This window comes from Paenibacillus apis, from assembly GCF_018333295.1.
GTDB classification, from domain to species: domain Bacteria; phylum Bacillota; class Bacilli; order Paenibacillales; family Paenibacillaceae; genus Fontibacillus; species Fontibacillus antibioticophila.
The window spans coordinates 115,344-169,187 of sequence record NZ_BORS01000013.1; the positions used below are offsets into that span (position 1 = coordinate 115,344).

The following is a 53,844-nucleotide window of genomic DNA, read 5'->3' on the forward strand; positions in this document are numbered from 1 at the left end:
GCAGAGCCGGAAATGGATGCAGCAGGAAGGTTCCCAGTGAAATAATCAGAACTCCGAAAAAAGTTAGCAGGCTCACGGAGTTGCCGGAATACTTCCGCTGGAGAACAATGAAAGGCAGGTTTAGCAGGAACAGGAACAATCCTAGCCGAAGCTCTGTGCTTAATGCAAAAATAGCGGATAGGCCAGTAATGCCGCCGACAACGATGCCGTGCGGCATCAGGAATAATTCAAGGCCTATCGCCGCAAGAACGGAACCGAAGATGATGCCGGTAAGCTTCATCCATAAAGGCTCCGTCTTTCTGTCTTTGTGGCTTCCGTCCAATGGAGCGCTGGTGGTGAGGTGATGCTTCACACTCACTCCCCCTTTCCCATAGCTAACGTCAGCCCAACTTGGCGTGGCTTATTCATCTCGTCCTGATTCAGGGGCGAATCTAGGATACAAAGACACTGGAGAAGAGAATCCGGTCATGAGACGCTGACCGACGCTTCTGCTTAGCTTCCGGTCAACAGGATGTGTCTGATCTGTTGTTGATGCAGACGCTCGCCGATAACGACGACCAAGGCGCCGGCAGTCAAGAGCAGGTCCGGACCGGGGTTGATGTGCTTCTTCTGATTTTTTTCGATAACAGCTATGATTGTGGCTCCGGAACGCTGGCGGACGCGCAGCTCGCCAATGGTCTTGCCGATAGCTTTGTAGTTAGTCTCCAAGCGATACCATTCAATACTGATGTCGCCCAATGCAACCTCGATATTTTCCAGAGCTGTCGGTTGATAGGTCACTCCCCCGATAATGGCGGATACGTAGCGTGCCTCTTCATCATCCAGGCTAATCTTGGAAATGCTGTCTTCCTGGTTATCATTATCGTAATGATATACTTCACGACGTCCATCATCGTGAATAATAATTGCTAATTTCTCTCCGCTGCGTGTGGGGATCACAAATTTTTTGCCTACGCCAGGCAAATCGGTCTCTTGGTAATTCATTGTTCAAGCCTCCAGTGTTCTATAATGACAATCCTCTACAATTTGAATCCGATCGACGAGCCGGGCAGCCACTTGCAATTGGGCAAGCAGAACCTTAAGATGTTCGTTGTGATACAAGGAACATACTCGTGAATTTGATCGGTAATAAAAGAATCCGCTTCTTTAAAAGATAGAAGAACGGACGAAAAGACGTCCGCGGAAATAAGGGTATCACAACAGGGATCATTAAAAATAGAAAGAACAGCGCAGCCGTTCGATCTATCAGTAGTTTACCCGGTTGCGGAGAATTCAGACGCAGGGGGATGCTGTGATGCTGCGTCGTTGAAGCCGAGGTTTCAAGGGTATCCTGATCGGCCTCATGAAATTGAAGAACAGGCGAGGTCGCCGGAGCGGACATCAGCAGTAACACTGCCAATAGCAACAGTATTATGGCCGGTGCAAGCAATTTGTTGAAGATTCGCAATCGCATGTTCTTCCGCACCCCTTTACGCCATAGTAGCATACCTCAAGGATAGCACAGAATGGGCATTATCTCAAAGATTTCATCCATATTTAGTCGACTTTACAAACGGGTCTGAATCTATAGAAAACGGCAGCTTTTACACCCGGTTCTGTCTTGCGGAGGAAAGGGACCTCGACTTAGGTCTAGGTTCAAAAACCGTCCCCGGTCCGTTTTGAAGATGCTTGATTCCACCTAGAATAAAGACATAAGGTTGATTCAATGAGAGGCGGTGATTAATAAAATGAGAAACAGAAATTCGAAAGGTCTTGCGATTCTGCTGATTGCTCTTGGAGCACTGATTTTGCTGGGTAAACTGACTCCCTTCCTGGGTAGCCTGTTCGGATTACTGATTGCGGTGGCGATGGTTGGTCTGGGATACTACGGAATCAAGCAAGGAAATGCTTTCTTCGGTTGGGTAATCCTGATTATCGGGCTGATCGTTCTGATCTCCAAGCTGGCTTGGCTGATTATACCGGTGCTTGGAATCGGGCTCATCATTTACGGAATATCAACTCTGAAAGGAAGACGGAGTTACTGATTATATAACGATAGGCAGGAGGGATAGGTAGTTATGAGTGTATTTCGACGCGTACGGGATATTACTGTAGCAAATTTGAACGAACGATTGGAGCAGTCACAGGATCCGGTACGGCTTATCGACCAGTTCCTGATCGAGACCCGGCAGGAGATTATGGAAGCCGAGAAGCTGCATCACCAGTATTCCGGCCATACCAAACAATTGAAGAGTCAAGTTGACCAAGCCAGAGCGATGAGCGGCAAGCGGGAAGAACAAGCGCTGCTTGCAGTGAAGGCCGGTGAGGAGCATCTCGCCAAGCTGGCACTGCAAGAGAAGATGCTGTACGACGAGAAGATCGATCAGTATTCAGGGCTGTATGCACAGAGCCTGGAGTCTCTGCAAGAGCTGGAGAATCAACTGCATGAGCTGAAGACAGAGTATCAGACCGTCTACAGCAAGCGTCAATATTATTATGCCAGAATGGAGACGCTGCGATTACAGCAACGAATGAATCAGCGGATGAATGGATACGGGGCGCAGGATGTGCCGAAAATGTTCCATCGTCTTGAAGATCAGGTGTCGGGCATGGAGTGGGAGGCCCGCAGCTTGCGCGATCTGCGCAAGGCAGGCCAGGATATTGCCAGCCAGGTCGGATCTACGATTCAATCCACACTGGATCAGGAGCTCTCCCGCTTGAAGCAGAAGCTGAACAAAGCCGGAGAGGAGTAGTAATCGATGAACAGACTATATCGTTCTAGACGTGATAAATGGTTGACAGGCCTGATCGGCGGCCTTGCTGAATATTTCGGGATCAGCTCGACGATTCTACGGATTCTGATTATTATCTGCGTTCCGATTACAAGCGGAGCCGCTATACTGATCTATCTGATCGCATCGCTGGTCATCTCCAAGGAGCCCTATCAGCCGTATGATCCTTACTATAATAGTACCGGCGGTTGGAATGGTGGCGGCTACGGCGGAGGCTATGGCGGCAACCCGGGAGGTCCGGGCTTTGGCGGTAATCCAGGCGGCCCCGGCGGCCCTGGCTATGGATATGGCGGACCTCGTCCTCCACAGCCGCCTTATCAAGGAGCGAATCAAGGAAATTCTTTTAACGGAAATACAGGTGCCGGATTTGGCGGACCCCCTTCCTCCAATCTGGACTCCATGATGGAAGATATCGAGAAGAAAGCCATGGAGAAGGAACTTGAAGATTTACGCAAAAAATTGAGCAAATACGAGAAGGGAGAAGTGTAAACAATGGGAGTATTTAAGAGAATTAAGGATATCACTAAAGCGTCGGTTAATGAAATGTTGGATAAGGTTGAGGACCCAATCGTCATGCTGAACCAATATCTTCGCGATATGGAAGCGGAAATTCGCGATGCGGAGGTAACTGTAGCGAAGCAAATGGCGAATGAACGCAGAATGAAGCAGCGTCTGGATGAGGCAATCCGCATCTCGGCTCAACGTGAGGCGCAAGCTGAAGTCGCGCTCCGTAATGGTCAGGAGGAAGTAGCCCGCAAGCTGCTGGAAGAGAAGATTCACTACGATCAAAAGCAAACCGAATTCAGCAATCTGCATGCAGAGTCCGAGACACAGGCTCATGAATTGAAGCAGCAGCTTCATGAAATGAAGGATGAATTCTACAAGCTTCGCAACAAGCGGAACGAACTGGTAAACCGTGCACAAATGGCGAAGGCCAGAAAGCAAATGTCCCAGGTCAGCTCGCTGCACACAATCGAGAGCGGCAACGCTTCTCTCGGCTTCCACCGGATGGAAGAGAAGATCATGCAGATGGAAGCGGAAGCGGAAGTTGCAGGAGTCGTATATCGCGGAACTACATCCTCCTCCTACATCAGCCCGGCTGATGCAGAGAAGCAGCTTAAAGTAGACGCTCAACTGGAAGCCTTGAAGGCTAAGCTGTCCCCAACTGAAAAGAAGGAACAAAGCGAAGAATAACAGCTACACAGTCTGATAGACATTGTGGTATGCTAACATTTGGTGAAGCCATGCGGTATGATCCCATACCGTAATGGCTTCTCCGACTTATATAACATCGGGAGGTGCGGCATGGACAGACGGAAAAGGTTCTTGGCTATAGGGCTGATCGGCTTCGGTGTCGTGATGATTTTTGGCCAATGGCTTAATTTCATGACCCTTGTCGCCCTCTTTTTATTGGGATACGGAGTTTATAAGGTTCGACAAGGCGAGGACGTCAAGACGGGATACATCCTGATGGCTATTGGAGGCATCTTTATTCTTCTGGACCACTTCATCCTGGTCATTGCGATTCTCATGATATCGCTTGGATTGTATTACGCCAAGATTCGTAAAAATCAGCCGCTGGGCAATATGGTTCAGAAGCAGAGCATAACGACAAGCTTGAGATGGGATCTGGATCCTTGGACATTGAGAAATACTTGCATGTGGCATATTCTTGGAGAGATTGATATTGATCTGTCACTAGCCATCATGGAGGGCAAAGACAACCTGCTTATGTTCCAGGGGATTGTCGGGGATATTGATCTATCGGTATTTGATGATTATGGAGTTGAGATTGAAGCATTTGTGTTGTTTGGTCAGGTTGAGTTAGGGCAGGAACGGGATACGGGAATTATGAACCGGGTGTATTGGAAATCGCCGGATTATGATTTGCGTGAACAGAAAGTGAAGATTATGCTCTCTTATTTAGTAGGAGACATTGATATAAAATTATCTTAAGACAGGAGGTTCACTCACGCATGAACAACAGAAAGCCGCGAAACATGGTTTCAAGGAGTATGCGGGAGGGAATTCTCCTGTGCTTTTTCTTGCTGGCGGTTATCGCCTACGTGCTGTATACATATGGATATCTTCGAACGATAAGTGATTGGAGAACCGGGATCAAGACGGGCTTGACCCTGTTAACTTTGCTGGTCAGCATTGGGGCTGCCTACGGATTCTTGCAGGGTTATCGCCAGAAGCGGAGAATTGATCTGTTAAGGAATGCGCTGGTACAGTGGGAGAAGGGCAATCAGACAGGGACGGTGCCCCAGTTGGGTGACGACGAGATCGGCGGCTTATCCGAGCAGTTGGAGCGCATCGGCAAACGGTGGGAGGAGCAGGTTAGCTCGCTGCAGCGTCTGTCCACACATAATGCTCAATTGGCGGAGCAGGCCCGGGTATCCGCTATCGTGGAAGAGAGACAACGGCTGGCGCGCGAATTGCATGATGCGGTCTCCCAGCAGCTGTTTGCCATTTCGATGACAGCGACTGCTGTGGGAAGAACACTGGAGAAGGATTTCGATAAGGCTCAGCGTCAGGTGGAGCTGATTGAGGAAATGGCCTCGGTCGCACAGTCAGAGATGCGCGCGCTGCTCTTGCATTTGCGCCCGGTGTATCTGGAGGGCAAGGAGCTGTCGCAAGGACTTCGCGAGTTGGTTAGAGAGCTGAAGACGAAGGTTCCTATGGAGCTGGCCCTGGAAATGGATGAAGATTTGAATTTGGGTAAAGGGATCGAGAATCATTTGTTCCGGATCATTCAGGAAGCCATGTCCAATACGCTCAGGCATGCCAAGGCGGATAAGATGGACATTCGGATTCACCGTAAGGGCGACACGATCAAGGTCGCTCTGCGCGATAACGGAATCGGCTTTGAGCTGGACGAGAAGAAGCAGACCTCCTACGGGCTATCCACGATGCAGGAACGGGTCCGTGAAATCGGCGGCTCCATTCAGTTTATTACAGCTCCCGGTAAAGGAACACGAATCGAAATTACCGTACCTATATTAAAAGAAGAGATCGGAGGGGAAGAGCTTCATGGAGACGGACACGGAACTGGAGAAGAGCATTAAGGTGCTTCTGGTAGACGATCATGAGATGGTTCGGATCGGTCTGGCCGCTGTGCTGGGTACCGAGGATGGAATCGAAGTGGTCGGAGAGGCCAGCAGCGGAGAAGAAGGAATTCGATTGGCCCAGGAGTATAAGCCGGATGTTGTCTTGATGGACCTTGTGATGGATGGCATGGATGGCATTGAGACGACACGGCAGCTTTTGGCGCTGTATCCTGAATGCAAAGTGATTGTACTTACCAGTTATCTGGATGACGAGAAGATGTATCCGGTTATTGAAGCGGGTGCTTTCAGCTATTTGCTTAAGACGTCCAGAGCTTCTGAAATTGCGGATGCGATCCGGGCCGCTGTTCGCGGACAGTCGGTGCTTGAATCTCAAGTGGCCTCGAAAATGATGAACCGTCTGCGCCAGCCGAAGGCGGAGACGCCTGCCCACGAGGAATTGACCGAGCGGGAGATGGATGTGCTGAGATTACTGGCACAAGGGAAATCCAATCAGGATATTGCGGACGAGTTGATCATCGGAATCAAGACCGTAAAATTCCACGTAACGAATATTTTAGCCAAGCTTGGAGTGGACGATCGCACTCAGGCAGCCATTTATGCGTACAAGAATGGATTGGCAGAATAGAATGCTGCAAACAGCCGTCAACATTTAACCGAGGGGGTTAGATTTTGGCGGTTATTTATTTTGTCCGATGAAAAAAGGGGCTCTTGTATAGGGAAGATGTGGGTGGTTATTCTGTAGATATGATAGATTAGTAGGTAGAACAAGGAGGGATAAAGATGCATAGCCTGAGGGGGAAAGGGAAACCTAAGTTAGCCGTTATTGCGGCGTTCATTCTGCTTCTGGTTGTTCTGTATCAATTATCCGCTTCCCGGCAAGCCTCTCCGACTGTCGTCGAGGATGAGGTCATGAGCGCGGAGTCCCAGTGGAAGGAACTGCTTGATCTGGGGGAACAGATTATCGGTGATGAGATTTCCGGAACTGTAAAATGGCAGGGAAACTGGAGTACTCTGCTGGATCCCGAAGAAGCAGCGAATGTACTGACTACACGTCTTGGTCTGCCGGCGGCGGAACAAGATATACTGCAAAACCATACGGTCTATTCATCCTCAGGCAGCCGTGATGAGTTTGCGCTTCATTTGAATGTCACTCAGCTCTCCTCCTCGGAATATTATGTTGTGCTGCGCCTTGAAGGGGAAGGGCGGCATGCAATGGCTTCATTGTCAGAGCAGCAGGCACTGCTGGGGCAGTCTATGCTGGATGAAGGAATTGCGGCCGAATGGAATGCGGCTGTGCAGGGAATGCGAAAGCAGCCGGATGAGCTTGACAGTGGCTCGTTGAAGGAAGCCTTGGATATCGTGGAGAAGCAATTTCCGAAAAAGCTGGATCTGACCCTGGTCGAGCAATACGAAGATCAAGATACAGTCAGCCGCACTTATTATTCATCCTATCTGCCGATTTCGGTGGACAGCGGAGGCCAAAAAGTAGGACTTCAAGCCGCAGTGCATATTCACTCCGTGACAGGGGAGCAGGAGGTCTCATTGGGCTCGCCATTGCTAACGGTTGAATATTAATTATGAGTTTAAATTAAAAATTAGATAAATATTAGATGAATTTATATAAATTCCAACATATTCTGATATGAATTTGATGGCAAGACTCCTGCAAATATGCTAAAATTACATCACATCCAGTGATGTATCTGTAAACTTATGGCATTGCTTGGGTATGAATAAATATTCACTATATTACATAGAAAGAAATGAGGAGCCATGGCTGATATTCAAAATCTGGAATCATTGCAGACACCAGGAGCTGTATTTTTTATCTTTGGAGCAACCGGGGATTTGGCACGCCGCAAGCTCTTCCCCGCTATATATTCGTTATATCGCGAAGGGAAGCTTGCTGAGGATTTTGCGGTTATCGGCGTGGCACGCCGTCCGCGCACACCTGAGGAATTCAGGGACGATGTACACCGTTCCATTCAAGAGTTCTGTCGTTACAAGGTTGAGGACACCGCTCATTGGACGCGGTTTGCCGAGCATTTCTCTTACAAGTCGCTGGATATTAACAATATCGACGGCTACGTTGAGCTGCGGGAGCTGACAGAATCGGTGGAATCCCGATTTGGTATTCCCGGCAACCGGATGTTCTATCTGGCGCTTGCCCCTGAGCTGTTCGGAAGCGTCTCGTTCAACCTTCAGAAGGGCGGAATGCTGAGCAGCGGCGGATGGCATCGACTCGTGATCGAGAAGCCGTTCGGGTATGATCTTCTGTCAGCCCAGAAGCTGAATGAAGAGCTGAACCAGGTATTTAAAGAAGAAGAGATCTACCGGATCGACCATTATCTAGGTAAAGAGATGGTTCAGAACATTGAAGTGATTCGTTTTGCGAATGCTTTCTTTGAACCGCTATGGAATAATAAGCACATTTCCAATATTCAGATCACGCTCAGTGAGACGGTCGGTGTGGAAGAACGGGGCGGCTATTACGACCACTCCGGTGCGCTTCGCGATATGGGACAGAACCATATGCTTCAAATGCTGACGATGATTGCAATGGAACCGCCAAGTCGTCTGTACCCGGAAGATATCCGGGATGAGAAGGTGAAGGTGCTTCGTTCGCTGCGGCCTTATGCTACTCCGCTTGAGGTGAAGGAGAACGTGGTGCGCGGTCAATATACAGAGGGCGAGAGCATGGGCAAGCATCTACCGGGCTATCGTCAAGAGGATAAAGTAGATCCGAATTCGAATACAGAGACTTATTTTGCGGCGAAAGTATTTGTCGATAATTTCCGTTGGGCGGGAGTTCCGTTCTATATCCGGACAGGCAAACGCCTGCCAGTGAAGACAACAGAGGTCGTCGTTGAATTCAAGCAAATGCCGACAAATGTCTACCTGGGCCAAAAGCATACGCTGGAGCCGAACCTGCTTGTGATTCGGGTCAACCCGATGGAAGGCATCTACATTAAGATTAACGCGAAAAAGCCAGGCTCGGAGTCAGCCATTGAACCTCTTGCCATGGAGTTCTGCCAAAGCTGTCAGGTTGGCATCAATTCGCCTGAAGCTTACGAGCGTCTTATTTACGATGCTGCAAATGGGGATTCCACCTATTTCACCCGTTGGGACGAGGTGGCTACCGCCTGGGCATTCGTCGACCGCATCGCTGCGGCCTGGGCTCAGAACCCTGGCGATATCAGCACATATTCTGCCGGTTCTTGGGGACCTGAGGAAGCGGCTGAGCTGCTTGCCAAGGATGGCTTCCATTGGTGGCCGGTAAATGGGCAGGAAGAGGACAACGTGATCTGGATTAGCAGAGGGTAATATATTTTGAAATAGTAACCGCCTTAAGCCATGTGCTGGGGCGGTTTTTTTGCGGGTATTTTCGATTGTAGCGGAGTTCCTGAACATAAAAGTGCAAATGTGTAGTGAACATGAAATCACAGGACTGTTCAAATTATTTAATTTGTAGATTTACTTGCTGGGCTGATTCCATTGAGTTGGTAGTTGATTCCTGATTGAGTATCGGAGCCTGCTTATGTTATAATCAATAATGATAATCATTATCATTCTAAAAAAATCTAAGTCTTGGTGCATCTTATAGAGTTCTAGATGGAATTAAGGAAAGTGAGTGAGGAATAGATGGAGCATTTATTAGAAGTAAAGGACCTGGCGATCTCATTCAAAACCCGGGAGGGCGAGGTACAAGCAGTTCGAGGCGTCAGCTTCCATGTGAACAAGGGGGAAACCCTGGCGATTGTCGGGGAGTCGGGTTCGGGCAAAAGTGTAAGCTCTCAAGCTGTAATGCAGCTCCTTCCGAAGCCGCAAGCTGTCTATAAACGGGGAGAAATCTGGTTTAACGGTCAGGAATTGACGAGTAAGACGGAGAAGCAGATGCAGAAGATTCGCGGCAAGGAAATCGGCATGATCTTTCAGGACCCGATGACCTCACTGAATCCAACAATCAAGGTGGGCAAGCAGATCACCGAGGTGTTGCACTTGCATGAAGGTATGAATAGGGAGCAGGCTTATAAGCGAGCAATTGAGCTGTTGGGACTGGTTGGAATTCCTGCTCCGGAGCGCCGCTTCCATCAGTATCCTCATGAATTTAGCGGCGGAATGCGTCAGCGTGTTGTCATTGCTATTGCGCTGGCGGCGAATCCAAAGCTGCTGATCGCCGATGAGCCAACAACGGCGCTGGATGTGACCATACAGGCGCAGATTCTCGATCTGATGAAGGAACTCCAGCAGAAGATCGGTACGGCAATTATTTTTATTACTCATGATCTGGGTGTGGTGGCCAAGATGGCGGACCGGGTGGCTGTGATGTATGCGGGACAAATTGTCGAATTAGGAACGGCGGAGGAGATTTTCTATGATCCGCGTCATCCTTATACCTGGGGCTTGCTAGCCTCGATGCCGAGTCTGAGCCAGCAGGGAGGGTCGAAGCTTGCGGCTATCCCGGGGACTCCTCCTGACCTCATTCATCCGCCGCAGGGAGATGCTTTTGCGCTGCGCAGCTCTTATTCGATGAAGATCGATTTTGAGCAAGAACCGCCGTTATACCGGATTTCCGATACACACACCGTCAGATCCTGGCTGCTGCATCCCTATGCGCCGGCTGTGACGCCGCCCGAAGCGGTGTTGAGCAAGCGGCGCAAGCTTGCCGGTGTGTATGAGCAGCCGATGTTGATAGAAGGCTAGAAACGAAGGGGGAGGCAATGCTTTGAGACAAGTGGCGGACTATGAATTAGAAGGCTGGATTCACTCATACAAGTTGACGGGAGTGAGTCAACAGGGCTGCGTTCAAAGAATGACCTGGCAGCAGCATGTCCAGTATGCGATCGGTCATACGATCAATGACTATTTTACCTTGTCGCCTGCTTTCCGCCTCCATACCTCGATCCAGATTCTACTGAACCGGCGTTGGCCTCGTGATCAGAGCATTTTTCCCGATCCCTCTGTGTACTGGCAGGTATATCATCAGATCGTAGAGCATTTAACGATGGTTACGGGGATGATGATCTACGATTATCCTGTTGCGCTGTACGAGAATTGGAAGACTGAGGTCACAGGGCTGGATATGCAGCTATCTCTCATTGTCCAGGCGGTATGGCAGCAGCGAGGCAATCCTTTGCAAATGAAGGTACAGAAGTTTCTCTTTGAGGATGATCCGGAGGTAGTCGATACTTTTGTCCATCTCGTCAATGTGTTTTGGCATAGTGCCTTCGGCCGGCCCCCTGGAGAGATCGAGGTCTATGCTTTGCTGGAGGGGCATAGGTATTCCTTCACTGGAGAATCACTCAGCCTGTCCAAATCGGCGGATTATGTGAGTCTGCTGGTGGATACTTGGGAGAGAGAGACTCAAGGTGGAGATCGTGGGAGTCAGCAAATTGTTGGCTGTCCGAGGGGGTACCTAAGGTAGTATGATCGCTAAGGCCTCTTATGCGGTGCAAGAGATAATGGAATAAAGTGATATGCACAAAAACTCATCGAATTAATGGTGAGTTTTTGTTTTGAGTTGAAAGGGAATTGAGATTTTTGGGTGAGTAGTTGAAACTCATTCTGGAGACAGAAATATAGGATCATTGGCTCGAATTGGGGAGAATTATGATACACTAGTAACAAATCCTCAAGGTTACTTGAAACCAGAAATCATTTTTTCTGGAGTGCGCCAACACTTTTCTCCATAAGGGCTTAAAGAATTGTATCAGACTATTGTTTGACGATACTTTAGATGCTTCTTCCTCAAGTTGTATGGCTGATTAGCAGGATTATATAAAGGCATTAAAATAAAGGAAAAACTTCTGGTGCGAATGTGAAGCAAACATGATTTCCCTGGGAGATTCACACCAAGATAAGTTACTTTCATTTCTATTTGTGTAATTATAAGATAATTATCAATTGATTTTTAACTCTATATTGGGTAATAGAGGGTTGTTTATACCTTCAAATATCCTTATTCTGTTAAAAAACGGAGTCGCACCTTACTCAGGTGCGTGGATTGAAATCTCCCAATCTTACCACAATCGGCTTAACGTATAGTCGCACCTTACTCAGGTGCGTGGATTGAAATTCTTTCAGCATGCCGAGATGCCGAGCTATGCTATCGTCGCACCTTACTCAGGTGCGTGGATTGAAATAAGTATGATCAGCACATTATCCACCGTCTTGAGATGTCGCACCTTACTCAGGTGCGTGGATTGAAATCGTATACATGGCTTGCATTTATGATCCGATCTTACGTCGCACCTTACTCAGGTGCGTGGATTGAAATCACTAGGGTAAATGGTACCAAGTATCAACAGGACGTCGCACCTTACTCAGGTGCGTGGATTGAAATTAAATCCACCGACAAGCGCCAAAATAGGCTATACGTCGCACCTTACTCAGGTGCGTGGATTGAAATTTGGAGTCTGACTCTGATACCTCCATAGCACTCGTCGCACCTTACTCAGGTGCGTGGATTGAAATAATCTCGGGCAGGTGAATCACGAAACCTTCACCAACGTCGCACCTTACTCAGGTGCGTGGATTGAAATAGTGAAATCAAGGGCCAAGTCGGTGCAACATTCCGTCGCACCTTACTCAGGTGCGTGGATTGAAATTGTTCGTAGAATTTCCGTTCGATCGTGCTATCATAGTCGCACCTTACTTAGGTGCGTGGATTGAAATTCAGCCGACCGGCTTTCCCAGGCTCCGTTAACCTGTCGCACCTTACTCAGGTGCGTGGATTGAAATTATCCTCGATGTACCTGTCAGCCATAGCGTATGCTGTCGCACCTTACTCAAGCGGTGGATCAAATCTCAACTGCCACTTTTCAAAATTAATACCAAAGAGTCCTCTAATGAGCAGTCGTACCCATCAAAAACACCTTTTATTGTGAAAAAGCACAAATAAAAGCCTTCCGATCTTCGGAAAGGTCTTTTTGTTGTTCACTTAATTAACTCCATAAATCATAAAAAATGTTGAATCATGGAAGGGATTGGCGATTTTTCGGCGAAATACATGAATATAAGGAGATAGTTCTCAAGAACTAACTGAAAAGGGTTGGAGGTCAGGCGGTTGGACTATATTGCACATGTGCGGGAAAGTGATGGGGAGCCACAGCCACTGGAGCATCATTTGCTAGGAGCACAGCGATTGGCTGAGTTCGCCGGAGAGGCACTTGGCATTCGGCATATTACGGGTTTGGCAGGCCTACTCCATGATCTCGGGAAATACGCGATAGCATTTCAAAACTATCTGCGTGAAGCTGTAGCTCATCCGGAAGCTCCTCCCAAGCGGGGGAGTGTAGATCATTCTACAGCCGGGGGGCGCTTGCTTTATGATCTTTACCATACAGGAACTATTGAACGTGGTAAGGGAACTCTTGCTGAAATAGTCGGCAATGCCATCATTTCACACCATTCCAGCTTGCATGATTACATCAGTCCAGAACTGGAAATGCCCTATTTACGAAGAGTTCGGGATAAGGAGGATGTTCCTGAATACGAAGCTTGCACCAGACTATTCTTTGAGCGCGTGATGAACCGTGAAGCATTTGAACAATACGTGGAGCGAGCGGTGCTGGAGATGGATGCTTACTTCGCCATTCCGTCCTCATTCACCATGGAAATGAAATGCCTATATCTGACCAAATATGTATTTAGTGCTCTAATCGATGCAGACCGCACGGATACGCGGCGATTTGAGGAGCAGATTGCGGAGAGCGAAGAGCAAGCTCCCAATACGGAGGAACTGTTCGAGAATTATTACACTAAATTAATGGATAAGCTGGGGGGATTGGTGGGTCATACTTCTGCTGCCTCCCGAGTTAACCAACAAAGAAGGGAAATGTCGGAACAGTGCGAGCGTTCTGCGTATAAGCCTTCCGGTATTTACACCTTATCCATCCCTACTGGCGGCGGCAAGACGTTAGCCAGTCTTCGTTATGCGCTCAGACATGCGATAGAGCACCATAAGAAGCGCATTATATACGTCCTCCCATACACCACCATAATAGAACAGAACGCTGCCGAGGTACGGGGGATTTTGCAGGATGATATTCACATTTTGGAGCATCACTCCAATGTGATTGACGAACTCAATGATGATGAGATGGACGATGGCTTGATTCATATTCGGCAAAAATTAAAGCTGGCCAAGGACAATTGGGATTGCCCGATTACCTTTACGACGATGGTGCAATTTCTGAACGTGTTTTACGCCAAAAGTAACCGAAATGTGCGCAGGCTGCGTCACCTTGCGGAGTCGGTCATTATATTCGACGAGGTGCAGAAGGTCCCCGTGTCCTGTGTATCTCTATTTAATGAGGCGCTGAATTTTCTGAATAGCTATGGACAATCCAGCATGGTGCTATGTACGGCTACCCAGCCTGCTCTGGATGTGGTAGAGCATGAATTGCATCTATCCCCTGATGCAGAAATTGTCAGCAACCTGGATGATGTGATTAAGGCATTCAAGCGAGTGGAATTAAGCGACGAAGCAACCTCCAGGGTGTTCACCAATGAGAGCTTGGCTGAGTGGGTGCTGGCTAGGCTGGAAGAGAAGCGGGATATGCTGATTATTTTGAACACGAAGGCTGTTGTTAAGAATCTTTATGAGCGTTTGAAGGGAATGGAGCACGGTGCTGTCGTATATCATTTGAGCACGTCCATGTGTGCGGCCCATCGTAAGACGGAATTGGACAAAATCAGAGGATGCCTGGACAGAAAAGAAAAGGTAATCTGCGTCAGTACACCGCTCATTGAAGCTGGGGTCGATGTTAGCTTCCAGTGCGTTGTTCGCTCATTAGCGGGGCTGGACTCTGTGGCGCAGGCGGCAGGCCGTTGTAACCGTCATGGTGAAGAGTCGCTCCAGCAGGTGTACATGATTGATCATGCCGAGGAGAACTTGAAGCATCTTAGCGAGGTTCGCAAAGGGAAGGACATCACCAAGCGAATGCTTACGGACATGCATCGGGACGAGTCAGCTCATGGTGGGTTTTTATTATCGGACAAGGCATTGAGGTTTTACTTCAAGCAATTCTATGCCGACGTTAGGCCGTTATTAAAATTTGAAATCCCAAAGTTAAAGCAGAACATGATGAAGCTGCTGTTCGCCCAGTTCCAGGAAAATGATTACTTTCAAGACTACTGTCAAAGTTACGCCAAGCGACCGCCCCAGTACCTGCTTAACAGCCCTCGAACAGCGGCCGATCACTTTCGCGTGATCGAAGATTTGACCACCCCGGTCATCGCTCCCTATGGGGAAGGTGCCCATATTATCGCTGAATTGAACGGAGCAAGCCGCATTGAGGATTTGGGTCGCCTGCTGCGCCAGGCACAGCAATATACCGTTAATTTGTTCCCTTATGAGAAGATCAGGCTGGATCAGAATCAAGGACTGGAGGCCTGTCTCGACGGACAAATCCTTGTAATGCGTGAAGGGGCATACAGTGAGGAATTCGGACTGGATTTGGAAAATGATAGCTGGGGAGGCGCCTCTATTTTCTAGTCGACGGTCTGATATCTCTAAATTCTATACGATTCCATGGGAAAGGAGGTGAATGCTGATGATAAGAAATGCTGTGGAGTTTGCCGTTTACGGTGATTACGCCTTGTTTACAGACCCGTTAACCAAGCTTGGGGGTGAGAAGCTAAGCTATCAGGTGCCAACCTATCAGGCGCTCAAGGGCATCGTTGAAAGCATCTATTGGAAGCCGACGCTGCTGATGGTTGTGGATGAGGTTCGCATCATGAATGCGATTCGGATGGAATCCAAGGGAGTACGGCCTATTGATTATAGTGGCGGCAATACACTGGCTAATTACACTTACCTGAAGGATGTACATTATCAGGTCAGATGCCATTTTGAGTTTAATCTCAATCGTCCCGATATGGAATTTGATCGCAACGAAAATAAGCACCATAACATTCTCAAGCGAAGCGTTAAGGCAGGAGGACGACGGGACATTTTTCTCGGCACCCGCGAGTGTCAAGGTTACGTGGAGCCTTGTGTATTTGGGGAAGGCGATAGCTTCTATGATCAATATGGAGAACTTCATTTAGGTACGATGGTGCACGGCATCAACTATCCGGATGAGACAGGAAGGGATCAGATGGAGGTGCGGCTGTGGCAGCCGGTGATGAAGAATGGAATTATCACTTTTGATCGGCCTGAGAGCTGCACTCAGATACGTGTAATTTCACAAATGAAGTCTAAGGTATTTGACGACAGCAATGTCCAATCTGCCGAGCAATTACTGGCCAGTTGGGGAGAGGAGGAGGTTCAGTGAGTTGGCTGCTTAACTTATATGAGACCTATGAGTCCAATTTAGATAGGGTAGGCGAGATTGGATTAAGATACAACCGCGAATATACGCTGCTCCCTGTATCGCATACCACTCAGAATGCCCATATTGAAGTGCGTGTGACCGAGGAAGGAGAGTTTCACTCAGCCAAGGTGATCGACAAGAGTGAAGCCAGTACGCTGATTCCATGTACGGAGAAGTCGGCCAGTCGGGCGGGTGCCGTCATCGCCCCTTATCCGCTGCATGACAAGTTAAGCTATGTCGCAGGGGACTATGTCGCTTATGGAGGACAAATTAAAGGAGAAGAGCCCTTCGCAACCTACATACAAGATTTGCAGAATTGGGCCGAGTCCCCTTATACGCATCCCAAGGTAATGAGCATTTACCGCTATTTGAGGAAAAGAACGTTAATTCGCGATCTCGTCGAAGTCAGTCGTATTCTGGCTGTGGATGATCAGCAACAACTTATTGACAAATGGGACAACAAGTACAGCGATCGATACCCGGAGAAGCCTGGAATTTTCAGTGTAATTGCAGGGGATCAGACCAGCGCCTTTGTTCGCTTCACCGTCTATTCGCCGGACGATCGACTTGAAGAGGTCTGGAAGGACGCTGCGGTTCACGCTTCCTTCATCAGCTACTATCAAGAGAAGCTGGGAGATGAAGACTTTTGTTATGTGACGGGACAAAGGCTCCCTAGTACAGACAAGCACGCGAACAAGATACGTAATTCGGGTGACAAAGCCAAGCTGATCTCAGCTAACGACAAGACAGGCTTTACCTACCGTGGTCGCTTCACGGACAGTCGCGATGCCGCGAGTATAAGCTACGAGGTCTCGCAGAAGGCGCATAATGCCTTGAAATGGCTCATTCAGCGTCAGGGGAAGACGATTGATGACCGGGTCTTCCTGGTGTGGGGTAACACTTCTCTGTATATTCCCGACCCTGGCGAGGACACCTTTGCCCTTGATCCAGAGGCGATGCCAGAGGTGGTCCGCAGATCTAACACGTATGAGACGCTGGCCGCTGAAGTGGCCAAGGCGCTTGATGGGTATAGAAGCAAGATGGTGCAGGCAGAGGTAAGCTCGGCCCAGACAGGCGTGAACATTCTGATCCTCGACTCTGCCACAACCGGGCGTATGGCGGTGCTGTATTACCGGAATATGGACAAGGAGCTGTACCTGGATCGGCTGAAGCACTGGCATACAACCTGCGTCTGGCTCCATCGGTATCGGAAGAATGAACAAGGAGAATTCACGGTCTTCTATGGCGCTCCGGCGACACGCGACATTGCCTTCGCGGCCTATGGTCCGCGTGCAGGAGACAAAGTGGTGAAGGGCCTGATGGAGCGGATGCTGCCATGTATCGTTGATGGCTCCAGAGTACCGCTTGATATTATCAGGAGCCTGGTGAACCGGGCCTCTAACCCGATAGCTTTGGAGCGTTGGGAATGGGAGAAGACGCTTAGTATTACCTGTGCTTTATTAGACAAGCACTTATATGATCGACGGGAGGGAATCGGCATGTCACTAGATGAACAGAACGATGATCGCAATTATTTATTTGGAAGAATGCTCGCTGTAGCCGACGTGCTGGAGAGAAGAGCGTTAGGAAAAGAAGACAGAGCAACCAATGCTATTCGCTATATGAATGCATTCTCTCAGCATCCGGAGCGTACCTGGAGAGTAATTCAGACGGCCTTACAGCCTTATCAGGCCCGGTTGGGGCGTAAAGCAACGAATCTGACCAAAATTATAGATGAGATTGCTTATAAATTTGATCCCAAAGATTTTAACAATCAATCCTTGTCCGGCAAGTATTTGCTAGGGTTTTACAGTCAAAGACATGTGTTATATCAAAGTAAACAACAGGATGCTGCCATTGACACAGATGAATCCCAAGAGGATGAGAACGAATCCAACGAATAAGGAGTGAACGAATATGAGTAGTTTGGATCATAAAATTGATTTTGCCGTAGTTCTGTCCGTAACAGGTGCTAACCCCAACGGTGACCCATTGAATGGCAATCGCCCACGCCAGAATTATGATGGTTATGGTGAGATTTCGGACGTAGCCATTAAGCGGAAAATTCGCAATCGTCTACAGGACTTGGGAGAAGCTATTTTTGTACAATCCAATGACCGTAAGAATGACGTGTATGGTAGTTTGAGAGAACGCGCAGAAGGAAATACACGGCTTAGCGAAGTAGCCAAGAACAAGAAGGCAACTAGTGATGATTTTGCTGAAATCGCTTGTCAGGAATGGATCGATGTTCGCAGCTTCGGGCAGGTATTTGCCTTTAAGGGAGCAGCAAGTGGTGGCGGCGTATCTGTCGGGGTGAGAGGTCCTGTCTCGATTCACGCAGCTCGCAGCGTAGCCCCTATTGATATTACGAGCACGCAGATCACCAAGAGTGTCAACTCTGAGCCGGGTAAGGATCGCGGGTCCGACACCATGGGGATGAAGCATCGGGTAGATTTTGGCGTGTACGTCTTCTACGGAAGTATCAACACGCAGCTAGCCGAGAAGACCGGATTTACGAATGAGGACGCGGACAAAATAAAGCAAGCACTTCTGACTTTGTTTGAAAATGATTTGTCCTCTGCTCGTCCCGAAGGCAGCATGGAGGTACGGAAGCTGTATTGGTGGGAGCATAGTTCGAAGCTGGGGCAATATTCTTCGGCTCAAGTACATCGCTCGCTGGCGGTCAGCTCCAAAGTGGACGAACCACAGTCTTTTGACGATTATGCCATTGAACTGTCTGCACTCGACGGACTGAAGGCCGAAGTGCTGGATGGACGTTAATCGGGACGAAGATGAGCTGATGCTGTCAGGCATCCAGCATTTTCAGTTCTGCAAGCGGCAGTGGGCGCTCATTCATATTGAACAGCAATGGGAAGAGAACGTGGGCACGATCGAAGGACAGCATTTGCACCGGAAGGCGGATCAGCCCTTCGTGCGGGAAAAGCGTGGAGACAAGCTGATCGTTCGGGCATTACCGGTTAAATCTGCCGAACTGGGTATTACGGGAATCTGTGATGTTGTTGAGTTTACACGGGATGAGCATGGCGTACAGATTCAGGGGGCAGAAGGCAAATACACGGCTTGTCCTGTTGAATATAAGCGGGGCAAGCCCAAGAAGGATGAAGCCGATATTCTCCAGTTGGCCGCACAAGCGATGTGTCTGGAGGAGATGCTGCTATGTCCGATTCCCGTAGGCTACATGTTCTACAATGAAATCAAGCGTAGAATTGAAGTGCCGCTGACAGCAGAGTTGAAGGATCGGGTTCGCTCTATTTTCGCAGAGATGCGCGAATATTACCACCGAAGACATACGCCGAAGGTGAAGACGGGCGCTTTTTGCAGTAAATGCTCTTTACAATCCGTATGTGTACCTGAAGTGCTAAATAAGCGTTCCGTCAAAAGCTACATCGAAGGGAAAATCAAGGAATGAAAAAGCTGCTGAATACGCTCTTCGTAAATCAGCCGGACGTTTATCTGTCTCTGGATGGAGATAACATTGTGCTGCTGAAGGATCAGGAGACGTTGGGGCGTCTTCCACTTCATAATCTGGAGTCTATCGTTGCCTTCGGTTATACAGGTGCCAGCCCAGCGTTGATGGGATATTGCGCAGACAGAAACATATCCATCACATTTATGACGATGAATGGACGGTTCCTCGCCCGCGTCATTGGAGCAAGCCGAGGTAATGTCGTACTGCGTAAGAAGCAATACGCCATATCCGAGAACGAATTGCAGTCGGCCAGGGTGGCTCGTAACTTTATACTTGGCAAAATATATAATCACAAGTGGATGCTGGAACGGATGACGCGGGATTACCCGCTGCGTGTTGATGTGGAACAGTTCAAAGAGGCCTCATCCCAGTTATCTGCTACAATGGACGCCATTTGGGAGTGCGATGATCTGGAACGCTTGCGCGGGCTGGAGGGACAGGCGGCGTTTAGCTATAATAAGCTGTGGGATCATATGATTTTGCAACAAAAAGAGGATTTTCAATTTCATACTCGCTCTCGCCGTCCTCCGCTCGATAAGGTCAATGCCATGTTATCTTTGGCTTATACCCTACTGGCTCATGATATGACCTCTGCGCTGGAAGGGGTTGGGTTGGACGCTTATGTGGGCTTCCTGCATCGAGACCGTCCTGGACGCGCTTCGCTGGCACTTGATGTCATGGAGGAACTACGGGGCATTTATGCGGATCGGTTTGTCTTGTCACTTATCAATAAAAGGCTTGTTAGTGCCGGGGACTTCGTCCATAAAGAGAACGGGGCGGTGCTGCTTACCGATGAAGGTCGCAAAACCTTTCTGTCCGCTTGGCAGAACCGCAAGCAAGAGAAGATCAAGCATCCTTATCTCGGTGAAAACATTTCTTGGGGGTTGCTCCCGCATGTACAGGCTCTATTGCTCGCCAGGTATTTGCGCGGCGATCTGGACGAATACCCGCCATTTCTTTGGAAGTAGGTGTATGAATCATACTGGTACTTATCACTTATGATGTAAGCACAACGGATTCGGCCGGACAGCGCAGATTGCGACAGGTGGCCAAGGCTTGCCTCAATTGCGGACAACGGGTGCAGAACTCTGTATTTGAATGCATCGTCGATGCTGCCGAATGGACATCCTTGAGACTACGTCTACTAGAACTCATTGACCCGGAGCAGGATAGTATCCGCTTCTACCAATTGGGCAACCAGTACAAGAACAAGATAGAGCATGTGGGTACGAAATCATCTCTTGATTTGGAGGGGCCGCTTATTCTCTAACGGCCAAAATAGCATAAAATATGCTGGTGCGAATGTGAAGCGAACATGAATTCCCTGGGGGTTTCGCACCAAAATAAGTTACTTTCATTTGGTTATGTGTAAAAATATGGAATTATTTAACCGATTATTTATTGTCTAAGGGCTGAAAATGGCTAATTAAGCTGAATAATACCCTTATTATGTTAAAAATCGGAGTCGCACCCCACGCGGGTGCGTGGATTGAAATGGATCAATCCCATGCTTTTTATGCATATCGAAAAGTCGCACCCCACGCGGGTGCGTGGATTGAAATAGAATCAGATCGTTAATAACACAAAACTGCCAACGTCGCACCCCACGCGGGTGCGTGGATTGAAATCATTACCTTCGATACATAATTTTGTGTTTCTTTCGGTCGCACCCCACGCGGGTGCGTGGATTGAAATACAGTCGCCGATGAAAGTCCAATGACACGCCATGTCGCACCCCACGCGGGTGCGTGGATTGAAATACAGACATTAAGACGGTCAAAGCAATCCGGGAAAAGGTCGCACCCCACGCGGGTGCGTGGATTGAAATCATATTCCAGAACTGTTCCATCCCTCATGCGACCGTCGCACCCCACGCGGGTGCGTGGATTGAAATCGTTCTTATCCTTTAGGCCTGTGTATTGACCTACGTCGCACCCCACGCGGGTGCGTGGATTGAAATCCGTTGAATGTCATAGGCATCAAGAGAGATTACGGTCGCACCCCACGCGGGTGCGTGGATTGAAATTTTCGTAAATCCGGCAGCCAATTCTTTTTCCTTAGTCGCACCCCACGCGGGTGCGTGGATTGAAATATCCATCGCCATCACATAAAAGGATTTTTTACCGTCGCACCCCACGCGGGTGCGTGGATTGAAATGCTCATCGATAGCGGCTATTACAAAAGCTTTTTCCGTCGCACCCCACGCGGGTGCGTGGATTGAAATACCCAATCCAAACCGGTAAGGAGCGCGTTAACCACGTCGCACCCCACGCGGGTGCGTGGATTGAAATCGTTCGATCCTCCGTACAATCGCGCCCGGCGGCGTGTCGCACCCCACGCGGGTGCGTGGATTGAAATCGGCGTAATGTCCTCCGTTGGCGCAGCGTGTTTCGTCGCACCCCACGCGGGTGCGTGGATTGAAATGGGGCAAGCGTGGGATCGACAAGTCGGCGCTCCTTGTCGCACCCCACGCGGGTGCGTGGATTGAAATCGGTATTTCGTCCGCACACCGTCTTTTCCGATTGTCGCACCCCACGCGGGTGCGTGGATTGAAATCGTTTGGGACTCGACGCTGACCAGGCGCTGTTCTTGTCGCACCCCACGCGGGTGCGTGGATTGAAATTCCCAACCCTGCTTCAAGATAGTAGCCATGCCGTCGTCGCACCCCACGCGGGTGCGTGGATTGAAATCTCCTTGAAATTTAATGTTTTTGAAGCCTAGCAGGTCGCACCCCACGCGGGTGCGTGGATTGAAATAAAAGAATAACGAGATCGATGAAGAGATCATAAGGTCGCACCCCACGCGGGTGCGTGGATTGAAATACTATCAAGATTGCTGTGAGTCCGTTTATATCGGTCGCACCCCACGCGGGTGCGTGGATTGAAATATAAACGTCTTGAAGGAATGTATCGATCCCCTCTTGTCGCACCCCACGCGGGTGCGTGGATTGAAATCAAAAAGATGTATCCGCGACGTTATACTGGTACGTCGCACCCCACGCGGGTGCGTGGATTGAAATTCATATAAAGCGCTAACATTAATTTTTTTAATCGTCGCACCCCACGCGGGTGCGTGGATTGAAATGTATGATGCGAACAAAACGCAAAAAAGCCCCAAGGTCGCACCCCACGCGGGTGCGTGGATTGAAATGCCAGAAAGCCCATGAATGCACGTTAGCATCCCTTGTCGCACCCCACGCGGGTGCGTGGATTGAAATAGACCATGAGCTGCCGTGTGATCGGCAAAGGCAGTCGCACCCCACGCGGGTGCGTGGATTGAAATAAGTCTGGTTACTCGCTCCGTCAATGCAGCGATGTCGCACCCCACGCGGGTGCGTGGATTGAAATCAAGGACTTGGGGACTGGTTTAGCGGCATCTGGAAGTCGCACCCCACGCGGGTGCGTGGATTGAAATCGGCCGGGGCAAGCGAATTTGTTTACACACGTAATGTCGCACCCCACGCGGGTGCGTGGATTGAAATCGGAGCTATGGTGGGGTATTGGGAAACAAAAAAGGTCGCACCCCACGCGGGTGCGTGGATTGAAATAGGGAGAAAAGCAACGTATCATCGATACAGCTGTGTCGCACTCCACGCGGGTGCGTGGATTGAAAGGGGGCTCTCCCGATATTAGCTTAATCAAACAGCGGCAGTCTGGGACGCTTATCTTTCGTCCAAGGCAGTCGCTGTCTTTTTTTAGGTCAGACCCAAAGTCTAGTGGGCAGAAGCGTTGGATATTCATCGGTGGTACCGTTCATGAAGAAGGAACGATTCGCGCGGAGATTGGACGCACTGCGAAGTTTGCTGTCTTTGCCTATAAACCGATCGTGATGAACGATATGAATAATCATTGGGCAGCAAGCTATGTCCATCGCCTTGAGGGGATGAATGTCGCAGTTGGTTACCCGGACGGAAGCTTCCGTCCGGAACAGACTGTAACAAGGCTTGAATTTGCGAAATTGCTGACTTCGGCTTTGGGCCTTGAAGCTGCCTCCGGCAACACAAACTTCTCAGACAACGGAGATATCCCGTCATGGGCGCGACCGCACGTCGCAGCTGCCGTTGAAGCGGGGCTGATTCTAGGATATGAGGAAGCCGGGACGACAAGCTTCATGGGGATGCGCACAGTGACGCGAGCGGAAGCAGCCGTTATGACGGCAAGAGCATTGCAGTTCTCTGGTGTGGACGCCGACATCGTGACGGGCAATGTTCCTGAACTGAAAGATGCTTCGGACATTCCAAACTGGGCGAAGCCGTCAATTGATCAGGCCTTGTCAGCGGGCATCCTGAGCGGTTACGCGGACGGCGCCTTCCGTGGGGACCAGGCAACGACAAGAGGCGAAGCTGCTGCGATGGTCTACAAATTGTTGACTGCTTTGGGAATATAATTTCAGAGGACCTGTTTTCTATTGAAAAAGGTGTCCCCTATCATCTGTGATGATTTTGGGACACCTCTTCTATTAATAAAGCTATTAGCTCGCGCGAGCATCCTCTCACTATATTGCTCGCAGCGCTCTTGAGTCCTGAATGATCTTCGCGGCTTGGCAGATGATTTCGTCCAGTGCAGCCTCATCGGTAGCATCGTATTCATCGATATTCAAACGCAGTACCGGGCAGGCGCTAAACTCATCGATCCATTTGGCGTACCGTTGATGCATGTGCTCCCAATACGAAATGTCGGTCTGGATTTCCATTTCCCGGCCGCGCAGACGGATACGATTCAAGATGGACGGCAGTTCGCCTTCCAGGTAGATCAATATGTCCGGGTGCGGAAAATAGGGCGTCATCACCATGGCCTCGAACAGGCTGTTGTAGGTCTCATAATCGATAAGGGACATCGTGCCTTGATCGGCGTGCATTTTGGCGAAGATGCCGGTGTCCTCGTAAATGGAACGATCCTGCACGAAGCCGCCGCCTGCCTCCACGATAGCTTTCTGCTCCTTAAAGCGCTCGGCCAGGAAGTAAATTTGCAGATGGAAGCTCCAGCGTTCAAAATCGTGGTAGAACTTCTCGAGATAAGGATTTGTATCGACCTTCTCCATAGAAGTACGGAAGCCGAGGCGGGCCGCCAAGGCATTGGTCAGCGTGGATTTTCCAACCCCGACCGTACCCGCTACCGTGATCAATGCATCTTTGGGAATGTTAAATTCATGGCTCATCATCTATAAGTGCTCCTTTATCTTGGCAACGATCTGCTCGAAATCCTCCGGACGTTCAACAAAGTCCAGTTTATTGCCGTCAATCGTAATAATGACCGTGTCCGGCTCTTGTGCCCGAATATGTGAGATGGCTGTCTCGTAGTCCTCTACCAGCTGGGACAGATATCCCGCATCGAAGTTTTGTTCAAAGTCGCGGCCGCGCTTCTGAATTCTGTGCAGCAGGGTATCGAGATCCGCCTTGATGTATACGATCAGGTTAGGCTTCGGCAGGTCATCCGTCAACAGATGATAAATCTGCCGGTATTTATCCAGTTGAACGCCGGAGAGCGTGCGCTCGGCAAAAATCATGTTCTTGTAGATATGGTAATCCGACACAATAGGTTGGCGAGTGCTAGCCGGAGTAAGCAGAGTATCGCCTAATTGCTTGTAACGGTTGCATAAGAAGAACATTTCCAGCTGGAAGGCCCATTCCTCGATGTTTTGATAGAACTTATCCAGAAAGGGGTTCTCTTCCACGATTTCCTTCATTAACATAAATTCAAACCGTTGGGCAAGCATCGTGCTGAGCGTTGTTTTTCCTGCCCCAATCGCACCCTCCACGGCTATGTATGGATTTTGCTTCATCTCTTGATGGTCCTCCCAATCCTCACTTGCCTGCAAACAGGCTAAAACATTGTAACACAGATTTCGATATCCCGTGATGCATTCATAGACAAGATAGAGGATATTTTTGCGAAATTCATTTTGGCGCTCAGGTTGTTGTTACATCTAAATTAGAGTAAAATGCTGTCCATAGAATAGCTTGCTCAGACCGGCTTCGGACAAATACCGAATTTTGAAGGGAAGAGCAACGCGTAGAGAGGAACGTGAATGAAGTGCAATTAGCGACTTTTGCGGGAGGGTGCTTCTGGTGCATGGTGACGCCGTTTGAGGAATTGCCGGGCATCGGCGGTATTGTATCGGGATATATGGGTGGAACCAAAGACAATCCTATCTATGAAGAAGTAAAAACAGGCGCAACGGGACATTATGAGGTTGTACAGATTACGTATGATCCGGAGATTTTTCCTTATGAGCGATTACTTGAATTGTATTGGCCTCAAGTGGATCCGACAGATCCGCATGGCCAGTTCCAGGACCGGGGCCCGCAATACAGAACGGCGATCTTCTATCATAATGAACAGCAGCGCGAAGCAGCTCTGCAATCGAAGCTGGCGCTGGAACAAAGCGGACGTTTCGATAAGCCGATTGTAACTGAAATTATACCGGCGAAGACCTTCTATCCGGCTGAGGATTACCATCAGGATTACCATAAGAAGAACCCGAAGCATTATAAGGAGGACCGCGAGCAGTCCGGACGGGATGAGTTCATTCAAGCCAACTGGAAATAAGCGATTGTCTCTGCGTAAGCGGAGTAAAAATATGTTACAATAGAAGCTGTGACTTTGTGAAGCGAGAGGAAAGTGAGAATGAGCACTGGATTGGATAATTTGCAGCAGGAAGTAGATAAACGAAGAACCTTCGCGATTATTTCCCACCCGGACGCCGGGAAGACGACGTTGACGGAGAAGCTGCTCTTGTTCGGCGGAGCGATTCGCTTGGCCGGCTCGGTCAAGGCGCGCAAGGCAAGCAAGCACGCGACCAGCGACTGGATGGAGATTGAGAAGCAGCGGGGGATCTCGGTTACCTCTTCCGTCATGCAATTTGATTATAACGGACATCGGATTAATATTTTGGACACGCCCGGGCACCAGGACTTCAGTGAGGATACTTACCGGACGTTGACGGCTGCGGACAGCGCGGTGATGCTGATCGACGTGGCGAAGGGTGTCGAAATGCAGACGATCAAGCTGTTTCAGGTCTGTGCGAAGCGGGGGATTCCAATATTCACCTTCATTAATAAGCTGGACCGTGAAGGACGGAGTCCATTTGAGCTGATGGAGGAAATCGAGCAGGTGCTCGGCATCCGTTCGGTGCCAATGAACTGGCCAATCGGGATGGGCCGGGAGCTTTGCGGTGTCTATGACCGAATGAAGAACCAGGTGGAGCTGTTCCAGGGAGAGGATCATTCCAAGATCGAGGTCCGCAAGGTTGAAGATTATAATGATCCCAAAATCCGTGAGATGGCGGGCGAATATTTGCACGATCAATTGTGTCAGGATCTGGAGCTGCTCGATGTGGCCGGAGACCCGTTTGACTTTGAAAAAGTAAAGCGCGGCGAGCTGACCCCGGTATTCTTCGGCAGTGCAGTTAATAACTTCGGAGTGCAGACGTTCCTGGAGAATTTCCTGCAGCTTGCGCCTAAGCCGGAACCTCGCCGCAGTACCTCGGGACTCGTGGAACCGACGAACGAGAAGTTCTCGGGTTACGTCTTCAAGATTCAGGCCAACATGAATCCGGCTCACCGGGACCGGATTGCGTTTCTGCGTATTGTATCCGGGAAGTTCGAACGCGGCATGAGCGTGAAGCATGTGCGGGCCGGCAAGGAGATCAAGCTGTCCCAGCCGCAGCAATTCCTCGCCCAGGATCGGGATATCGTGTCGGAGGCTTATCCTGGAGATATTATCGGTCTGTTTGATCCGGGAATTTTCCGAATCGGCGATTCCTTGAGCCAGAACAGCGAGGTCGTATTCGATGAATTGCCGACGTTCTCGCCGGAAATATTCGCCAAGGTTACCGTCAAGAACGCGCTCAAGCATAAGCAGTATCAGAAGGGAATCGACCAGTTGACCGAGGAAGGGACCATTCAGGTGTTCACGACGGTCGGCTTCGAGGATACGCTGCTGGGTGTTGTCGGGCAGCTCCAATTCGAAGTGTTCGAGTACCGGATGAAGGGGGAATACGGCGTGGATGTTCAGCTTCAGCGCATGCCGTTCCAATTCGCCCGCTGGATTGTTGCCGACAAGGTCGATCCGTCCAAGTTCCGGATTAATTCAACACTGGTGAAGGACAAGAAGGGCAATTATGTTGTCTTGTTCGAGAATGAGTACGCGATGCGTACAGCCATGGAGAAAAATCCGGACGCCAAGTTCCTGGAGACTGCGCCGTAAGGAGATTTCTTCAAGAGTTAGCTAGACCAAACGTATAACAAACGCCTTCGTCTGCCGATATGACAGCTCGAAGGCGTTTTTATGTATATGCAAGAAGGATCCCGCAAAGAGGACATGTGCTGTACCGCTTTGCGGGGGTCGGGCGGAACCTTTATTTCAATGGCTGAAGATTCGACTGCTCGAGCTGGTTATGCACCAGAGAGACAATCTCATCCTGTTTGGCTGGATCGATGTTTCTCCACATCATCTCAAAGACGACGCCAAGTCCGGGAAGAGCAGCTTCCTGAGCGCCGATCGAGCCCTCGATCATCTCATGAAGTCCGGCCTCGTCCTGTCCGTGCATTTTGTGCATAACGGCTTGTCGCAAATCCATAATGATTGGCATCGGTTACCCTCCTTGAAATCGTAGTTGCCCGCTATATAGCGTGCCCTGCAATTGCCCGGGAAATTCAAGTTTTCACCATGGTGTGATATACTTGACAAACGAGTTCAAAAAGTCAGTTTTTTTGATTAATCTCTTTCAAATTATGAAGTTGTTCAGGTGGTGTAAATAGATGGCACGTGCAACAAAAAAGCAATACGCCGTAATCGGCATGGGACGGTTCGGTTTGAGCGTGGCCACGGCACTAAGCGGGATGGGCTTTGACGTGCTGGCCGTGGATTCCGATGAGCAGCGCACGCAGGAGGTATCCAATGTGGTAACTCATGCGGTGACCGCCGATTCGACAGAAGAGGAAGCCCTTCGCACGTTGGGTATCCGCAATTTTGATGTGGTCGTAGTCGCCATTGGCGAGGATATACAGGCAAGTATTTTGACTACCCTGATTCTAAAGGATATCGGGGGGCCGTTGATCGTCGTGAAGGCTCAGAACGAGCTGCACGGCAAGGTGCTGAACAAGATCGGCGCAGACAAGGTGATCTTTCCGGAGCGCGATATGGGACTGCGGGTAGCTCATCATCTGACCTCGCCAAATATTCTCGATTATATCGAGCTGTCCGAGGAGTACAGCATTGTCGAGCTTAGAGCAACGAGAACCATGCTCGGGCAGAATCTGAAGGAGCTGAACATCCGGGCCAAGTTCGGCTGCAACGTCATGGCGATTAAGCAAGGCTCGAAAATGAATATTTCGCCGTCCGCCAGTGATCGGCTTGTAGATGGAGACATCCTGGTTATCGTCGGCGAAAAAAATGATTTGAAGAAGCTGGAGCTGGCTTACTCGGAAAGCTAACTGTTCGAATAAAGGATGGAATAAAGAGATGCAGATTTTGTCTTCCCAAAATGCCAGGGTCAAGGAATGGTCCTCCCTGCTGGAGAAGAAGCAGCGGGACAAGCTGGGCAAATATATTCTCGAGGGCATTCACCTCGTGAAGGAAGCGCTGGAAGCGGACGCAGAGGTGGAATGCGTCTGCTATGAGCTCGAGGCGGGAATCCCGGCGGAGCTTGCAGCCGCGGCATCGGCACGCCTCGATGTGGACTGGATCGGCGTCTCGGCGGCGATTATCGCGAAGTGCAGCGATACCAAGACGCCGCAGCCGGTGTTTGCGGTCGTGCGCAAACACGCGGGCTCCGCGCAGCCGCTGCTGGAGGCGGCTGCGGGCCTGGTTGTGGTGCTCGACGGTGTCCAGGACCCTGGCAACGTCGGCACCATCATCCGCACCGCTGACGCGGTCGGTGCGGATGGGGTCATCGTCGGCGCAGGCTGCGCCGACATTTACGGGCCCAAGGTGCTGCGCGCCACCATGGGCTCGCTGTTCCATTTGCCGGTAATCCATGGCAAGCTGGAGGAGCTGCTGCCGCAGGCCAAGGGCCGCGGCATTCGCCTGGCCGGCACCAGCCTGCAGGCCGCGGTGAATTGCTTCGCTTATGATTTCACCGGACCGACCTGGCTGCTGTTCGGCAGCGAGGGCGCGGGCCTGAGTCCCACGGTCCGCGCCCTCATGGACGACGGCCTCATCATTCCGATGCGAGGCCAGGCTGAATCGCTCAATGTCGCGATGGCCGCCTCCGTGCTGCTCTACGAGGCGCTGCGGCAGCGGCATTATCCCGGCAAATAATTGAATTGCCTGATCCATACTGCTCGAAGAGGGTGTCCCAAAACTATCATGGATGGTTGGGGGCACCTTTTTTCAAGGTGAGGCTACGGGCGTGCGTTGCTAAATTAAGTGCCGGGAAGTACTAAAATGCTTGGCGGGCGGCTCGTGCGACAAAATAATTGCCGAAAGGCATTAAAATTGCTGGTGTGGGTGTTCATGCGACGAAATAAGTGCCAAAAGGCATTAAAATTGCCGACGTGGGCGCTCGTGAGGCCATTATAATGCAGAATGTCACTAAAGCTTCGAGGCTTGCCAAATAAGTTTGGAGGTCGGGCGGGCTTTCCCTCGGTACTCATTTGATCAAGAAAGCCGCAGTGGACGCAAGAAACCAAGGATTCAAGCAAGAAAAGCCGCTTAGCTCCTTGGTTCCTATATGAATCTCACTCTGTTTTGTTATTAAGGGTGTACAGAATTTTACTTTCGAGACGCCCTCACCTTCGATTCTATGCAAAGAATCTATTGCGGCTCCGGAAAGGTTCGGATACGATGAAGATAGGATGACAAGGGATCTTCCGTGACATACGCTGAATTAGCAGGGCCAATAAAGTGATTATTTTCACAAAATAATTTTCACAAATTAATTTATTCCGGCTTGAACGTGCATCGGAACTGATCCCATTCGAAGGAGGTACGGATTTGAGAATCGGCGAGTTCTCCAAAAGGAACAATATTACCCAGGATGCGATCCGCCATTATATCGATCTGGGATTGCTGGTCGTAGATAAACAAGGCTCCCATTACTATTTTACTGAAGAGAACTGCTGTGATCTGCAAAAGATCATGATGCTGAAGGAGCTTGACTTTACATTAAGCGAAATCCAGACCATTCTGTGCTTCAACCGGCTGGAGGGAGAGCGTTCGAATGATTTCCGCCGGTTTCTGTTGTCATTGCTGGAGCGGAACAGGGCGAGGGTGAATCAGAAGCTGCAGAAGTTCAACGAGATTGAAAAAATCCTGAAGCAGAAGATCCAGGAATTGAGCAGGGAGGAGGAAGGAAGGTCAAAGGTGATGGGTTTCCCGCTGTCCTCACTCTCCGTACTGTGCTGTCCCTCCTGCAAGAACCAGCTGCACATTGCGGGAGGCACGATCGAGAATCACATGCTGCTCACCGCGGATGTCTTCTGCGAATGTGGCTATGGGGCGATCGTCGAAGACGGGATCTTTATTGACCGTCAGGCAGTCAAGAAGAGAAACATGCCGTCGAAACAAGAGTTTCTGGAGTCCACCTCGCCGCATTACATTAATTTTATGTATAACGGAACTACGACTTTGATGGATTATATTCATAAGCATGCCAGACATTCGGAATACATCCTTGAACTGGATCATTGCGTAGGACGTTTTTTAATGCAGTACATCGACCAGATTCCAGAGGGCTGCACCTATATCCTGCTCAGTACGGATCTGGACCGCCTGAGGGAGCTCAAGCACAATCTGCAGCTGCAATACGGGGAGAAGTCCTTCATCTTCCTGTGCAGCGAGCTGAAGCAGATCCCTCTTGCATCGGGCTCCATCGATATTATCGTCAACCATGGCATGAACACCCAATATGCGCTATCCGAGAAGAAGTTCCTTCCTGCCGTAGCTTCACCGCTTCTGAAGCCTATGGGATTGTTTGCGGGGGCGTTCTGGCATCTGGGCATCCGCAGCGGAACCGGAATCCATAACCCGATGGAGGCGAGGGACTATCTGTGCCGGAACGAGATTGTCAAGAGCATGGAGGAATTGAACTTTTCTTCGCTAAATATGGAGGATTTCGGACCGGTTAAAGACAGCAGCCCCTATTTGGCTTTCAAGGATAAGGAGCAGTATTTAACGCTCTATGCCGGAATTAGGAACAGCAGTAATGAAGCTTTACTCAGAAATGCCGCTCGGGAAATATGGCCAACCCAACATAGAATTTCCTAGTCCTTGGGCAAATAGGGTTAAAACATAGGGTTAACCCCATGATTTGGACGTCAAGGCCGTCTTATTAAGTTATTTTTTTCACAAATTGAGATTGACTTGGTGATTACCCCACTTTGTAGACTTAGCTTATAACTTGAGCACAGCAATAGGGGGAGAACAATCATGAGCAGGATTTGGAAAAAAGCATTAATAGTGATGATGGGGGCTCTGCTGGTATTCAGTCTAGCAGCCTGCGGAAATTCGGGGAATAGCGGCAATAAGGCGGCCAACGAAGCATCCGGCAGCGGTGTATACAAAGCTGGAACTTATACGTCATTCGCCAAGGGAAATAACGGAGACGTTACGGTTGAGGTTGTATTTGATGCCAATGCGATTGTATCGGTTACCGTGAAGGATCATAAAGAAACTCAAGGGATCAGTGATCCAGCCATCGAAAAAATACCGCAAGGCATCGTGACAGGTCAGACGCTGGCGGTGGATGTAATCTCGGGCGCAACCAATACCTCTAATGCCATTTTGACGGCGGTAGAGGACTGTGTGAAGCAGGCCGGCGGCGACATCGATGCATTAAAAGCAGCCGCTGCGGTCAGGGAAGGAGACAAGACGGACAGCGAAATGTCTACGGATGTAGTCATTATTGGTGCGGGCGGCACCGGGCTTGCGGCAGCCGGTTCGGCTTTTGAACAGGGCGCCAAGGTAGTTGTTCTGGAGAAGCAGGGCAATGTCGGCGGCTCCACCGCGCTGTCCGGCGGGGGAATTGCAGCGACAGGCACCCGCTTCCAGGAGGAAATCGGTGTGAAGGATACGCCTGAGGACTGGATGAAGCTGTGGAAAGAGCGGCAAAGCACCAGCAATCCGGACAGCCAGTATCCAGACTATGACCGGGTCACGAAATTTATGGATGATGCTGTGGATACAACGCACTGGCTGGTGGATTATATGAATCACAAATATGCCCGCGTTGAGGGCTACGGTCTGGATCCGGTGGCGCGTCTTCACTTCCCGGAGAAGGGCGGAGCGGAACTTATCTCCAATCTGGAGAAGACCGTTCGGGAAAAAGGGATCGACATTTTGCTGGAGACCAAGGCAACCGAGCTTCTGACGGATGAGCAAGGCGCCGTTGTTGGCGTCAAGGCGGAGAATGCGGAAGGCACGCTGACCGTTCATGCCAAGAAAGTCATCATCGCCGCAGGCGGCTTTGCCAAGAATGAGGAAATGATGCAGCGCTTCCTGCCTCAGTTTGTGGAGGACATCGATATCAGTGCAGCCGCCGCAGGAAGTACCGGGGACGGTATTTTGATGGCGGAGAAAATTGGTGCAGCCCTGTATGAAGACCCGTGGGTTATCGGTCTGGGGATGGGCAGCCGCATTCAGGAGTTGGGCGGACTGAGCTGGGATACGACGAAGATTCTGGTCAATGAAAAGGGCAACCGCTTCTTCAACGAGAACAGCCACTACGCTATTGTGACTAATCAGGTCGTGAACCATGAGCAAGTATGGATGGTGATCGACTCCAGTGAAGCAAATACCAAGACCATTGAATCGATCCAAGGGTTGCTGCCTAACGATGAGATTGCCACGGGCGGCACGGTGCAGGAGCTTGCCGATGCCATGGCGGTTCCGGCGGATGCGCTGACGGCAACAATCGATACGTTCAACAGCGGGGTTGCTTCCGGTAAGGATGCCTTCAACAAGGAAAAAGAGACGCTTATAGGAATTAATAAGGGCCCGTACTATGCCTTTAAATTCTATCCTAAAACGATGGGTACCTTCGGCGGAGTCAAAGTGGATGAACATTATCGCGTATTAAAAGAAGATGGAACGGTCATCCCGAATCTGTACGCTGGCGGAGAAGCAGCTAACCGCTCTATCTATAATCAGGTATACATGTCCGGCAGCGCGGTCCAGTATGCGCTGACGAGCGGTCGATTGAGCGGTGCGCATGCTGCGAACGCAATGAAGGAAGGGCAATAAGGCCATAATAGTTATCTAAAGTGAATGAGGGCGCCTGTCGGACGAAGTTTCCGGCAAGGCGCTCTCTTTGCGTAAACGCCGGAAATCTGAGGTTTCCGGAATAGTTTTCTGGAAAATTCATCATACTCAAATAGAAGAAATTGGACGAGAGAGGAGGCAGGAGGAAGATGGGCGATCCGGATTCCGGTACGATAACCGGAACTACCAAGCTGACCGGCGTGCTGGAGGATGACGTGCAGTTGTACCGCAAGCGGCTGGAGCCGGGAGCTGACGTGCAATATAATCCGTTCACGCTTCGAACCGGCAGGCAGGGCTATTTGATTTTGATCCAAGGGATGACGGACGAGCTTCGGTTCCAGTCGGATATTCTCGAGCCTTTGAACCGGATGGATCCGGAGCAGCTGAAAGGATGGGATGAGCAGAACTCCAACGAAAAAGACGGAGGCTCTGAGGATGTGTTCGAGTCTCTGTCTCAATCGAAGCAGCTTCGTCTGATGAATAGTGTGGAGGAGAGCCTGACCGGCTTATGCAAAGGGGAGACGGTTGTGCTGCTGGACGGATGTGCTCAGCCTTTGATGGCGGCTCTGCATAAATGGGAGCAGCGGTCGATTGAGGAGCCTGCCGCCGAACCGACGATTCGAGGGGCAAGAGACGGCTTTACGGAGAGTATGCAGACGAATATGACCCTGATTCGGCGAAGATTGGCAACTCCGGATTTGAAGGTCGAAGCTATCTCAACCGGCAGGGTAACCAAGACGGACATCATGCTCGTCTATCTTGAGTCCATTATCATGCCTGGTTTGCGGGAAGAGGCAAGACAAAGAATTTCGCGGATCGATATCGATGCGATCGTCGAGAGCGGATGTCTTGAAGAATTAATCTGCGATAATGCCTTCAGCGTGTTCCCGCAGCTCATCAATACGGAACGCCCCGATCGGGTTGTAACGGCCCTTCTGGAAGGCAGATTGGCGATTGTGGTGGATAATACCCCTTTCGTTCTTATCGCGCCGAGCACCTTTGCCGACAGTCTTCATGCAGCGGAGGATGATTATCAAAATTATCTTTTTGCCTCCTTTGCCCGCTTACTCCGCTTCTTCTTGTCGTTGTGTGCTTTGCTGCTCCCCTCGTTATACATTTCCCTCATTACGTTCCATCAGGAAATGATGCCGTCCGATCTGCTGCTGGGCATTGCTGCATCACGTGAGGCGGTTCCCTTCCCGACGCTGGTAGAGGCGCTCCTGATGGAGATTACATTTGAGGGGCTGCGTGAGGCCGGAATCAGGCTCCCCAAGCCGGTGGGACAAGCGGTGAGCATTGTGGGTGCCCTCGTGATCGGACAGGCCGCGGTACAGGCAGGGATCGTGTCGGCTACATTGGTGATCATTGTCTCATTTACCGGAATCGCCTCCTTTATTTTTCCGATATATAGCCAGGGATTGGCTTTTCGCCTGCTTCGCTTTCCCATGATGCTTCTGGCCGCAGTGCTAGGGCTATACGGGATTTTTTTGGGTCTGCTGCTGCTCCTGATCCATTTAATGAAGCTTCGCTCCTTCGGAGTTCCGTATTTTGCCCCCATTATGCCCTTCCATCCGGAGGGAACCTTGATTTCGTTGCTTCGGCTGCCCAAGTGGGCGGTGAAGAGCCGGCCGGTAGAGACGGCCAAGAGGAACCGGAAGCGAATTAAGGACCATATGCGCCCGCATCCGCCCGCTACACCGAAGGGATAGCTTTCCGAAAGGAGTGCATCATGCGAAAGTCTGCGGTATCGATTTTAATATTGTGTATGGTATTGAATCTGACAGGCTGTTGGAGCAACCGGGAGGTCAATGATATTGCGATCGTTACGGCCACCGGTCTGGATCTGACGAAAGAGGGGAAATTCCGCCTCAGCTTGCTTATTGCGGTACCGCTGCTGATCGGTACCGCAACGTCGCAAGGAACGGGAACGACGGAACTGGCGGCTTCGGCCGGCTGGCTGGTCGCAGAGGATGGGGATACGGTAATGGATGCTTATCGCAATCTGCAGCAAAAGCTCCCGAGAAAAATATTTTTTTCCCATAACCGTGTCATTATTATCGGAAAGCAGTTGGCCGCTCAAGGTACGGTGCAGGTTCTGGACTTCTTTCAGCGCTACCGGCAATCTCAGATGAAAAATTTCCTAGCCGTCTCGGAGACGACCGCTTTTGAGTTGATGCAGTTTCAACCGAAATTCGAGAAATTGGCGTCCGAGGTGCTGGTCAATGAATTCAATCAGCAGGTTCTTCCTTCGATCCGGTTGGTCGACTTTCTGAATATCTTGCAATCCCAGGGAGTTGAGCCGGTGGTGCCTATGCTGGAGATTGCTCCTTCCGGGAGAGGAGAACCGAAGAAGAAAGGAACGAGTTTGGCGGTTTCCGGCACTGCGGTCTTTAAGAATGATCGGATGATCGGCAAGCTAAACAGCAGATTGTCTAGGAATCTGCTCTGGGTCCTGGATTCAATGAACGAAGGCGTGATTACGGTTAATGTTGAACAGGCCCAGCGGAAGGGGAAGATCAGTGCCGAGCTGGAAAAGGCGGATGTGAAGAGAAAAATTGAAGTGAACGGCGAGCGTGTGAAGGTGAAGCTGAAGGTGAAGGTTACTGCAAATATTTATGAGAATACGTCCAGCATGGATTTGGCGGATGCTAAGAACACCCAGTTGACGATCCAGGATTTGAAGCAAGATATCAGGATGCGGATTGAGCGCACGATCAAGTATGTTCAAAGCAACTTTAACAGCGATATATTCGGCTTTGGCCAGACCATGTATCGAACCCGCCCATCGGTCTGGAAGAGTCAATTCAGGGAACGATGGGAGACCGTTTTTCCGGAGATTGAGCCGGTAGTGGAGGTTGAGGTCCGGGTGCTGCGGAACGGGCTTACCAACAAGTCGATTAAGCTGAGCGAGGTGAACCCCTGAGCATGGACCGGGTGCAAATATCCAAATATGAATTGTTCTCGCTGATTATTTTATTCCAGTGGGGCACAACCATTATCTTCGGTTTTGGCGCAGCTGCAGGCCGTGACGCATGGATCGCTTCGTTGATCAGCACTGGGATCGGAACCGCGCTGATCTTGCTGTATGTGCTGATTTTTCGTTTGGGGGGAGACAGAACACTTGCGGAGTGGTTCACCTATGCATTTGGAAAATGGGTGGGAACACCGTTATCCTGGCTCTATCCGCTGATCTTCATTTATAACGGGGCTCGGATTATCAGCGATATCCGTTTCCTGCTCCCCGTAACGATCATGAACCTTACACCCGACTGGGTGATCGGTATCACCTTTCTTGCCGTAGTCGTCTACGCCATGCTAGGAGGGATTGAGGTGCTGGCTAGAATTGCTGCGTTTTTGCTTCCTTTTTTGCTGCTTGCAATTGTACTCGAGATGATTTTACTCGGAGCGTCGCGCAGTCTTCATTACGTGAATTTGCTGCCGATCGTCGGCGAGGGCTGGGGAAGAATTTGGGAGACGATATGGCCGCTTGGCATTATGCAGACCTATGGGGAGAGTATCGAGTTTGCGTTGATCTGGGGTTATGTCAGCCAGAAAAAAGGATTAGCCGCCACGACAGGCTTTGCTACCCTGTTCGCCGGCTTCTTTATCGCGCTGCTGGGCCTGCTCACCATTGCCGGTATGGGGGAGGCCGTCTTCCAACAGATGATGTATCCGGCCTTTGCTTTGCTTAAATTATCTCGAATAACATTTATAGATAATCTGGATGCCCTGGGAATCATGTATCTTGTGATCAATGCATTCATCAAGCTGTCGATGCATCTCTATGCGGCTTCCCTCTTCATTCAGCAATTGATCGCAGCCAAGAAGATCCGGCCGGTCATTTTTGCCGTAGCTGGGCTGGCCCTGCTCCTCTCGATGACTATGGTCGTCAGCTTTACGGAGCATCTTGAGGTGGCGATGGTGACCGTTCCGTATCATTTATGGTTGCCGTTGTATCTGGTATTGCCTATGATAGTTCTAGCGGTTCTTCCTCTCAGGAATTGGATTGGGGGGAAGAAGTCATGAGCATTTATTTCTTTCCATGGGAATCCCATCATTTACTGGTATCGCCATGGCACTTGCAATTGGTGTTGATTATCGGGGCATTGCTTGGTTCAGTGATTACATGGGTAAGGAAAAAATAGCAGACTGCCCTAGTTCAGCGCAAAAAAAGGAGAGGAGTACAACAGCATGGAGAAGAAGCGGGCATTAATCAATATTGACTATACCTGGGATTTTGTCGCCGATGGCGGAGCGCTTACTTGCGGGGAACCCGGACAGATGATCGAGCAGGCGATTGTCGCGCTGACCTCGCAGTTTATCTCCGAAGGCGATTTTGTTGTCTTTGCAATTGACCGTCATGAGCAGGAGGATGAATTCCATCCCGAGACGAAGCTGTTCCCGCCTCATAACATTGAGGGCACGCCCGGACGAAAGCTTTACGGAGCCTTGGAGCCGTTATATCAAGCACACAAGCAAGAAGGGCATGTGCATTGGATGGATAAGACGAGATACAGCGCATTTGCCGGAACTGATCTGGAATTGCAGCTTCGCTCCCGAGGGATCACAGAGCTTCATTTAGTCGGGGTCTGCACGGATATCTGCGTGCTTCATACGGCAGTGGACGCCTATAACAAGGGCTTTGAACTGGTCATTTACGAAGATGCGGCGGGCAGCTTTGATCCCGAAGGCCATGTCTGGGCGTTGCGTCATTTTAAGGGCTCACTAGGAGCGGATATCCGCAAGGTAGAGCAAGCGACAGGAGGACATTAGGATGAGTTTGCAGCAGGAGATTATTCATACGCTTCAGGTGAAGCCCGTGATCGATGCCGGGACGGAGATTCGTTCGAGAATAGACTTTCTGAAAGCTTATTGCGTTAAGTCGCATGCGAGAGGGTTTGTGCTGGGGATCAGCGGCGGGCAGGACTCCACACTGGCAGGTCGGCTATCGCAGCTCGCGGCTGAGGAGCTGCGCGCCGAGGGACGGGATGCCGTCTTTATCGCGATACGTCTTCCATATGGTGCGCAGCAGGACGAGGAGGACGCCCAAGCAGCGCTGAATTTTATAGCACCGGATCGTTTAGTGACTTTTAATATCCAGGAGCCCGTAAGCGCCTTTTCGGAACAGTTCGGAGCGGCCTTCGGCAGCGCAATGTCCGACTTCAATAAAGGGAACGTGAAGGCCAGAATGCGCATGATCGCGCAGTATGCCGTTGCCGGTGAGACCGGATGCCTGGTCATTGGGACCGATCATGCCGCTGAAGCTGTCACCGGGTTTTATACAAAGTTTGGTGACGGCGGCGCCGATGTGCTTCCGATCTCGGGCCTGACCAAAGGCCAGGGCCGTCAGCTCCTTCAGCATCTGGGGGCGCAGGAAAGGCTGTATCTAAAAGTCCCGACCGCCGACCTCCTGGACCTGAAGCCGCAGCAAGCGGATGAGACGGAATTGGGACTGGCCTATGAGGTGCTGGATCGCTACCTGACCGGTCAAGAGGTGGAACCTCAGGACAAGGAAAGCATCGAGCGGCGTTATATGCTATCGCGCCATAAGCGGGAACTGCCTGTTACTCCATCGGACGACTGGTGGAAGTAAGGACCTGGATCCGGACTCAAGATTTCTTTTCAGGAAGACTCTGCCTGGAGCAATAGGCGGAGTCTTCTTTTTTTCGCCCGTCCTGCATACCTTTTATAGTAGCTTGCCCACAGACCGGACAGGGGGAATAGAGATGCTGTTCAGAAGGGGTTGGAGGCGCCGCAGAAATCTGATATGGTTCAGAAGCATGGCTTTCAAGCCGGCTAGCGGCTGGAGAAGAAGCCGGGGCTGGAAACGGAGCGGCACTGCCGGCTGGCAGAGACGCAAGTCTGTCAGTCAGCGCGAGGGTATGGTCAGTCAGAGTGGAGGAAAAGGCTGGCAGAGCCGCCGCAGGAGACCGCCGATGAAACGTCGCAAGGTTGTTTTGATCGTATTTTTGATTGTGATGGCACTGTTCGTTCAATTTTTTATATATGTTGAGCAGCATATGAGGGGGCCTATCATTCACCTGGCAAAAATCCGCGTCAAGCAAATAGCCACGGAATCGATAAACGAAGCGATCACCGCTCAGGTTGCCAATGAACAGCAGGTCGATAACCTGATTGATTGGAGAACCGACGATTCGGGGAAAGTATCCGGGTTTATGCTGAATTATTCCGCCCACATGCGGATTACTTCGGATACGATCCAGACGGTGCGGAATACCTTGGATGAGGTTTCCCGTCTTTCGGAGCATATTCCGCTCGGTCAGGCGCTCGGCAGCCCCATTCTTGCTTCCTTTGGGCCGGGTATTCCCATCAAGATCGAACCGAAGGGCGATGTGAAGGTAGACTTGAACACCCGAAGGCAGGACGCCGGTATCAACAACATTCTGGTGGAGGTTTATTTGCGCGTCCGAACCGAGCTTGCGGTGGTCGTCCCCTTTGATATGGAGGCCCAAACGGTGGAGACGGAGATTCCGGTGTCTTATCTCCTCGTAGTAGGCGACGTGCCGATGTATTATTATGATGGCAAAGGCAATCCCGTCGGCGACCAGGCCGGAGCTCCGAGCATCGCGCTCCCGCCAATGAGCGGGAGCGGGGAGGCCTCGAATCCGTCGGGCCAATCGGAATCGGACGATAAGCAGGCGGAGACGCCTGTGGAAAAGGAAGGCGCACCGGAGACGAACGAATCCGCGGCACATGACTAACTTTAATTGTGTTTGTGCGGCGAAATTAAGTGACAAACAGCATTAAAATTGCTGGGGCAGGTGATCGTGCGGCTGCATAAGTGCCAGTAGGCAAGTTGACCAGTAGGCAAGAAGGCACTTAATTCACGCAGCTACGCCATACAATACGGAGGCAGTCCAGAAAGTCAGTGAAATCTGACTGCTGGACTGCCTCCGGCTTTTTTCTCTACTGCTTCTAAGGGCGTATATCCCGGGATTCAGGAGGTGCCTCTTTTCTTCTGACGGTCGGTTCGCTCCCATTGCTTCAAGAGCGGATAGGGATTGAAGGCCCACTCGGTTGACCCGGTATCCCGGTAAATGCCGTAGTGAAGATGGGGAGGGAAGCGCCCCTGCGTTCCGGGCGGCCCGTATCCGCTGCTTCCTACCCAGCCTATGGTCTTCCCGGGCTCGATCAGATCACCGACTTCGATTCCTTTTTCGTACCCCTGAAGATGGGCGAAATAATGGTATTGGTTTTGTAAGTCGCGGATCCCGATTCGCCACCCCCCATAGGGGTTCCAGCCCTTTGTTTCAATGATTCCGTAGCAAACGCTGCGAACCGGCACACCGTATGGAGCAAACAAATCCGTACCCTCATGGGTTCTTAGTCCGCCCCAACCGCGCCGGTCTCCCCAGGTATCCTTATACGTATAGGTGCTTCTCACTGGGAGGGGAAAGGCGCCTTTGAGGAAATCGACCGGCCCGTAGGTATTGAATATTTTGGCGAACTGCCGAATTCGGGTTACCGCAGAATCGCTCTGATAGTACCGCCATAAGGCGATGCGGAAGTCTTCTTCCTCATACCCGTTATTGCTCAAATAAGAGGCCAATGTGTATAAGGCATCCCGATCATTGCCGGGATCGGCCAGCCCGTCGGCGGTCGCGTCCTTACCGGCTCCTCCGAACAAACCGATCGTTGCGGGATTTTTATCCTCCGGATCGGGATTCAGCTTACCGGTCCAGAATGAATCCTTGAACCGGATGCCGAGGAGACGCTTGCTGTCTCCTTCTGCTTGCTTTCGCGGTGTTATCGAACGCTCATATTGGTCGACGGCAGCCAGCCAGTGCCATGGGACCTTGGTTAGCATGCCGATCTCCTTGTACAAGGAATGCCTGAGCTCATAGATGCTCGGTTCAGCTACGGTGCTGCCGGCTTCGTTGGCTGCAGCCCGTGCGGTGCCTAACCCCGGAGCAGCGCATAGTATGGCAGGCAGGACCAGACAGATCAGATATCTTGCAAGCATGCCGCAGGTTCTGGGATGCGATCTCAAGGAAGCTCTCCTCCTTTGGGTAAATGCTGTCCTTTTAGCTTGATGTAATTGCTGCGTTTTTATTCCATAAGTAGTGTTATTCTCATAAGCGGAGTGAATTCCGGGAATGATGATATATAGTTATTTCCAGTAGATTCATGATATAATTAATGGCATTGCAAGCTTATACCGCAAGGGTGAGGGTTCTTCAAGATGATGATGGATGCTGCGCTTGAAACCTTAAATAGGATAAACGAAGAGCCATAAAGAAGGAATGCCCGCTTCTGTGCAGGCGGGACTGGAGGTAGAACAATGATTCAAATCGGCGGTAAAACATATGAGTTGATTCAGAATTACAAGGATGCCTGGGATGCCGAGGCGTTCAAACAAAGATACAGCGAGGTGCTGGACCGGTATGATTACATTATCGGAGACTGGGGCTATGAGAAGCTGAGACTGAAGGGGTTCCTGCGCGATAATCATCCGAAGGCGAACCGCGATACGGCCTATTCAGGCATTACGGATTATATTAATGAATACTGTAATTTTGGCTGCAAATACTTTGTTCTGCAGAAGGCCAAGGATTCCGGGACCAAAGAGCAAAGCAAGGAGCACGCCCAAGAATCTAATAAAGAGCATGGCAAGGGACATGTGAGGACGCACGCAAAGGATCAGAATAAAGAGCAGAGCAAAGAACAATCCAAGGAACAAGTGAGATAGTCTTGCTAAAATCAAAGATTTAAATGAATAAAGGAGCTGCTTCTAAATCCAGATGGATTTTTGAGGCGGCTCCTTTTTGGGGTACACCTTTAACATCAACACTATATATAGTAGTATTTCGCCTTCTGCAGTGTTCATAATCACTGTAAGTTGATTTTTAAAAGGGTATACTTTCTGGACAAGCGGGACTATGAGCTTAGACTTCCCTCTAGTTGAACACCTGATTTTAAAATCATTACAAAGGATGGAACTCATGATAGTTATTAAGCGAGACGGTTCAGAGGTAGCTTTCAATCAGCAGAAAATCATCGATGCGATTTGCGCAGCCATGAATAGTACGAGGAAAAAAGGCGATTCCGAATTGGCACAAAAGATAGCCGACAAAGTGACGCGGAAAATTTCCAAGCTGGAGAAGGTGGATATCGAGCATATTCAGGACGAGGTTCAATCCGCTCTGATGAATAGCCGAAGAAAAGACGCTGCCGAGGCCTACATCGGCTATCGCGAGGTCAGAACCTTGAAACGGCGCGAACGCAGCAGCCTGGATAAGAAGGTGCTCGGGCTTCTGGAGCTCACCAATGAAGAGGTATTGAAGGAGAATTCCAATAAGGATGGGGCAACGATACCTACGCAGCGTGATCTGCTTGCAGGTATCATGGCTAAGGACTTCGCCCAGACCTACATGATCCCTAAGCGGGTCGTCGAAGCCCACAACAGCGGCGACCTTCATTTTCACGATCAGGATTACAGCCCCTATTTTCCGATTTATAACTGCATGCTGATCGATCTGAAGGGAATGCTTGAGAACGGGTTCAAGCTGGGCAACGCCCAAATCGAAACCCCCAAGTCGATTACAACCGCCACAGCCATTACCGCCCAGATTATCGCGCAAGTGGCGAGTCACATCTATGGCGGCAATACGATTAATGAGATTGATGTCATTTTGGCTCCATATGTGTTTGAATCTTTTAAAAAGCATTATCGCAAAGGCCTGGAATGGCTGTATATGCTTGAAGAAGAAGAAATCGAAGCCATCGATGTTTCCTGGGAAAATGCTAATCTACATAAGAAATACCCTCGTTGTCTCGAATATGCGAAGAAATTGACCGAAAAAGAAACCTATGATGCATTTCAATCCCTTGAATATGAAATCAATACGCTGGTAAGCGCCAACGGACAAACGCCATTCAGCACGTTTGGCTTCGGACGCGGATTGTCTTGGGCGGAGCGCCAGATCCAGATCGCTATTTTGCAGAACCGGATCCGCGGGCTGGGAAGAGACGGGAAAACCGCCATTTTCCCTAAGCTGATCTTCGGCCTGGAAGAGGGAGTCAATTTAAAGCCCGGGGATCCCAACTACGATATCAAACAGCTGGCTTTAAAATGCAGCACATTACGGATGTATCCCGACATTATTTCCGTTCCGAAAGTAAAAGAAATTACCGGTTCTTTCAAGTTTCCAATGGGCTGCCGCTCATTTCTGGGCAGATATGAAGAAAACGGGGAGGAACTGCATGACGGCCGGTTTAATATGGGGGTAGTAACCGCCAATTTGCCGCGGATCGCAGTCAAAGCGAACGGCTCCGAAGCCGCCTTCTATCGACTCTTGGACGAACTGCTGGAAGTGTGCAAGGAAGGGCTGATGTATCGCATCGAGCGCTTAAAAGGCGTGAAAGCAAAGGTGGCTCCTATTTTGTACATGGAGGGAGCGGCGGGCAGCCGCCTTCAACCGGAGGACACGATCGATCATCTGCTTAAGAACGGCCGAGCCAGCATTTCTTTAGGCTATATCGGGATTCATGAAACGATGATGGCTCTGTACGGCACCTGCCTTTTTGATGATGAGGAATTACGAAAAAAAGGGCTGCAAATCGTACAGCACTTAAGCCAAAAAGCCGAGCAGTGGAAAGAGGAGACCGGTTACGGCTTCAGCTTGTATTCCACACCGGCGGAATCGCTATGCTACCGGTTCTGCAAGCTGGATGAGGAGAAGTTCGGCCATATGGATGGAGTGACGGATAAGGGGTATTATACGAACTCCTTCCATCTCGACGTGAACAAGAAAGTAACTCCTTTTGAAAAGATCGAATTTGAGAAGGATTATCCTCAGTATGCCAATGGCGGATTTATTACGTACTGCGAATTTGATTCGCTCGTCAACAATCCGGAGGCGCTGGAAGCGGTATGGGATTACGCTTATGAACGGGTGCCCTACTTCGGTACGAACACGCCGACCGACAAATGCCTGGAGTGCGGGTTTGAAGGGGAGTTTGAAGCAACCAACACCGGCTTTGAATGTCCAAACTGCGGCAATTCTAATCCGAAAACCTCTTCCGTCATCCGGCGCTGCTGCGGTTATCTGTCGGAGCCGAGCCAACGGCCGTTCAATGCGGGCAAGCAAAAAGAAGTGCTCTCCCGCGTGAAGCATATGTGACGCTTATGTACATCGCGGATTATAAAAGATTTGACGTCATCAATGGGAGAGGACTTCGGCATTCGATATTTACATCAGGCTGTACGCATCACTGCAAAGGCTGCTTTAATGCAGCCACATGGAACTTTAATTACGGAAAGCCCTATACGGAAGAACTGGAAGAGCAGATCATTGGCGATTTGAATATGCCGGATGTTCATATTGCCGGCTTGTCCATATTAGGCGGAGAGCCGTTTCAGAATGTCGACGGACTGCTGCGGCTTGTCTCCAGGGTTCAGAGCGAATGCAGCGGCAAGGATATCTGGGTCTGGTCGGGTTATACGTTCGAAGAGATTGTCGCGGACGAAAGCAGGCGGGAACTGTTAACCTACTGCGACGTTCTGATCGACGGAAAATTTGTTCTGGAACGGCGCAATCTGAAGTTAAAGTGGAGGGGCTCCGACAATCAGCGCGTGATCGATGTGCGTGAAAGCTTGCGATCCAAGCAGGCTGTACTAATGCCCCTATAAACAGAGAAAATACAAAACAGCCCTCGTCTTGAAGTTCAAGGCGGGGGCTGTTAGCTTTGCGCTGCTCGAATTGTTATTTATAAGAAAGTGTAATAGTCCCTTGTTGGTAGCTCCATTTTAAGCCAGAAAACTTGTTTTGAAACTGATGGATTTCTACATAGGTCTCATTATTGATGATCTTTGCGGCATTACTTGAGACGGTGAAGCCGGCCGTTTCTCCGAGCTTGGTCGTTATGGTTACCTTTTGCAGATTGGAGCTCCAGACCACTTCCCCATTGACCAGAGCGTTCAGAACTCTTGATGGTATATACAGCTTGTCTCCGCTTTGGACCACATCAATATAGCCGTTAACCGAGATGCCGTTAATTGCTAGGGAGGAAGAGTTGCCTTTAAGCTCAAGCGATTGCATCCCTGCAAGCCGCAGAGCCAGGACCAATTGGGCAACAGCGTTGTTCTTAACCTCGATATCGGGCGTCAAACCCACATGATTGAAATCCTTGCGGCTTGGCGTCAAGTATTTCTGGACGGTAAGCTTAAGCGAGCTGCCATTGGATAAAGGGAACAGATTCTGGATTCTGGCCTTGCCGTAAGTAGCGGTCCCGACTACGGTAGCAATATTATTATCCTGCAGAGCTCCGGTTAAAATCTCGGATGCGCTTGCCGTCATTTCATTGGTGAGTATGATGACGGGGATGTCAAGGCTCTCGCCGTCAACAATATTGATAGGCTCCAGCTTTCCGCTCTGCCCTGACGTATACATGACCGTTCCATTTGTAATAAAGTTCTTGGCGATATTAATCGCTGCATTCACATAGCCGCCGGTGTTATCGCGCAGATCCAGAACGAGCGATTCCATGCCTGCCTTGCGCAGCATTCCCAGCTCCGCGGCAAATTGCTTGTCCGATTGTTCGGTAAAGGAGGATAACGAGATATATCCGACCTTGGAGTCAGGGAAGTATTTTCCGGTAACGGCGGGAACCGTGAAATGGCCGCGTGTAATGGTGAACGTCATCGGCTTGGATCCCCGCAGGACTTCCAGAACAACGTTGGTTCCTTCGATGCCCTGAATACGATAAATATCCTCCATGCCGGTCACCTTGACACCATCCACTTTGGAGATAATGTCCCCTTGCTGGATTCCGGCTGCCAAAGCGGGAGAGCCTGGCAACGGCTGAGTTACAACCAACTGATCATTCGTGAAACGGAGCGTTACGCCAATCCCGACATACTCCTGGTTCAAGCTGCCTTCAAATTCTTCAAGCTCTTCTACGCTGTAATAATCGCTGTAGGGATCATCCAAGGTATAGACCATGCCGCGAATCGCATTTTCCAGAAAAAGCTCCCGGTCTGCCCCTTCAATATTGTAAGCCTCAAGATAATCCAATACCTCCAGCAAGGTATCAAGCTCTGATGATTCCTGAACACTGCCGTCTTCGCTGAGATCAAGCGTTACCCCGGCGCCATGAGCTGTAATCGGCGTCAGCATCATCGGGACGACGAGCATTGGAGCGAGCAGGGCAGTGATTAACTTTTTCAATTTCATGAGGGTACTCCTTCACATATAGATTAGTCCAAAAAAGCGTTGCGAACCCGGGTCCAGAACGGAAACGGACGGTAACGGACAAAGCTGATCTTCTGCTCTGCCACCTTGCAGCGGACAGATATGAGATCAGAAACCCGCAGGTTGACATGATCCACGGTCAGTAGTAGATTCTGCTCCTTCCGCGAGTAAATATCGCAGTGATGGTGATTCGGCAACACCAGGGACGAGCCCATAGTCCGGAATACGCGATTATTAATCGAGGCAATTTCCGAAATTTGAAACGCTTCGATCGAGGGATGAATCATGGCCCCGCCAAGGCTCTTGTTATAGGCGGTGCTTCCGGAAGGAGTGGACACACAGATCCCGTCTCCGCGGAACATTTCGAACATATGATCATTGATATCGACCTGGAGGACGACCGTTCCATCCACGCTTTTCAGTGTGAATTCATTCAAGCAAACATGCTTCAAGACGCCCGACTGCTTAACGATCTCCAGATCGACTAGCGGATACTGGACAATCCGCGGCTTCAGGTGCGAATCCTCCGGATCGCCTGCCATCATCTGAACAAGCTCGGGAATCTCATCCGCCTTCCAATCGGCATAGAAGCCAAGATGTCCGGTATGCACACCGACAAAAGCAGTGGAAGCGATGCGGTCCATGAAGCTGTGAAACGCATGAAGCATCGTGCCGTCTCCTCCGATAGATACGACGATATCGGGAGAATCGGCATCCCGTATAAGCCCCTGATCGGCAGCAAGTTTATGGAAGGACTCGGCAAGCTCAAGGGATAGCTGATCGCCGCGGTCCAGAACATAATATCTCAAGGTGACAGGCTCCTTTTTTCATTCCTAGTGTAAGGTCATAATGATCATAATCAATTATATATGATAACACAATGTTTCATTTTCGGTTCATTTTCGACGCAAAAGAGATGATAAAGGACAGCACCAGCATACCTGCGACCACCGTGCTGGCAAGTCTGAGCAGCTCAGCCGCCAGCTCCCAGGGAGGAACCGTTCCCGGCAGGCTGCTGTCAAGACGGCTGAAGACAGAATCCGTTGCCATAAGAGGCTTCCAAAAAATCAGAAGTAATGCGGCGGACAGTACCCCGTGAATAGCGCGTGCTGCCAGGAAAGGAAGATACCTTAGGTCGGCACCATTCAGAATGCTTGCTACCTGGGCATGGACCGATAACCCGCCCCAGGAGAGGATGAAGGCAGCCGATGCAGCCTTGAAATGGAGAGGAATCTCTATGGAGATTGCAGAAGCCTTGGAGCCCAGCGTTACCTCGAACAAGCCGCCAACAAGCGGCTCCGCGAGGCCGTCAGGCAGGGACAATAAAGGGAGCAGCATACGAAGCGCATCGTACAGGGTATTCATGACCTGCGAAGCTGTAAGCACTTCAAGCACTACGGAGAAGAAGACGACCAATCCTCCAACGATGGTCATTAGCTGGAGTGACGAGACGACAGCATGACGAAGGAGTTCTCCCAGACTGCGGCCATCCTGAAGACGAGCTTCATGCATGGCCCGAACGGCAAGACGCAAGCTGAAGCCGGAAGAAGAAGTGAGCGCGGCCGGCGTATTTGCCGATGTTTTATGTGCTAATTCCTGTCGGGTTCCATAAAATCGCAGCAGCAATCCGAGCATGATTGCACTTCCATAATGTACCGCTGCCAATGCTCCTGCGAGCTGAGGATTGCCAAAAAAGCCGATCGATACCGCACCGATCAGAAAGATAGGGTCCGAGGTCGTAGTGAAGGCTACCAGCCTCTCTCCCTCGATGCGGCTGATCAAGCCTTGCTCCCGCAGCTTGGTGGCCAGCTTGGCGCTAACCGGATAGCCGGAGGCAAACCCCATTGCCAGAACAAAGCCTCCATTGCCGGGAATCCGAAACAGCGGCTTCATCAGCGGATCAAGCAGCTTGCCCAGAAAATGAACAATGCCAAAGCCCAGCAGCACTTCAGATATAACAAAAAACGGAAACAATGAAGGGAACAGCACATCCCACCAGATCGCGAGTCCCCGAACACTGGCATCCCATGAGGCATTCGGATAAGCAATCATTAAAGAAGCCAAAATAAGTGCTGTACCGCCCAGAAGCGGAGCATGCCAAGGCTTTGTTTTCACGAACTGATCCCTCCAGCAAAACATTATGCAATAGTAATTAACAGATTCAAGACAAGTCTATGTTTTTAGTAGGACAAACAGCACAAATTTTGAAGAGAAAACGCTTACAAAAAGGGGTTTATTTTTCATTTGAATATGATAAAATAGACCTATAAATCGACAAACGGATGGAGAGTGTTGAATATGAGTATTGTCGCAGGTATTCTCGTATGCGCCTTTGTGTATGTTATTCGCGCCTCTCTTGTCCATTCCAGTGAAGAGGATTGGCGCACCTATTAAGTCACCAAATTGTTGAAGAGGGTATATTTTTTCCTGAAAGCTCCTGATGGGGCTTTTATTTTTTTGACCATTGTTTGGTATAATAGGGTTTAGTATCAGATGATAAAAGTGAAAAAGGAATGGAGGGAGTATAGTGAACTCTGGAGCTAGCCTGTATGAACAGCTGGGGGGAGCAGAGACAATCCGGAATCTGGTGGAGGCATTTTATCCAAAGGTGCAGGCTAATCCTCTTCTGGGGCCTCTCTTTCCCGAGGACATTTATCCGGTGATGGAGAAGCAATACATGTTCTTGACACAGTTTTTTGGCGGACCGATGCTGTATTCGGAGGCTCATGGCCATCCGATGATGCGCGCCCGCCATCTTCCGTTTCCGGTGACCCCGCAGCGGGCGGAGGCTTGGCTCGGTTGTATGCGTGAAGCGCTGGAGGATCTTGAGGTGCCGGCTCCTCTTCGCGAGGTCGTGCTGCATCGATTGTCCGGACCTGCCTTTCATTTTGTGAACACAGCGCAAGAGTGACTATGCAGCCATATTTCGGATGAGAAAGGAAGTTAGTTTGTGGAATTAGAACCGCTGTATCAGATCAAGGTTACCTGTCTCCACTGCGAAAACACATTTTCAACTTCACGGGTGCGCCCCAGCTTCAAGCGGGCTACGCGCACCGATACCGATTTTTGCGGTTATTATAATGAGGAGAATCCGGATTACTATGTAGTGAGAATATGTCCTTCCTGCGGATTTGCTTCTACTGAAAATTTTAATGCCAAGCTAAGCGAAGCACAGCGTGCCAAGTTCAAGCAGGATATCGGAGATCGGTTCATCAAGCGAAATTACGGCGGCCACCGGGATTGGGAAACGGCTCTTGAGTCGTACAAGCTGGGATTATTGTGCGCCCAGACGATCGGTGAGAAGGAACGGATTTTAGCCAGTCTGCTGCATCATATTGCCTGGCTCTATCGCTATAAGAACAATCAAGAGCAAGAGCAGCGTTTCATGAAGTATGCGCTGGAGTCTTATATCCGTGTCTTCGAGACTGAGGATATCCATGGCAGTGATGCCCGGCTGATGTATTTGATCGGTGAACTGCATCGGAGAATTGGAGAATATAATGAAGCGGTGAAATGGTTCGCGAGGGTAATAAATGATAAACGGATCATGGATGCCGCGATGATCCGGGCTTGCCGGGAGCAATGGGCTACGCTTCGGGAAGAAATGATGAACCAAGGGCAAGAGCTGCCCGAGGAGATGCGGGGCTGAAGTAACGCCCCGCAGTCGCCGCGGATCGGCAAGATACGCCCGGCAGGCGCTTCTACCTGATGGCCGTGTCTGTCAGTAAGTAATCCTGATCGCTGTCCAGAATCGTGACTTTGTTGTGACAGCAGGGGAAGACAAGCAGCTTCTTCTTTCCTTCACGCACAAGGACAATATCGCGGGGCTTCAGCGGCAGCAAAACGTGCTCTTTTTTACAAAAAGGGCATTCTTGTACATAAACATCCCCCATAAGAATATCGTAGGGGAGAGTCTTCTCAAAAGGAATCATGATGATGAATCCGGTTTCTCTGGAGATGGAGCAGCCGATTCCTTTTTCGCCAGGTCGGCCAATTTTTGCAGCAGTATATGCTGCGGCATATGCATCAAGTGTTCGATAGGCACCTTTAATTCGGCGGCAAGCTTGATCGCTGTTTCCGGCGAAATTTGCAATGGCTTCATTAGGAGCACCTCCTGTTAGTATAGGGATGGTTGTGCAACTATAGTTATACACTTTTCTGCTATTTAACTTCAACCTTTGAGAAGAAAAAGAATGGCGAAAGAAAGGTGAAAAGAAAGGATGAATCGAATGGGACAACTTCAAACACCGGTGTCAACGGTATGGGATCTGGAATCGATTTTTCCGGGGGGATCTTCCTCGGAGCAACTAAAGACCTACATCGCTCAATTGGAGCAAGACATTACGGCTCTGGACAATCAGCTTGCGGATGCGTCGGCTCCGGCCACCGTCGAAGAGACGGCCGCATATGACGAGGTGATCGGGAGCCTGCAGAGCATGGCGGCTCGTCTCTCGGAATCGGGAGCCTTTGTAGAGTGTCTGACGGCTCAAAATCAACATGATAAAAAGGCGATTCAACTGGAGAGCAAGCTTCATGGAATGAATGCGAAGTATGAGAACCTGACGACTCGCTTCCAGAGCATTCTGCGCCTGACCGATGATCAGGTCTGGGAGAAATGGCTGGAAAGAGAGGCGGTCGCAAGCATCGCCTTTGTACTGAATGAGAAGCGCCAGGAAGCCAAGGAACGTCTTGCTCCGGAGCTTGAGAGCCTCGCGGCGGATCTTGCGGTGGACGGATATCATGGTTGGAGCCAGCATTACGATACTATTGTGGCGAAGGTGACCATTCCCTTCACAGAGAAGGATGGGCAGACCAAGGAGCTTTCCGTGGGGCAGGCGGCAAATAAGCTGGATGATCCGGACAGAGCGCTTCGCGAGGAGCTCTTTCCAAAGTGGGAGCGCGCTTGGGGCGAGGTAGCGGATTATGCGGCAGATACGCTGAATCGCTTGGCAGGCTTCCGGCTGAAGCTGTATGAAAAGCGCGGCTGGGAGGATGTGCTGAAGGAGCCTTTGGCAATCAACCGGATGTCCCGTGCTACGCTCGACATGATGTGGGAAGTGATTATCAAACATAAGCCGTTATTTGTGCAGTATCTGGAGCGCAAGGCCAAGCTGCTCGGGGTAGAGAAATTGAACTGGGCTGATGTCGACGCTCCAATTGGTGAAGCCACCGGTAAAGTTACTTATGAGGATGCTGCGAAAGAGATTGTGGAGCAATTCCATAAGTTTAATCCGAAAATGGCCGATTTTGCTGCTTATGCGTTTAATAAGCGCTGGATCGAAGCGGAGGACCGTCCCGGCAAGCGTCCCGGCGGATTCTGCACCTCGCTGCAGGACAGCAAGCAGACCCGGATCTTTATGACCTACGGAGGAACCATCTCTAATCTGTCCACCTTGGCGCATGAGCTGGGTCACGCCTATCATCAGCATGTGATGAATGACGAAGAGATCTTTAATCAGAACTACGGCATGAATGTGGCGGAAACAGCCTCCACCTTTGCAGAGATGATTGTATCGGATGCCCTAATGCAGAATGCTTCCTCTAAGGAAGAGAAGATTGCGCTATTGGCAGATAAAATTCAACGCGGCGTAGCCTTCTTCATGAATATTCACGCCCGCTTCCTGTTTGAGACCCGGTTCTACGAGCAGCGGAAGTCTGGCATGCTGGATGCGGAGCAATTGTGTAATTTAATGAAGGAAGCTCAGGAAGAAGCCTTCTGTGGGGCGCTGGATGTGTACCACCCGCACTTTTGGGCCTCGAAGCTGCATTTTTATATCACAGGGTATCCGTTCTACAACTTCCCTTATACCTTCGGCTACATGTTCAGCACAGGGATTTATGCGCTGGCTGTCAAGGAAGGACAGGGCTTTGCGGATAAATATGATGCGCTGCTTCAGGATACCGGCAAGATGACGGTAGAGGAGCTCGCGTCCAAGCATCTGAATGTTGATCTGACCCAGCCGGATTTCTGGGAAGGAGCTATGGCTCTGGTTGTAGACGATGTGAAGCAATTCCTTGAATTAACGGCAGAGTAATCAAGCCGGGTAAAAGAAATTAAGGCAGAGTGCCAAGACAGAGTAACAAGATAGAGCGATAAGATACAGTGACAAGACAGAGTAATAAGATAGAGCGATAAGATACAGTGACAAGACAGAGTGACAAGACAAAGTGACAAGACACAGTGATAAGACAGAGTAACAAGATATAGTGACAAGATACAATGACAAGACAGAGTGACAAGACAGAGTAACAAGATATAGTGACAAACTTGAGTTCCGGACTTTAAGGGCTGTCCCAAAAGGAAATTCGTTTCCTTAAGGGGGCCCTTTTGCTTTAAAACAATAGTTACTGGTACACCTTTCATGGGTGGAGCTAATAAGTGTAAAAAAGCATTAAAACCGTGCAGTAAACAGCCGAGCTCCGCCATCAGTAATTTTAATGACTTTCTGCACTAAAATGGGCACCTGAGCTCCACCATCAGCAATTTTAATGACTTTCTGCACTAAAATGGTCACCTGAACGCCGCCACCAGGAATTATAATGACTTTCTGCACTAAAATGGTCACCCGAATGCCGCCACCAGGAATTTTAGTGACTTTCTGCACTAAAATGGTCACCTGAACGCCGCCACCAGGAATTATAATGACTTTCCGGCTAGGCCCCCTTATTTCGGAGTCCTACCCTACAATGTTTATGAATTCACAGGATTGCTCCTTATTCTGCCGTATTACACCGCTCTATGAAAGGCAGAGGTGTCTTCCAGTGTCCTCACCCATAT

Annotated in this window: 51 protein-coding genes and 2 CRISPR repeat arrays (1 of these 53 cut by a window edge); of the genes, 38 read left to right on the plus strand and 13 right to left on the minus strand. The window is 50.1% G+C overall.

Annotation, left to right across the window (positions count from 1 at the left end):
* The 3 genes from KI362_RS18495 to KI362_RS18505 all read right to left on the minus strand — a co-directional run.
* On the minus strand, positions 1–352 hold the beginning of the coding sequence (locus KI362_RS18495; RefSeq protein WP_049895155.1) for a YitT family protein. It extends 494 nt beyond the left edge of the window; 352 of the gene's 846 nt are visible here — the first part of the coding sequence; its start codon is at positions 350–352; its stop codon lies off the left edge, out of view.
* A gap of 140 nt (positions 353–492) precedes the next feature.
* Positions 493–984: a cation:proton antiporter regulatory subunit gene (locus tag KI362_RS18500; RefSeq protein ID WP_044481966.1), complete on the minus strand. Its 492-nt coding sequence runs from the start codon at positions 982–984 to the stop codon at positions 493–495.
* 94 nt (positions 985–1,078) lie between these two features.
* Complete coding sequence (locus tag KI362_RS18505; RefSeq protein ID WP_044481965.1) at positions 1,079–1,453, minus strand: hypothetical protein; 375 nt, start codon at positions 1,451–1,453, stop codon at positions 1,079–1,081.
* Between the two features lie 274 nt (positions 1,454–1,727).
* Here KI362_RS18505 and KI362_RS18510 point away from each other — a divergent pair, with 274 nt between their 5' ends.
* From KI362_RS18510 to KI362_RS18600, 19 genes are all read left to right on the plus strand, one after another.
* Positions 1,728–2,024, plus strand: a complete 297-nt coding sequence (locus tag KI362_RS18510; protein ID WP_044481964.1) for a hypothetical protein — start codon at positions 1,728–1,730, stop codon at positions 2,022–2,024.
* Positions 2,025–2,057: 33 nt separating this feature from the next.
* Entirely contained in the window at positions 2,058–2,732 is a 675-nt protein-coding gene (locus tag KI362_RS18515) for a PspA/IM30 family protein (RefSeq protein ID WP_044481963.1), read from the plus strand.
* A 6-nt stretch (positions 2,733–2,738) separates the two neighbouring features.
* Positions 2,739–3,260, plus strand: coding sequence for a PspC domain-containing protein (locus KI362_RS18520; protein ID WP_044481962.1), 522 nt, complete (start codon positions 2,739–2,741; stop codon positions 3,258–3,260).
* A gap of 3 nt (positions 3,261–3,263) precedes the next feature.
* Positions 3,264–3,965 carry a PspA/IM30 family protein gene (locus KI362_RS18525; RefSeq protein WP_044481961.1) on the plus strand — a complete coding sequence of 234 codons (702 nt, stop codon included), beginning with the start codon at positions 3,264–3,266 and terminating at the stop codon, positions 3,963–3,965.
* Positions 3,966–4,076: 111 nt separating this feature from the next.
* A complete protein-coding gene (liaF, locus tag KI362_RS18530; protein ID WP_044481960.1) occupies positions 4,077–4,727 on the plus strand; it encodes a cell wall-active antibiotics response protein LiaF in 651 nt (216 codons plus the stop codon).
* 20 nt (positions 4,728–4,747) lie between these two features.
* Complete coding sequence (locus KI362_RS18535; RefSeq protein WP_044481959.1) at positions 4,748–5,839, plus strand: sensor histidine kinase; 1,092 nt, start codon at positions 4,748–4,750, stop codon at positions 5,837–5,839.
* The gene (locus tag KI362_RS18540; RefSeq protein WP_044481958.1) at positions 5,805–6,467 is read left to right on the plus strand and encodes a response regulator; all 663 of its coding nucleotides are present in this window, start codon (positions 5,805–5,807) and stop codon (positions 6,465–6,467) included. The genes KI362_RS18535 and KI362_RS18540 overlap by 35 nt, the downstream gene beginning before the upstream one ends.
* A gap of 155 nt (positions 6,468–6,622) precedes the next feature.
* The gene (locus tag KI362_RS18545) at positions 6,623–7,417 is read left to right on the plus strand and encodes a YwmB family TATA-box binding protein (protein WP_301629355.1); all 795 of its coding nucleotides are present in this window, start codon (positions 6,623–6,625) and stop codon (positions 7,415–7,417) included.
* A 198-nt stretch (positions 7,418–7,615) separates the two neighbouring features.
* Positions 7,616–9,166, plus strand: a complete 1,551-nt coding sequence (gene zwf / locus KI362_RS18550; RefSeq protein WP_044481956.1) for a glucose-6-phosphate dehydrogenase — start codon at positions 7,616–7,618, stop codon at positions 9,164–9,166.
* A gap of 318 nt (positions 9,167–9,484) precedes the next feature.
* Positions 9,485–10,546 carry an ABC transporter ATP-binding protein gene (locus KI362_RS18555; protein ID WP_044481955.1) on the plus strand — a complete coding sequence of 354 codons (1,062 nt, stop codon included), beginning with the start codon at positions 9,485–9,487 and terminating at the stop codon, positions 10,544–10,546.
* A 31-nt stretch (positions 10,547–10,577) separates the two neighbouring features.
* A complete protein-coding gene (locus KI362_RS18560) occupies positions 10,578–11,267 on the plus strand; it encodes a hypothetical protein (protein WP_233500837.1) in 690 nt (229 codons plus the stop codon).
* Positions 11,268–11,821: 554 nt separating this feature from the next.
* A CRISPR array of direct repeats spans positions 11,822–12,583; the repeat unit is 32 nt; unit sequence GTCGCACCTTACTCAGGTGCGTGGATTGAAAT.
* A 325-nt stretch (positions 12,584–12,908) separates the two neighbouring features.
* The gene (cas3, locus tag KI362_RS18565) at positions 12,909–15,341 is read left to right on the plus strand and encodes a CRISPR-associated helicase Cas3' (RefSeq protein ID WP_301629356.1); all 2,433 of its coding nucleotides are present in this window, start codon (positions 12,909–12,911) and stop codon (positions 15,339–15,341) included.
* A gap of 61 nt (positions 15,342–15,402) precedes the next feature.
* Positions 15,403–16,122, plus strand: coding sequence for a type I-C CRISPR-associated protein Cas5c (gene cas5c, locus KI362_RS18570; RefSeq protein ID WP_301629403.1), 720 nt, complete (start codon positions 15,403–15,405; stop codon positions 16,120–16,122).
* The gene (cas8c, locus tag KI362_RS18575) at positions 16,119–18,065 is read left to right on the plus strand and encodes a type I-C CRISPR-associated protein Cas8c/Csd1 (protein ID WP_301629357.1); all 1,947 of its coding nucleotides are present in this window, start codon (positions 16,119–16,121) and stop codon (positions 18,063–18,065) included. Before cas5c ends, cas8c begins: the two co-directional genes overlap by 4 nt.
* 13 nt (positions 18,066–18,078) lie before the next feature.
* Positions 18,079–18,942 carry a type I-C CRISPR-associated protein Cas7/Csd2 gene (cas7c, locus tag KI362_RS18580; RefSeq protein ID WP_044481950.1) on the plus strand — a complete coding sequence of 288 codons (864 nt, stop codon included), beginning with the start codon at positions 18,079–18,081 and terminating at the stop codon, positions 18,940–18,942.
* Positions 18,932–19,591 (plus strand): CRISPR-associated protein Cas4, encoded by a 660-nt coding sequence (cas4, locus tag KI362_RS18585; RefSeq protein ID WP_301629358.1) that lies wholly within the window; start codon positions 18,932–18,934, stop codon positions 19,589–19,591. Before cas7c ends, cas4 begins: the two co-directional genes overlap by 11 nt.
* A complete protein-coding gene (gene cas1c / locus KI362_RS18590; protein ID WP_301629359.1) occupies positions 19,588–20,619 on the plus strand; it encodes a type I-C CRISPR-associated endonuclease Cas1c in 1,032 nt (343 codons plus the stop codon). Before cas4 ends, cas1c begins: the two co-directional genes overlap by 4 nt.
* An 11-nt stretch (positions 20,620–20,630) precedes the next feature.
* Entirely contained in the window at positions 20,631–20,921 is a 291-nt protein-coding gene (gene cas2, locus KI362_RS18595; protein WP_301629405.1) for a CRISPR-associated endonuclease Cas2, read from the plus strand.
* A 194-nt stretch (positions 20,922–21,115) separates the two neighbouring features.
* Positions 21,116–23,264: a CRISPR direct-repeat array (repeat unit 32 nt; unit sequence GTCGCACCCCACGCGGGTGCGTGGATTGAAAT).
* A gap of 224 nt (positions 23,265–23,488) precedes the next feature.
* Complete coding sequence (locus KI362_RS18600; RefSeq protein ID WP_301629360.1) at positions 23,489–24,037, plus strand: S-layer homology domain-containing protein; 549 nt, start codon at positions 23,489–23,491, stop codon at positions 24,035–24,037.
* A gap of 108 nt (positions 24,038–24,145) precedes the next feature.
* On the opposite strand, the gene KI362_RS18605 is transcribed toward KI362_RS18600, so the two are convergent.
* Complete coding sequence (locus tag KI362_RS18605) at positions 24,146–24,808, minus strand: deoxynucleoside kinase (protein WP_301629407.1); 663 nt, start codon at positions 24,806–24,808, stop codon at positions 24,146–24,148.
* Between the two features lie 3 nt (positions 24,809–24,811).
* The gene (locus KI362_RS18610) at positions 24,812–25,432 is read right to left on the minus strand and encodes a deoxynucleoside kinase (protein WP_301629361.1); all 621 of its coding nucleotides are present in this window, start codon (positions 25,430–25,432) and stop codon (positions 24,812–24,814) included.
* 251 nt (positions 25,433–25,683) lie between these two features.
* On the opposite strand from KI362_RS18610, the gene msrA reads away from it, so the two are divergent.
* The gene (gene msrA / locus KI362_RS18615; RefSeq protein ID WP_301629409.1) at positions 25,684–26,199 is read left to right on the plus strand and encodes a peptide-methionine (S)-S-oxide reductase MsrA; all 516 of its coding nucleotides are present in this window, start codon (positions 25,684–25,686) and stop codon (positions 26,197–26,199) included.
* A 78-nt stretch (positions 26,200–26,277) separates the two neighbouring features.
* Positions 26,278–27,858 carry a peptide chain release factor 3 gene (locus tag KI362_RS18620; RefSeq protein WP_212940503.1) on the plus strand — a complete coding sequence of 527 codons (1,581 nt, stop codon included), beginning with the start codon at positions 26,278–26,280 and terminating at the stop codon, positions 27,856–27,858.
* Positions 27,859–28,009: 151 nt separating this feature from the next.
* Here KI362_RS18620 and sspI read toward each other — a convergent pair whose 3' ends face one another.
* Complete coding sequence (gene sspI, locus KI362_RS18625; protein ID WP_301629362.1) at positions 28,010–28,243, minus strand: small acid-soluble spore protein SspI; 234 nt, start codon at positions 28,241–28,243, stop codon at positions 28,010–28,012.
* 169 nt (positions 28,244–28,412) lie between these two features.
* On the opposite strand from sspI, the gene KI362_RS18630 reads away from it, so the two are divergent.
* From KI362_RS18630 to yunB, 11 genes are all read left to right on the plus strand, one after another.
* Complete coding sequence (locus KI362_RS18630) at positions 28,413–29,087, plus strand: potassium channel family protein (RefSeq protein WP_044481942.1); 675 nt, start codon at positions 28,413–28,415, stop codon at positions 29,085–29,087.
* Between the two features lie 28 nt (positions 29,088–29,115).
* Complete coding sequence (locus KI362_RS18635) at positions 29,116–29,913, plus strand: TrmH family RNA methyltransferase (protein WP_301629363.1); 798 nt, start codon at positions 29,116–29,118, stop codon at positions 29,911–29,913.
* A 675-nt stretch (positions 29,914–30,588) separates the two neighbouring features.
* The gene (locus KI362_RS18640) at positions 30,589–31,860 is read left to right on the plus strand and encodes a MerR family transcriptional regulator (RefSeq protein ID WP_301629364.1); all 1,272 of its coding nucleotides are present in this window, start codon (positions 30,589–30,591) and stop codon (positions 31,858–31,860) included.
* A 162-nt stretch (positions 31,861–32,022) separates the two neighbouring features.
* Complete coding sequence (locus KI362_RS18645) at positions 32,023–33,834, plus strand: FAD-dependent oxidoreductase (protein WP_301629365.1); 1,812 nt, start codon at positions 32,023–32,025, stop codon at positions 33,832–33,834.
* Positions 33,835–34,001: 167 nt separating this feature from the next.
* Positions 34,002–35,561, plus strand: coding sequence for a spore germination protein (locus tag KI362_RS18650; protein WP_301629367.1), 1,560 nt, complete (start codon positions 34,002–34,004; stop codon positions 35,559–35,561).
* A gap of 20 nt (positions 35,562–35,581) precedes the next feature.
* Positions 35,582–36,775: a Ger(x)C family spore germination protein gene (locus tag KI362_RS18655; protein WP_301629369.1), complete on the plus strand. Its 1,194-nt coding sequence runs from the start codon at positions 35,582–35,584 to the stop codon at positions 36,773–36,775.
* Between the two features lie 2 nt (positions 36,776–36,777).
* Positions 36,778–37,878: a GerAB/ArcD/ProY family transporter gene (locus KI362_RS18660; protein ID WP_301629370.1), complete on the plus strand. Its 1,101-nt coding sequence runs from the start codon at positions 36,778–36,780 to the stop codon at positions 37,876–37,878.
* Positions 37,875–37,997 carry a hypothetical protein gene (locus tag KI362_RS18665; protein ID WP_301629373.1) on the plus strand — a complete coding sequence of 41 codons (123 nt, stop codon included), beginning with the start codon at positions 37,875–37,877 and terminating at the stop codon, positions 37,995–37,997. Before KI362_RS18660 ends, KI362_RS18665 begins: the two co-directional genes overlap by 4 nt.
* 46 nt (positions 37,998–38,043) lie before the next feature.
* Positions 38,044–38,625, plus strand: coding sequence for a cysteine hydrolase family protein (locus tag KI362_RS18670; protein ID WP_301629375.1), 582 nt, complete (start codon positions 38,044–38,046; stop codon positions 38,623–38,625).
* A 1-nt stretch (position 38,626) separates the two neighbouring features.
* Entirely contained in the window at positions 38,627–39,445 is an 819-nt protein-coding gene (gene nadE / locus KI362_RS18675) for an ammonia-dependent NAD(+) synthetase (RefSeq protein WP_301629377.1), read from the plus strand.
* Positions 39,446–39,788: 343 nt separating this feature from the next.
* Positions 39,789–40,574: a sporulation protein YunB gene (gene yunB, locus KI362_RS18680; protein WP_301629411.1), complete on the plus strand. Its 786-nt coding sequence runs from the start codon at positions 39,789–39,791 to the stop codon at positions 40,572–40,574.
* 236 nt (positions 40,575–40,810) lie between these two features.
* Here the strand turns inward: yunB and KI362_RS18685 are convergent, their stop codons facing one another.
* Complete coding sequence (locus KI362_RS18685) at positions 40,811–41,836, minus strand: M23 family metallopeptidase (protein ID WP_374705682.1); 1,026 nt, start codon at positions 41,834–41,836, stop codon at positions 40,811–40,813.
* 318 nt (positions 41,837–42,154) lie between these two features.
* Between KI362_RS18685 and KI362_RS18690 the strand changes: the two genes are divergently transcribed.
* From KI362_RS18690 to nrdG, 3 genes are all read left to right on the plus strand, one after another.
* Positions 42,155–42,562: a YutD family protein gene (locus tag KI362_RS18690; RefSeq protein ID WP_301629381.1), complete on the plus strand. Its 408-nt coding sequence runs from the start codon at positions 42,155–42,157 to the stop codon at positions 42,560–42,562.
* 253 nt (positions 42,563–42,815) lie between these two features.
* Positions 42,816–44,996, plus strand: a complete 2,181-nt coding sequence (nrdD, locus tag KI362_RS18695) for an anaerobic ribonucleoside-triphosphate reductase (RefSeq protein ID WP_301629383.1) — start codon at positions 42,816–42,818, stop codon at positions 44,994–44,996.
* A gap of 5 nt (positions 44,997–45,001) precedes the next feature.
* On the plus strand, positions 45,002–45,505 hold the full coding sequence (gene nrdG, locus KI362_RS18700; protein ID WP_044481932.1) for an anaerobic ribonucleoside-triphosphate reductase activating protein: 504 nt from the start codon (positions 45,002–45,004) through the stop codon (positions 45,503–45,505).
* Between the two features lie 73 nt (positions 45,506–45,578).
* On the opposite strand, the gene KI362_RS18705 is transcribed toward nrdG, so the two are convergent.
* From KI362_RS18705 to ylbJ, 3 genes are all read right to left on the minus strand, one after another.
* Positions 45,579–47,048, minus strand: a complete 1,470-nt coding sequence (locus KI362_RS18705) for a S41 family peptidase (protein ID WP_301629385.1) — start codon at positions 47,046–47,048, stop codon at positions 45,579–45,581.
* A gap of 23 nt (positions 47,049–47,071) precedes the next feature.
* On the minus strand, positions 47,072–47,875 hold the full coding sequence (locus KI362_RS18710; RefSeq protein WP_301629387.1) for an NAD kinase: 804 nt from the start codon (positions 47,873–47,875) through the stop codon (positions 47,072–47,074).
* Positions 47,876–47,951: 76 nt separating this feature from the next.
* Complete coding sequence (gene ylbJ / locus KI362_RS18715) at positions 47,952–49,118, minus strand: sporulation integral membrane protein YlbJ (protein WP_374705683.1); 1,167 nt, start codon at positions 49,116–49,118, stop codon at positions 47,952–47,954.
* A 475-nt stretch (positions 49,119–49,593) separates the two neighbouring features.
* On the opposite strand from ylbJ, the gene KI362_RS18720 reads away from it, so the two are divergent.
* Both KI362_RS18720 and KI362_RS18725 read left to right on the plus strand, forming a co-directional pair.
* A complete protein-coding gene (locus tag KI362_RS18720; protein ID WP_301629391.1) occupies positions 49,594–49,977 on the plus strand; it encodes a globin domain-containing protein in 384 nt (127 codons plus the stop codon).
* A 39-nt stretch (positions 49,978–50,016) separates the two neighbouring features.
* Complete coding sequence (locus KI362_RS18725) at positions 50,017–50,715, plus strand: DUF2225 domain-containing protein (RefSeq protein ID WP_301629393.1); 699 nt, start codon at positions 50,017–50,019, stop codon at positions 50,713–50,715.
* Between the two features lie 52 nt (positions 50,716–50,767).
* Here KI362_RS18725 and KI362_RS18730 read toward each other — a convergent pair whose 3' ends face one another.
* Together KI362_RS18730 and KI362_RS18735 are read right to left on the minus strand one after the other, a co-directional pair.
* A complete protein-coding gene (locus KI362_RS18730; protein WP_301629394.1) occupies positions 50,768–50,998 on the minus strand; it encodes a hypothetical protein in 231 nt (76 codons plus the stop codon).
* Positions 50,995–51,168: a YycC family protein gene (locus KI362_RS18735; RefSeq protein WP_212940486.1), complete on the minus strand. Its 174-nt coding sequence runs from the start codon at positions 51,166–51,168 to the stop codon at positions 50,995–50,997. Before KI362_RS18735 ends, KI362_RS18730 begins: the two co-directional genes overlap by 4 nt.
* A 127-nt stretch (positions 51,169–51,295) precedes the next feature.
* Between KI362_RS18735 and KI362_RS18740 the strand changes: the two genes are divergently transcribed.
* On the plus strand, positions 51,296–53,101 hold the full coding sequence (locus KI362_RS18740) for a M3 family oligoendopeptidase (RefSeq protein ID WP_301629413.1): 1,806 nt from the start codon (positions 51,296–51,298) through the stop codon (positions 53,099–53,101).
* A 357-nt stretch (positions 53,102–53,458) separates the two neighbouring features.
* On the opposite strand, the gene KI362_RS18745 is transcribed toward KI362_RS18740, so the two are convergent.
* The gene (locus KI362_RS18745) at positions 53,459–53,683 is read right to left on the minus strand and encodes a hypothetical protein (RefSeq protein ID WP_301629397.1); all 225 of its coding nucleotides are present in this window, start codon (positions 53,681–53,683) and stop codon (positions 53,459–53,461) included.
* Between the last annotated feature and the right edge of the window lie 161 nt (positions 53,684–53,844).

Bases quoted from the DNA above. Each gene is read 5' to 3' on its own strand.
- KI362_RS18500 (WP_044481966.1), bottom strand. From the start codon at position 984: ATGAATTACCAAGAGACCGATTTGCCTGGCGTAGGCAAAAAATTTGTG.
- KI362_RS18505 (WP_044481965.1), bottom strand. From the start codon at position 1,453: ATGCGATTGCGAATCTTCAACAAATTGCTTGCACCGGCCATAATACTG.
- KI362_RS18510 (WP_044481964.1), top strand. From the start codon at position 1,728: ATGAGAAACAGAAATTCGAAAGGTCTTGCGATTCTGCTGATTGCTCTT.
- KI362_RS18515 (WP_044481963.1), top strand. From the start codon at position 2,058: ATGAGTGTATTTCGACGCGTACGGGATATTACTGTAGCAAATTTGAAC.
- KI362_RS18520 (WP_044481962.1), top strand. From the start codon at position 2,739: ATGAACAGACTATATCGTTCTAGACGTGATAAATGGTTGACAGGCCTG.
- KI362_RS18525 (WP_044481961.1), top strand. From the start codon at position 3,264: ATGGGAGTATTTAAGAGAATTAAGGATATCACTAAAGCGTCGGTTAAT.
- liaF (WP_044481960.1), top strand. From the start codon at position 4,077: ATGGACAGACGGAAAAGGTTCTTGGCTATAGGGCTGATCGGCTTCGGT.
- KI362_RS18535 (WP_044481959.1), top strand. From the start codon at position 4,748: ATGAACAACAGAAAGCCGCGAAACATGGTTTCAAGGAGTATGCGGGAG.
- KI362_RS18540 (WP_044481958.1), top strand. From the start codon at position 5,805: ATGGAGACGGACACGGAACTGGAGAAGAGCATTAAGGTGCTTCTGGTA.
- KI362_RS18545 (WP_301629355.1), top strand. From the start codon at position 6,623: ATGCATAGCCTGAGGGGGAAAGGGAAACCTAAGTTAGCCGTTATTGCG.
- zwf (WP_044481956.1), top strand. From the start codon at position 7,616: ATGGCTGATATTCAAAATCTGGAATCATTGCAGACACCAGGAGCTGTA.
- KI362_RS18555 (WP_044481955.1), top strand. From the start codon at position 9,485: ATGGAGCATTTATTAGAAGTAAAGGACCTGGCGATCTCATTCAAAACC.
- cas7c (WP_044481950.1), top strand. From the start codon at position 18,079: ATGAGTAGTTTGGATCATAAAATTGATTTTGCCGTAGTTCTGTCCGTA.
- cas4 (WP_301629358.1), top strand. From the start codon at position 18,932: ATGGACGTTAATCGGGACGAAGATGAGCTGATGCTGTCAGGCATCCAG.
- cas1c (WP_301629359.1), top strand. From the start codon at position 19,588: ATGAAAAAGCTGCTGAATACGCTCTTCGTAAATCAGCCGGACGTTTAT.
- KI362_RS18600 (WP_301629360.1), top strand. From the start codon at position 23,489: ATGAATAATCATTGGGCAGCAAGCTATGTCCATCGCCTTGAGGGGATG.
- KI362_RS18605 (WP_301629407.1), bottom strand. From the start codon at position 24,808: ATGAGCCATGAATTTAACATTCCCAAAGATGCATTGATCACGGTAGCG.
- KI362_RS18610 (WP_301629361.1), bottom strand. From the start codon at position 25,432: ATGAAGCAAAATCCATACATAGCCGTGGAGGGTGCGATTGGGGCAGGA.
- KI362_RS18620 (WP_212940503.1), top strand. From the start codon at position 26,278: ATGAGCACTGGATTGGATAATTTGCAGCAGGAAGTAGATAAACGAAGA.
- sspI (WP_301629362.1), bottom strand. From the start codon at position 28,243: ATGCCAATCATTATGGATTTGCGACAAGCCGTTATGCACAAAATGCAC.
- KI362_RS18630 (WP_044481942.1), top strand. From the start codon at position 28,413: ATGGCACGTGCAACAAAAAAGCAATACGCCGTAATCGGCATGGGACGG.
- KI362_RS18635 (WP_301629363.1), top strand. From the start codon at position 29,116: ATGCAGATTTTGTCTTCCCAAAATGCCAGGGTCAAGGAATGGTCCTCC.
- KI362_RS18645 (WP_301629365.1), top strand. From the start codon at position 32,023: ATGAGCAGGATTTGGAAAAAAGCATTAATAGTGATGATGGGGGCTCTG.
- KI362_RS18650 (WP_301629367.1), top strand. From the start codon at position 34,002: ATGGGCGATCCGGATTCCGGTACGATAACCGGAACTACCAAGCTGACC.
- KI362_RS18655 (WP_301629369.1), top strand. From the start codon at position 35,582: ATGCGAAAGTCTGCGGTATCGATTTTAATATTGTGTATGGTATTGAAT.
- KI362_RS18660 (WP_301629370.1), top strand. From the start codon at position 36,778: ATGGACCGGGTGCAAATATCCAAATATGAATTGTTCTCGCTGATTATT.
- KI362_RS18665 (WP_301629373.1), top strand. From the start codon at position 37,875: ATGAGCATTTATTTCTTTCCATGGGAATCCCATCATTTACTGGTATCG.
- KI362_RS18670 (WP_301629375.1), top strand. From the start codon at position 38,044: ATGGAGAAGAAGCGGGCATTAATCAATATTGACTATACCTGGGATTTT.
- nadE (WP_301629377.1), top strand. From the start codon at position 38,627: ATGAGTTTGCAGCAGGAGATTATTCATACGCTTCAGGTGAAGCCCGTG.
- yunB (WP_301629411.1), top strand. From the start codon at position 39,789: ATGAAACGTCGCAAGGTTGTTTTGATCGTATTTTTGATTGTGATGGCA.
- KI362_RS18685 (WP_374705682.1), bottom strand. From the start codon at position 41,836: ATGCTTGCAAGATATCTGATCTGTCTGGTCCTGCCTGCCATACTATGC.
- KI362_RS18690 (WP_301629381.1), top strand. From the start codon at position 42,155: ATGATTCAAATCGGCGGTAAAACATATGAGTTGATTCAGAATTACAAG.
- nrdD (WP_301629383.1), top strand. From the start codon at position 42,816: ATGATAGTTATTAAGCGAGACGGTTCAGAGGTAGCTTTCAATCAGCAG.
- nrdG (WP_044481932.1), top strand. From the start codon at position 45,002: ATGTACATCGCGGATTATAAAAGATTTGACGTCATCAATGGGAGAGGA.
- KI362_RS18705 (WP_301629385.1), bottom strand. From the start codon at position 47,048: ATGAAATTGAAAAAGTTAATCACTGCCCTGCTCGCTCCAATGCTCGTC.
- ylbJ (WP_374705683.1), bottom strand. From the start codon at position 49,118: ATGATTGCTTATCCGAATGCCTCATGGGATGCCAGTGTTCGGGGACTC.
- KI362_RS18730 (WP_301629394.1), bottom strand. From the start codon at position 50,998: ATGATTCCTTTTGAGAAGACTCTCCCCTACGATATTCTTATGGGGGAT.
- KI362_RS18735 (WP_212940486.1), bottom strand. From the start codon at position 51,168: ATGAAGCCATTGCAAATTTCGCCGGAAACAGCGATCAAGCTTGCCGCC.
- KI362_RS18740 (WP_301629413.1), top strand. From the start codon at position 51,296: ATGGGACAACTTCAAACACCGGTGTCAACGGTATGGGATCTGGAATCG.